The organism is Flavobacterium sp. CF136, from assembly GCF_000282055.1.
Taxonomy (GTDB): domain Bacteria; phylum Bacteroidota; class Bacteroidia; order Flavobacteriales; family Flavobacteriaceae; genus Flavobacterium.
In genome coordinates this window covers 1-48,641 of the sequence record NZ_AKJZ01000019.1, presented here as the reverse complement: position 1 = coordinate 48,641, position 48,641 = coordinate 1, and the positions used below count along the sequence as shown (strand labels likewise).

The 48,641-nt window shown below is 34.3% G+C and carries 42 protein-coding genes; 14 read left to right on the top strand and 28 right to left on the bottom strand.

All coding sequences use genetic code 11. From position 1 onward, the window contains the following. Nucleotides 1–563 (top strand): T9SS type A sorting domain-containing protein (locus PMI10_RS08515; protein ID WP_007806712.1); only part of this gene is annotated, 563 nt, incomplete at its 5' end. A gap of 405 nt (nucleotides 564–968) precedes the next feature. Here the strand turns inward: PMI10_RS08515 and PMI10_RS08510 are convergent. The 10 genes from PMI10_RS08510 to PMI10_RS08465 all read right to left on the bottom strand — a co-directional run bounded on the left by PMI10_RS08510 (nucleotide 969) and on the right by PMI10_RS08465 (nucleotide 15,034). Beyond that, the gene (locus PMI10_RS08510; RefSeq protein ID WP_050992438.1) at nucleotides 969–2,051 is read right to left on the bottom strand and encodes a serine hydrolase domain-containing protein; all 1,083 of its coding nucleotides are present in this window, start codon (nucleotides 2,049–2,051) and stop codon (nucleotides 969–971) included. 157 nt (nucleotides 2,052–2,208) lie between these two features. Next, nucleotides 2,209–2,544 (bottom strand): nuclear transport factor 2 family protein, encoded by a 336-nt coding sequence (locus PMI10_RS08505; protein ID WP_007806708.1) that lies wholly within the window; start codon nucleotides 2,542–2,544, stop codon nucleotides 2,209–2,211. Nucleotides 2,545–2,779: 235 nt separating this feature from the next. Continuing rightward, nucleotides 2,780–3,955, bottom strand: coding sequence for an aminotransferase class V-fold PLP-dependent enzyme (locus PMI10_RS08500; protein WP_035631592.1), 1,176 nt, complete (start codon nucleotides 3,953–3,955; stop codon nucleotides 2,780–2,782). 492 nt (nucleotides 3,956–4,447) lie between these two features. Further along, on the bottom strand, nucleotides 4,448–5,260 hold the full coding sequence (locus PMI10_RS08495; RefSeq protein WP_007806704.1) for a hypothetical protein: 813 nt from the start codon (nucleotides 5,258–5,260) through the stop codon (nucleotides 4,448–4,450). Between the two features lie 149 nt (nucleotides 5,261–5,409). Beyond that, nucleotides 5,410–6,144, bottom strand: coding sequence for a DUF4145 domain-containing protein (locus PMI10_RS08490; RefSeq protein ID WP_007806703.1), 735 nt, complete (start codon nucleotides 6,142–6,144; stop codon nucleotides 5,410–5,412). 341 nt (nucleotides 6,145–6,485) lie between these two features. After that, nucleotides 6,486–7,040, bottom strand: a complete 555-nt coding sequence (locus tag PMI10_RS08485; protein ID WP_007806701.1) for an REP-associated tyrosine transposase — start codon at nucleotides 7,038–7,040, stop codon at nucleotides 6,486–6,488. A gap of 398 nt (nucleotides 7,041–7,438) precedes the next feature. Next, nucleotides 7,439–8,743 carry an AbiH family protein gene (locus tag PMI10_RS08480; RefSeq protein WP_007806700.1) on the bottom strand — a complete coding sequence of 435 codons (1,305 nt, stop codon included), beginning with the start codon at nucleotides 8,741–8,743 and terminating at the stop codon, nucleotides 7,439–7,441. Nucleotides 8,744–9,087: 344 nt separating this feature from the next. Next, nucleotides 9,088–10,176, bottom strand: a complete 1,089-nt coding sequence (locus PMI10_RS08475) for an efflux RND transporter periplasmic adaptor subunit (RefSeq protein WP_007806696.1) — start codon at nucleotides 10,174–10,176, stop codon at nucleotides 9,088–9,090. Beyond that, a complete protein-coding gene (locus tag PMI10_RS08470; RefSeq protein ID WP_007806694.1) occupies nucleotides 10,166–13,450 on the bottom strand; it encodes an efflux RND transporter permease subunit in 3,285 nt (1,094 codons plus the stop codon). Before PMI10_RS08470 ends, PMI10_RS08475 begins: the two co-directional genes overlap by 11 nt. 12 nt (nucleotides 13,451–13,462) lie before the next feature. Beyond that, nucleotides 13,463–15,034, bottom strand: a complete 1,572-nt coding sequence (locus PMI10_RS08465) for a TolC family protein (RefSeq protein ID WP_007806689.1) — start codon at nucleotides 15,032–15,034, stop codon at nucleotides 13,463–13,465. 353 nt (nucleotides 15,035–15,387) lie between these two features. Between PMI10_RS08465 and PMI10_RS08460 the strand changes: the two genes are divergently transcribed. The 3 genes from PMI10_RS08460 to PMI10_RS08450 all read left to right on the top strand — a co-directional run bounded on the left by PMI10_RS08460 (nucleotide 15,388) and on the right by PMI10_RS08450 (nucleotide 17,909). After that, entirely contained in the window at nucleotides 15,388–16,428 is a 1,041-nt protein-coding gene (locus PMI10_RS08460; protein ID WP_007806687.1) for a sensor histidine kinase, read from the top strand. Further along, nucleotides 16,425–17,132: a LytR/AlgR family response regulator transcription factor gene (locus tag PMI10_RS08455; protein ID WP_007806685.1), complete on the top strand. Its 708-nt coding sequence runs from the start codon at nucleotides 16,425–16,427 to the stop codon at nucleotides 17,130–17,132. Before PMI10_RS08460 ends, PMI10_RS08455 begins: the two co-directional genes overlap by 4 nt. A 306-nt stretch (nucleotides 17,133–17,438) precedes the next feature. Continuing rightward, nucleotides 17,439–17,909, top strand: a complete 471-nt coding sequence (locus PMI10_RS08450; RefSeq protein ID WP_007806683.1) for a PepSY-like domain-containing protein — start codon at nucleotides 17,439–17,441, stop codon at nucleotides 17,907–17,909. A 96-nt stretch (nucleotides 17,910–18,005) separates the two neighbouring features. Here the strand turns inward: PMI10_RS08450 and PMI10_RS08445 are convergent, their stop codons facing one another. From PMI10_RS08445 to PMI10_RS08430, 4 genes are all read right to left on the bottom strand, one after another. Continuing rightward, nucleotides 18,006–18,770 carry an SDR family NAD(P)-dependent oxidoreductase gene (locus PMI10_RS08445; RefSeq protein WP_007806680.1) on the bottom strand — a complete coding sequence of 255 codons (765 nt, stop codon included), beginning with the start codon at nucleotides 18,768–18,770 and terminating at the stop codon, nucleotides 18,006–18,008. A gap of 139 nt (nucleotides 18,771–18,909) precedes the next feature. Then, a complete protein-coding gene (locus PMI10_RS08440) occupies nucleotides 18,910–19,830 on the bottom strand; it encodes a helix-turn-helix domain-containing protein (protein ID WP_007806677.1) in 921 nt (306 codons plus the stop codon). A 208-nt stretch (nucleotides 19,831–20,038) separates the two neighbouring features. After that, the gene (locus PMI10_RS08435; protein ID WP_007806676.1) at nucleotides 20,039–20,599 is read right to left on the bottom strand and encodes a 2'-5' RNA ligase family protein; all 561 of its coding nucleotides are present in this window, start codon (nucleotides 20,597–20,599) and stop codon (nucleotides 20,039–20,041) included. 2 nt (nucleotides 20,600–20,601) lie between these two features. Continuing rightward, nucleotides 20,602–20,916, bottom strand: a complete 315-nt coding sequence (locus PMI10_RS08430; RefSeq protein ID WP_007806674.1) for a hypothetical protein — start codon at nucleotides 20,914–20,916, stop codon at nucleotides 20,602–20,604. A gap of 173 nt (nucleotides 20,917–21,089) precedes the next feature. Between PMI10_RS08430 and PMI10_RS21865 the strand changes: the two genes are divergently transcribed. Next, nucleotides 21,090–21,251: a DUF1328 family protein gene (locus PMI10_RS21865; RefSeq protein WP_007806672.1), complete on the top strand. Its 162-nt coding sequence runs from the start codon at nucleotides 21,090–21,092 to the stop codon at nucleotides 21,249–21,251. 92 nt (nucleotides 21,252–21,343) lie between these two features. Further along, the gene (locus PMI10_RS21640) at nucleotides 21,344–21,994 is read left to right on the top strand and encodes a DUF5661 family protein (RefSeq protein ID WP_007806670.1); all 651 of its coding nucleotides are present in this window, start codon (nucleotides 21,344–21,346) and stop codon (nucleotides 21,992–21,994) included. 89 nt (nucleotides 21,995–22,083) lie between these two features. Here the strand turns inward: PMI10_RS21640 and PMI10_RS21635 are convergent, their stop codons facing one another. Both PMI10_RS21635 and PMI10_RS08415 read right to left on the bottom strand, forming a co-directional pair. Then, complete coding sequence (locus tag PMI10_RS21635) at nucleotides 22,084–22,608, bottom strand: hypothetical protein (RefSeq protein WP_007806669.1); 525 nt, start codon at nucleotides 22,606–22,608, stop codon at nucleotides 22,084–22,086. 210 nt (nucleotides 22,609–22,818) lie between these two features. Next, nucleotides 22,819–23,121: a hypothetical protein gene (locus PMI10_RS08415; protein ID WP_007806667.1), complete on the bottom strand. Its 303-nt coding sequence runs from the start codon at nucleotides 23,119–23,121 to the stop codon at nucleotides 22,819–22,821. Between the two features lie 192 nt (nucleotides 23,122–23,313). Here PMI10_RS08415 and PMI10_RS08410 point away from each other — a divergent pair, with 192 nt between their 5' ends. The 3 genes from PMI10_RS08410 to PMI10_RS08400 all read left to right on the top strand — a co-directional run bounded on the left by PMI10_RS08410 (nucleotide 23,314) and on the right by PMI10_RS08400 (nucleotide 25,378). After that, nucleotides 23,314–23,856 (top strand): YciE/YciF ferroxidase family protein, encoded by a 543-nt coding sequence (locus tag PMI10_RS08410; RefSeq protein WP_007806665.1) that lies wholly within the window; start codon nucleotides 23,314–23,316, stop codon nucleotides 23,854–23,856. Between the two features lie 77 nt (nucleotides 23,857–23,933). Continuing rightward, nucleotides 23,934–24,665, top strand: a complete 732-nt coding sequence (locus PMI10_RS08405) for a DNA-formamidopyrimidine glycosylase family protein (protein WP_007806662.1) — start codon at nucleotides 23,934–23,936, stop codon at nucleotides 24,663–24,665. After that, complete coding sequence (locus PMI10_RS08400; protein WP_007806660.1) at nucleotides 24,662–25,378, top strand: DUF72 domain-containing protein; 717 nt, start codon at nucleotides 24,662–24,664, stop codon at nucleotides 25,376–25,378. Before PMI10_RS08405 ends, PMI10_RS08400 begins: the two co-directional genes overlap by 4 nt. 14 nt (nucleotides 25,379–25,392) lie before the next feature. Here PMI10_RS08400 and PMI10_RS08395 read toward each other — a convergent pair whose 3' ends face one another. The 4 genes from PMI10_RS08395 to PMI10_RS08375 form a co-directional block, all read right to left on the bottom strand. Beyond that, entirely contained in the window at nucleotides 25,393–25,602 is a 210-nt protein-coding gene (locus tag PMI10_RS08395; protein ID WP_007806658.1) for a hypothetical protein, read from the bottom strand. 191 nt (nucleotides 25,603–25,793) lie between these two features. After that, nucleotides 25,794–25,919: a hypothetical protein gene (locus PMI10_RS22315; RefSeq protein ID WP_007806656.1), complete on the bottom strand. Its 126-nt coding sequence runs from the start codon at nucleotides 25,917–25,919 to the stop codon at nucleotides 25,794–25,796. A 737-nt stretch (nucleotides 25,920–26,656) separates the two neighbouring features. Next, entirely contained in the window at nucleotides 26,657–29,290 is a 2,634-nt protein-coding gene (locus tag PMI10_RS08380) for a glycoside hydrolase family 31 protein (RefSeq protein WP_007806652.1), read from the bottom strand. A 129-nt stretch (nucleotides 29,291–29,419) separates the two neighbouring features. Then, nucleotides 29,420–31,066 (bottom strand): alpha-L-fucosidase, encoded by a 1,647-nt coding sequence (locus PMI10_RS08375; RefSeq protein ID WP_007806650.1) that lies wholly within the window; start codon nucleotides 31,064–31,066, stop codon nucleotides 29,420–29,422. A 281-nt stretch (nucleotides 31,067–31,347) separates the two neighbouring features. Here PMI10_RS08375 and PMI10_RS08370 point away from each other — a divergent pair, with 281 nt between their 5' ends. The 5 genes from PMI10_RS08370 (at nucleotide 31,348) to PMI10_RS08350 (ending at nucleotide 34,957) form a co-directional block, all read left to right on the top strand. Beyond that, nucleotides 31,348–32,175: a helix-turn-helix domain-containing protein gene (locus PMI10_RS08370; RefSeq protein ID WP_238539459.1), complete on the top strand. Its 828-nt coding sequence runs from the start codon at nucleotides 31,348–31,350 to the stop codon at nucleotides 32,173–32,175. A 132-nt stretch (nucleotides 32,176–32,307) separates the two neighbouring features. Further along, nucleotides 32,308–32,889 carry a Crp/Fnr family transcriptional regulator gene (locus PMI10_RS08365; protein WP_007806647.1) on the top strand — a complete coding sequence of 194 codons (582 nt, stop codon included), beginning with the start codon at nucleotides 32,308–32,310 and terminating at the stop codon, nucleotides 32,887–32,889. A gap of 160 nt (nucleotides 32,890–33,049) precedes the next feature. Beyond that, nucleotides 33,050–33,652, top strand: coding sequence for an isochorismatase family protein (locus tag PMI10_RS08360; protein WP_007806644.1), 603 nt, complete (start codon nucleotides 33,050–33,052; stop codon nucleotides 33,650–33,652). A 69-nt stretch (nucleotides 33,653–33,721) separates the two neighbouring features. After that, entirely contained in the window at nucleotides 33,722–34,456 is a 735-nt protein-coding gene (locus PMI10_RS08355) for a pirin family protein (protein ID WP_007806643.1), read from the top strand. 9 nt (nucleotides 34,457–34,465) lie between these two features. After that, complete coding sequence (locus PMI10_RS08350) at nucleotides 34,466–34,957, top strand: cupin domain-containing protein (protein ID WP_007806639.1); 492 nt, start codon at nucleotides 34,466–34,468, stop codon at nucleotides 34,955–34,957. A 178-nt stretch (nucleotides 34,958–35,135) separates the two neighbouring features. Here the strand turns inward: PMI10_RS08350 and PMI10_RS08345 are convergent, their stop codons facing one another. From PMI10_RS08345 to PMI10_RS08310, 8 genes are all read right to left on the bottom strand, one after another. Further along, nucleotides 35,136–37,118 (bottom strand): alpha-L-arabinofuranosidase C-terminal domain-containing protein, encoded by a 1,983-nt coding sequence (locus PMI10_RS08345; RefSeq protein ID WP_007806637.1) that lies wholly within the window; start codon nucleotides 37,116–37,118, stop codon nucleotides 35,136–35,138. A gap of 212 nt (nucleotides 37,119–37,330) precedes the next feature. Beyond that, complete coding sequence (locus PMI10_RS08340; RefSeq protein WP_007806635.1) at nucleotides 37,331–38,770, bottom strand: glycoside hydrolase family 28 protein; 1,440 nt, start codon at nucleotides 38,768–38,770, stop codon at nucleotides 37,331–37,333. Between the two features lie 74 nt (nucleotides 38,771–38,844). Then, complete coding sequence (uxuA, locus tag PMI10_RS08335; protein WP_202948184.1) at nucleotides 38,845–40,041, bottom strand: mannonate dehydratase; 1,197 nt, start codon at nucleotides 40,039–40,041, stop codon at nucleotides 38,845–38,847. A 170-nt stretch (nucleotides 40,042–40,211) separates the two neighbouring features. Further along, on the bottom strand, nucleotides 40,212–41,027 hold the full coding sequence (locus PMI10_RS08330; RefSeq protein WP_007806632.1) for an SDR family oxidoreductase: 816 nt from the start codon (nucleotides 41,025–41,027) through the stop codon (nucleotides 40,212–40,214). A gap of 93 nt (nucleotides 41,028–41,120) precedes the next feature. Then, nucleotides 41,121–42,758, bottom strand: a complete 1,638-nt coding sequence (locus tag PMI10_RS08325) for a sodium:solute symporter family transporter (RefSeq protein WP_007806630.1) — start codon at nucleotides 42,756–42,758, stop codon at nucleotides 41,121–41,123. A 55-nt stretch (nucleotides 42,759–42,813) separates the two neighbouring features. Continuing rightward, nucleotides 42,814–43,962, bottom strand: coding sequence for an acyltransferase family protein (locus PMI10_RS08320; RefSeq protein ID WP_007806629.1), 1,149 nt, complete (start codon nucleotides 43,960–43,962; stop codon nucleotides 42,814–42,816). Nucleotides 43,963–44,246: 284 nt separating this feature from the next. Then, a complete protein-coding gene (locus tag PMI10_RS08315) occupies nucleotides 44,247–47,393 on the bottom strand; it encodes a glycoside hydrolase family 2 TIM barrel-domain containing protein (protein WP_007806627.1) in 3,147 nt (1,048 codons plus the stop codon). Nucleotides 47,394–47,459: 66 nt separating this feature from the next. After that, nucleotides 47,460–48,332 carry an inositol oxygenase family protein gene (locus tag PMI10_RS08310; RefSeq protein ID WP_007806626.1) on the bottom strand — a complete coding sequence of 291 codons (873 nt, stop codon included), beginning with the start codon at nucleotides 48,330–48,332 and terminating at the stop codon, nucleotides 47,460–47,462. Between the last annotated feature and the right edge of the window lie 309 nt (nucleotides 48,333–48,641).

Here is a 48,641-nt window from a genome sequence, read left to right as displayed (position 1 = left end):
ATCCATCAGCTTCTGGAACAAGAACGGCGATAGTTACCTTTACTACGAATGATTGCGATGAAGCCACCTACGATTTTGCTATTCAGGGAACAGGAACTTTAGTAGACGATACTGTTTCATCGAATTTAGGAATTTTAACAGCCAATCAAACAGGAGCTACTTACCAATGGTTTCAATGTCCTAGTACACTACTCGTTGGTGAAACGAATCAATCTTATACACCTACCATTGTTGGGGATTATAAAGTAGAAATTACTTTTGGAGGTTGTACCATCACTTCACCTTGTATCACCTTAAGTACAACATTGGTAACCAATGATTTTGAAGTAAGTTCAGGATTGAAAATTTATCCTAACCCAGCTGAAAATAATGCTACTATCGAATTAAATGATTTTGATAATGTTAGTTTGCAAGTATTTGATATTACTGGAAAAATGCTGTTCAATCAATCCTTAAATAGTGCAATAAATACTGTCAATATTGAAGAACTTCAAGCTGGAACCTATTTGTTTAAAATATCTTCTGCTAAAGGAATAGCAACAAGTAGAGTCATTAAAAGATAAATTTCATTTATTGAATTCCATACAGGTCGTGAGAAATCACGGCCTTTTCTTTTATCTTTGATGTACAGATGCTAAATTTTATGAACTACTCGCTCTTCGAAGTGTTCTTCTCAGCGCTGCAAATACCTCTGACTTTGCTCTGATAGCGCAGAATTGCATTCTGTGCCCGCAAAGTAAATAAACAATTGTCTTCTGAAAATATCAAAACAAATCTAACAATACAACCTCTAAGTCATTTTCTAAACCTGCATAATTTCGTGCTGAACTAAAATAATAATCTTCAGTTAAAGCCGCAATTTTGTCTTTCACAGGTGCGCTATCATTGTGTAGATCTGCGCGGTCGGGTTATGAGGTTTTTACTTCTTAAGCTATATTTCATTATTTTAACGGCTTCGGCGATAGTTATTATTTTACAAGTGTACTATTCATAATAATTTGTCTTATGCTTTTTTCAAAATGGTAAACAATATTAACATCCCTATTATAAATATTTTCCAAAATAATCACGTCCAAATCCTTTTTTGGTAAATAAAATTTGAGACTTACAAATCCTATCCCTCTTCCGGCATGACCAATATATTTATATGGCTTATCTTCGTTTATATTAACACCATAACCGTAATTTGATTTTGTTTCACTAAAGGTAAAATCAGAATCCACAATTGTTGAATTTACCATGGCTTCATAAGATTTTGTTTTTAATATTTTACCCGTGTGAAGTTTTGTATCCCAGATATTTAAATCAATTGCATTAGAGATAATGCCTCCGGCAGGAATAAAGTTTGACCAGGATTCCTCTGTAAAATTCATTTTTTTAAAATCAACTACCTCAATTGAATCTTTGGTCTGCCAATATGCATTAATAAGATTGGGATTGGTTTTATTTATTTCATAGCAATAGGTATTTTTCATTCCTAAGTCTTTAAATAGACTATTGGCTACTTCAGTAAATTTTTTACCTGTTATTTTCTCAATCAGTCGCCCTAATAATCCATAGGCAGGATTACTATAATGGAAGTCTGTTCCAGATTTAAAACGTAATGGTTTTTCTAAGGATACTATTCCAGAAGACATATTTAGTAATTGATGAACAGTTACTGTATCTGCCCATGTTTGCTGCAAATCAGGTAAGTATTTTCTAATTGGTCTTTGTAGGTCTATTTTTCCTTTCTCAGCCTCTTTTAAAATTAGAACTGCTGTAATTTGTTTACTATTGGACTGAATCCTGAAATTGTCTTTTAGTGTCAATGGTGTTTTCTTTTCAATATCAGAATAGCCAAAAGCCTTTGAGTACTTTATCTTCCCTTTTTGTGTTATTAACACAACACCATTAAAATTTCTTGGATTTGTAAGTTGAATTAAACTGTCAATTTTGGCAGTATAATTTTCTTTTTGTTGTGCATATAAATTATAACTAACAAAAAATACTGAGAAAACAAATGGTAAAAATTTAAAATATCGTTTCATAAAAATTATCGTTACTGTCATTTTTTATACTGTAGTTGATTCTTGTGATAATTACCGCCCGCTCTTCGAAGTGTTCTTCTCAGCGCTGCGCAAATGTCTCCTTTGCGCCAATATCTAAATTCTTAATTTCGGCACTATTAGTAAGACTATAACTAATGATAGATGTATATTGCTATTTTCAAAATTTATAAATCCTTTCTATTTTGTTTTCTATAATTTCAAACATGATTAATTGGTCAAGTCCTTCTTTTTGACCATACCTTCCATAAATGACTTCATGCAAAATTATTATATTGCCATAATTGATTCTATTGATAATTTCCGCCTTAAGGTTTGGTGAGTTGTCAAATAAGTCTTTATACATTTTTTTACATGCATCTTTCCCATCAACTAAAACAAATTTATCATGAAATTGTATAATTTGAAAATTTTCACTAAAAAGTTCCATATTACCTTTTAAATCTCTCTTATTATAAGCCTCAATTTGTGTAGTTACAATTTCAGAAGGGGACATAGTGTTTAGTTTTAGTATTTGTTATTAAAATAATTTTTGGCTATGCAATGAAGCCAATTAGATTATAAGTCACAACTTGCAAGTAAATGGAAGCAGAGAGTTCTAAATAATTATGTAATTCTATTTTTTTGTTGATACCAATAGTTCCCTAACATCTACATCAAGCACTCCGTTCAACAGGAGTTTCATTGTTGGCTTTTCAAGCCCAACGAAACTCTAGCTGTTAGCAGAAGTTTTATTTTATTTTAGTTAATATCTCTACTATTTTATATATTTCTTCCTTTGTATTAAAATAGTGGGGGGATAATCTAACAGCAGAGTTAATCTTTTTGTTTGTAAAATCGATTAAAGCATATTCTTTTTTACTTATGGAAAAAGACACCGAATTTTCATTTAGCAAATTTGTAATTTCAGAAGTATCTCCATTAGTTTTACAAAATGTAATGATGCTGCCTAATCTATTACCTTTGTCTAAAACTTTTAATTTGGGGTTTTCCGAAAGCTGTACTCTGAGAGTATTTGAAAGTTGCGAATTATACTTTTCTATATCTTTTAGTCCTATTAAGTTTGCATAACGTATAGCTTCAGCCAAGCCAACTAAAGAACTATAAGACATTTCCCAATGCTCAAATCTCTTAGCATCTTTTGAGACTTCAAAATCATCAAAATTTGTCCAAAGAGCTCCTCTAAGGTCTACAAAAAGTGGTGTAAGCTTACTATCTAAAACTTTAGTGGAAACGTATAGGAACCCAGTTCCTCTAGGACCACGCAGAAATTTTCTGCCTGTAGCTGTCAAAAAATCACACCCTATTTTTTGAACATCAATACTAATTTGTCCTACAGATTGACAGGCATCAACAAGATACAAAATATCATACATCTTACATATTTTGCCAACACCTTCAATGTTTTGAATCAAACCAGAACTTGTGGGAATATGTGTTACAGCTACTAATTTAGGTTTGTGTTTCTTAATGAGAGTCTCCAAGTCTTCTAAATCAATTTCATTGTCTGAAAGATTTTTAATTCTTACTACTTTTAAATTGAGTCTTTTTTGTAAAGAAATAAAGGCTATATGGTTTGATACATAATCGTCTGTGGTTGTGAGTATGATGTCTCCTTCATTAAATATTATACTAGATAATGCTTTTGCATAGGCATCAGTTGCGTTGTAAGCAAAAGCAATATTGGAAGTGTGACAATTTAAAAGCTTGGCAACCTCTTCATAAAATTCATTAATTTGCCTATGATTTTTATCCGCAGTGTCGTAGCCTCCTAATTGCTCTTCTTGGTTGATGTAGTTGACCATCTTTTCTACAACTATTTTCGGCATCAATGATGATCCTGCACTATTGAGAAATATTTTATTAGTACATCCTATTGTATCTTTTCTTACTTTATTAATATCCATACATTTATTTAAAATTACTGCCAACGTACCCCCTCTGGTGCTCGTTTGCAACGAGTACCTACTTACTTTTTAACCGCGAATAAAGCGTTTGCAACGCGGCTTTATACAGATATAGATCTTAAAAAGTTTTTAACCGTACTATCTACAAATTTATATTTCTGAGACATTCTTTTCTTCAAATATATAATTTGGAAGACAATTACAAAATAAAAAACAGAAGTATTTGTTTTTAAGAAATACTTCCGTTTTTATTGAACCGCGTTGTAAACGCTACGATTTATTTTTTAATTTACGTAGGTACTCTTTGCAAACGAGTACCAGATATCATGGCAAACGAGGATTGTCAGTAGTAAATTCAGCAAGAGGTCGTAAATGATAAAAACACAATTTATTTTTTCCTTCTTTTATTATTTATATTCCTGCCATTCTTTGTGTTCACGAGCGGGACGCTCGCGCCAGCAGAAGGTCATTCTTTGTATGCTAGCGTATTTACTACTTATTTTGAAAAAAAGCTTTCATTTCATCGTTTCTCAAACTACTTGGAACACCAAATGTAGGCGTTTCTTTATTTATTTCGTATGAGTACAATCTATCTAAATTAAATTTTTTATTATCAAACTTATAATATGTTCCTTTCATTCTAAATACAATAGAATGATAATTTGGCTTAGGGAAATCTATATCATAAGATATGGTTTTGTCTTTGCTTAGCGTTAGGTTTGGTGCTAACATATTGAAGTCTTTTACGAGCATTTTAAGTTTGCCTTTCAAATCTAAAATTGCAATATCCATTTTAAAGTTTACTTTATAACTTGTTGCATCATTTGAAGTAAAAAATATTTTAATTTTTAGCGTGTCAGCAGTCCGTTTTATAGTTTCAATTTTATACATAGCAAATTCAGGATCTTCACTATTATAGATTTTTGTCACAACATTAGTAGAATCTTTGACAAGCTTTTCTATTCGCGTTTGTGCAGAGTCAACTTTCAAGCCATATTTGGCTAAAATCTCAATAGTAGTTTTATTGCTAGAATCTATTTTTGTTGTATAAGAATCATTTGCTTTTTTTAATTCAATTTTTAATTCTCTTTCAAATTTTAGTCTTGATGTATTTTCGTCATTTTCAACTTTTGAATAAAGCCAAACTGTCGCAATTAGTGTAATAATACAACATAAGACTAATAATTTACCTTTTCCAGTTAAATGAGGAAATCTTAAATTCTCATCTGACATTTTTCCTTTTAAAGGAAGTATCACAATCAGGAATTGCATTGCTGCAATAATTATTGTTAGAAATAATTTCATATCATGGATTATTTAAGCATTTCCGCTAACGTTCGGGGTACTACAGCGGGTTTTGGGCCATTATTTGGATTTGCCAAATCTCCCAAATACAAAACCAACTTTCCATTAAGCCAATTGCCCAAATCCGTTGTAGCTGTTGGTAGAAGTATTTATTTTTTTTTCAACATTCTTTTATGTTTTAATTCAAGTGCTTTTTGAGGGATTTCATATAGTGTGTCAAATACATTTTCAATTATTTCAATTGCAAGTGATAATTCATCTTTTGATGGTGCAGATAATTCGTGAATTGAAGTATTACCTAGAAATCTGTGTTCATGTAAAATTTCTGCATTTTGTTCGGTAAGTTTTCCTTTTTCAAACAAACCATTTATTTTTCCTTGTAAATCTTTACTTCTTTTTATTTCAATTGTACCATCAGGTTTAGTTTTTTTTACTTCACCATCTAGAATTCCACTTTCTTTACAAATTCCTTCAACCAAAGCTCTTGTTCCTGCACCACACAAAGTTAAACATTCAGCATTATAACAATCAATAGTTTCTCTGTAAATTCTTCTCAAATTATGCGGAACATTATAATAATTCTTTATATGCCAAGTGTCTTTGTTTCTTTGAGGAAAAATATGCTCAACAATATATGGTCCTTCTTCATAATCCATATCTTCTGAATTAGAATGCTCTGACCTAAATGAAATTGTTTCACAACCTAAACATTGTATTATTTCGTAGTCATTTTGCCAATAATAATTATAGCCTTCTTCAGGCATAAAAGCTTCTCCTTCTTCGTTAGCAGAATTTAAAACTTTATGTTTCGTTGTATTTTTACAAGTTTGGCAAATAACTTTTAAGTTTTTATCTTTTGTTTTGTCTACAATATATTTAATCATATTTTAAAATTTATTTCAACTGTTTTACCTAAAATTTTTCTTTATTAAATATAGTTTTCAAAAACTCTAAAGCTATATTTTTTATACAGATGTCTTCGGACATATTTTTTGTTTAGATTTTCGTTTTTTTTGGTAATATTTCTGCCAACTTGTATATACTCGCTACAAAGTAGCGACAATCTACTCCGCTCTTCGAAGTGTTCTTCTCGGCGCTGCGCAAATGTCTCTGACTTTGCGCCATTTTAAAATTTATTAAGAACGAAAACTTGTCAAAAGTCTCCGACTTTTAAACTAAAATTAATATAGATTATATTTTGTAAATGATTTTGAATTTAAAACATCTACGACAGGATTATCTGCTTTTTCAACATTAATAATCCCGAATTATCAACATAATTGCTTGCACTTGAATAAATATAATCTGATGCCTTTGCTACAAGACCTGACCTAACCGGATTTAAATGTATATAATCTAATTTAGACCACATAAAATCGTTTGAATAAATTTCTTCTGCATGATTTCCGTATTGCCAAAATTGATATTTTTTGTTTCTACTATGACTTTGTGCGGCCAACATAAAGCGTTCAAGCATCCATTCTCTTCTGCTTTCGGGACAGTTTTGTGTTTTTTCTAAAATAGATTTTGCTGTAAATTTTTTAAAATCTCTAATCAAATCGGATAGTTTTCCTTCTTCTGATTGTATAATCAAGTGAATATGATTACTCATAATTACATAACCATACAAAATCATTCCTTTGTTTTTGATACAATAATCTAAACTTTCAATCACTATGTCTCTATAAGTTTGCCTTGTGAAAACATCAATCCAGTCTACTACTGTAGCAGTTATAAAATGCGGTAAAGTTTGGTCACGAATTACGTATCCTTCTTTCATTTTAAGTTTTTTTATAAATATAACATATTTGTGTTTATTGCCATTTAAAACATTTTGTAAAAAGTCGGGAGACTTTTAAGAGATTTAGAATTTATAAGAACATTAAAAAAATTGCGCAAAGTCAGAGACATTTGCGCAGCTTTTCATGAGAACACTTCGTAGAGCAGGGGACAACGTAATTTTATCTCCAGCCAAATCTGTTATTAATTCTTTTATCATGTTTATTAATTTCTGAAGATTCGGTTTTATAATTGTAGCTATAACGTCCCGCCGGCTTGGCGAGGTTTGGGACTAAAGTAAGATATATTTTCGTTTTAAGACTAATTTTCCAAATACAAAACCAACTTTAAATTAAGCTAAAAACCCAAATCTTGCCAAACCGCTGTTAGCTGCTGGCATTATGATAATGATTCACAATATTCTTTATTCACAACCTTATCTCTCATGCTTGTTTTGCTATTGAAGTTTCGGGAAATATTTCTAACGATGTCACTGTAATTATCTGTTTCGGAATCTTTGCTGTGATAAAATGGTTTTATTGATGAACAATTTTTATGCTCGAAAAGAGTATTTAACAATGTTCTATCAGAAATGCCGCACGAATGTCCAAAAATAAAAATTTGATAGTCTCCACTATTTAGAAATTCTAACAATTGTTTGTAATTGTCGGCTTCTAAATATTTGATTGACTTAATGTTTTCAAGATAAACATTATCATTTAAATTCTCAATTGATTTGTAGTCTTCATCAATTTCATCTCCAAAGCCAAATATAACATCATTACGATCATATTTATCCGTAGTTCCGTGAATATGAATATAACGTTTTTTTAAATTTTGCGTTGAATTAAATGAATCAAACTGAGCATGGTTAGAATATATTTTTTCGGTAAAAGTGTAATTAAAGTTCAGAAATAACATTTCTTCAGGCATTAACTCAAAATAGTTTATGGCACTATCTGAAATAAGTAATTTTCTGATTTCTTTTAATGTTCCTTCGATGCCAATTCTTGAAATTATTTTTTGATTGTATTCGCTCAGTTCAGATATTGTGATTTGATCACCTTCTAATCCCTTTATATCTTCTTGTATTTTTTGAAATTCAATTTCTGCTTTTTTGTTGATTGAAGTTTCAGTAAAATCTTTTAATTTAAACGGAGAATAGATTTTATTTCCAATATTGCTTTTCAATCTTGCATCAGATACATTGTTACCAAAATTAGCGACGAATTTGTCTTCAACATCTTTTAAATATAATTCAAGTAACTTTTGAATTTGCCTTAAATCGTTATTTAATTCAGTTATTTTATAAGAGCAGTTTTCATTTCTAAAGGATTTTTTGAGTAAACCATAGTATTCATTTTCAATGTCTACCCAGTTTTTTTCTTTATACTTTTTCGAAAGAATTTCTAAAAACTTATTTTTAAAAATTAATTCAAGATTTTGAGTTTCCAAAGCATTTATCAAATCTTCAAACGTATTTCCACTAACCCAATTTCCTCCCTGCCAAGGACCACCATGCACGTTGTCAATTTTAACTTCATCAGTTTCAAATACTTTTGTACGAGTTGTAATATTACATGCAACTTCATTTTGCAATCGGGAAATCATTTTCTCCCAATAGTCACTTATAAAATGATTATAACTGGTTTTAATTCCATGTGCTAAATCAAATCCATTTCCAATAAGTATAATTCTATTCATTTGATTGTTTCTACGATTTTCGAAGCTTGCAGCTAACTTGTATATACTCGCTACAAAGTAGCGACAATCTACCTAAATTAGGGTGTATATACGAAAGTTTGTATAGTATTATTATTTTTCAAAAATATCAATTTAACAATACAAACAACCACGTACTTATACCTGTTTATTCCTTATAAAACCTAAATCACTAGCCCTGATAGAAGCGGTATCCTTTTTCTGGCTGCTGCCAGCCAGGAAAAGATACAAGTGTATAGCAGGAACCAGCTCCATAAAAAAAAATGCTGCAAAACCTAAGTCTTACAGCACTTTTAAACAAACCAATAATTAAAAAGTTGAAAGGTTTATTCCTTTATATCATCACCTTCCTTAATTTCTTCACTGGCAATTTTTATCAGTTTATCTTTCGAATGTAAATCGCCAAATATTTCAACTTTATCATCGATTTCCCTTCCTCTTTTTACGTCGACTCTGGCTGCTTTATGATTTACTACTTTGATAATAAAAGTTCCCTCGGCAGAACTCACCAATGCCGATTTTGGAATTACAAATGTGCTGTCTTTCGCATTAAGCGGCAATAAAACTTCGGCTACCATTCCGGGTAATAAATCTCCTTTTGTGTTGTGTACGTCCATTTCTACACGCTCCGAGCGTAGTTTCAAATCCAACGCTCCGGACATTCTCTGAATCGTAGCTTTAAAAGTATCCGGCAATGATTTTACATTAAAACTCATTTCGTCACCATTGTGTAAATATCCCGTATACAATTCCGGAATAGAAACCGCCAAACGCAGTTTATTTTGCTGTTGAATAGTCAACAATGGCAAGTCAGAACCTTTTCCGGCAGGGCCAACAAAGGTTCCTAAATTCACATTTCTGGCAGCAACAATTCCGTCAAAAGGAGCGCGGATTTCAAGATAACCTCTCATGATTTTCACTTCTTTATGAGCAGCTACAGCAGCCTGATATTGTGCATAATCCGAGTTTTTCTTTCCGCTTGCCATTTCCAGATCGTTTTTAGAAATCGTTCCTTCGACTTTGCTTGTTTCGTATAAACGGTTGTAAGTGCTTTTGCTGGTGGCGTAAATAGCTTCCATCGATTTTAGTCGTGATTCGGCTGCTGCCAGTTGCGAGCTGATTTCCGGAGCTTCCAAAACAATCAAAAGCTGTCCTTTGGTCACTTTCGAACCAATATCTACTTTTAAGGTTTTCACGAAACTGCTTACTTTAGCATATAAATCTACTTGCTGAAAACCGGTTAACTCGGCAGGTAAACGCAATTCGGTTGTCAGTTTTTCTTTTTGCAAAAGAAACGTTTCTGTTTTAGGTTCAAGTTCAGTCGTAACAGTTTCTTCTTTCTTTGAATTACAACTAGTTAGAAGAAATACAGCTACAAAGAATAGCGTGGTCGATTGTATAATTTTATTTTTCATTGTTCGATTTTAATGATGAGATATAATGGATGCTTTCTTCGTCTTCAGGATCTAAAGAAACAGATTGTGTTGTGGTATGTTCCTGCGCCCAGGCAAAAATTAACGGCAAGATCAATAATACGGCAAAGGTCGAAAATAATAACCCGCCAATAACGGCTCTTCCTAACGGTGAAACCTGATCGCCACCTTCGCCATGACCAATCGCCATGGGTAACATTCCTGCAATCATCGCCACAGAGGTCATAATAATTGGACGAAGCCTTAAAGCCGCAGCTTCACGTGCCGATTCCAGTGCATTACCATTTCGTTTTCGCAATTGTTCAGCATTGGTAACCAATAAAACGGCATTGGCAATCGAAACCCCAACCGACATGATGATTCCCATATACGATTGTAAATTTAGCGTAGAACCGGTAATAGTCAGCATTAATAATGCTCCTAAAACTACTGCAGGAACAGTCGTTAAAATCACCAGTGAAACCTTGAACGACTGAAAATTAGCGGCTAACATTAAGAAGATTACAAAGATGGCAACCAATAATCCGATTTGTAAACTGCTTAATGTTTCTTCCAATACTTTACTCATACCAATTGGATTAATGAATAAACCACGTGGTAATTCGCCCAATGATTTTATGGTTTTAGCCACATCTTTAGTCGCCGTCCCCAAATCGGTTTGATGAATGTTTGCCGTAACGGTAATGTAGGGCATAGCCCCTAAATTGTCATTTTCGCCGCTTACAAATCCGGGTGTAATTTTTGCCACGTCACTCAAAACAGGACGAAGTGAGTTTTTCAATACCGGAATTTCTCCCATATCCGTTTTGCTTTTCATTTTATTCAAAGGAACCTGTACCTGAACATTCACCGATAAACCTGATTTTTCATCAATCCAGGTATTTTTCTCTGTATATCTCGATGATGAGGTAGAGGCAATCAGCGAACGCGAAATATCGTTCATATCCACGCCCAATTCGGCAGCGCGGGTTCTGTCTATGTCAATATTCATCGCAGGATAATGAATCGGCTGTCCAATTTGCACATCTCTGAAATACGCTATTTTCTTTAGTTTATCTACAATTTGACTGGCGTAGGCTTCATTTCGTTTTTTGTCTTTTCCGGCAATTCGAATTTCAATTGGAGTAGGGGAACCCTGACTCAATACCTTATCCGTCAATTCAATTGGTTCAAAAGTGACTTTTACATCAGGAAGGATTTTTTTAATTCTCGCCCTGAAGTCATCTTTAAAATCATCCATATCAACGTGATAGTCCTTTAGACTTACCTGAAAAACTGCTTCATGTGAACCCGCCATAAACAAATAAATCGGGTTAATGGAGAATAATGACGGGTGCTGACCAACATAAACAGATGATATTCCGATATGTTCGTTCCCCACCATTTTCTTCAATTCTTTCAGCACTAAAATGGCTTTTTCTTCGGTGCGTTCCAAACGGGTTCCGTCGGGAGCGCGCATCCTTAATTGAAACTGACTTGAATTTACTTTCGGAAAAACGTCTTTTCCAATAAAAGAAATAAATACTACGGCAAGGGTTGTAATTACGATTAAATACGTTAAAGCAGCTGCTTTTTTGTATGGGAAAAGGCGATCCAAAGTTTTCATAAACCGGATTCTGAATTTTTCAAAACGGCTTATTTTTTTATCATTATCAAAATCTTCTCTTTCAACGACTGCTTTTTTCTGGCTGATTAAATCTTTTTCAGATTCAGGCGTTAATCCGCACGCATTAAATTCGGCTTCGTCATCAGTAATATTAGGTGCATGTTCGTGTTTTGGATGGTCTTTCATCAGCCAATTCGCCATTACAGGTACAAAAGTCTGTGATAATAAAAACGAAATCACCATCGAGAATCCAATCGCTAATGCTAATGGCAAAAACAACGCTCCTGGGATTCCGACCATAGTAAATGCGGGTGCAAAAACTGCCAGAATACAAAGCAGAATCAATAATTTAGGCAATGCAATTTCCTGGCAGGCATCCCAAATAGCGAGTGCCTTGGGTTTTCCCATAGCGAGATGCTGATGGATATTTTCGATGGTTACCGTACTTTCATCCACCAAAATTCCGATTGCCAAAGCCAGTCCGCTCAACGACATTAAGTTGATAGTTTGCCCGAATAATTTCAGAAATAAAACTCCTGAGATAATCGAAATCGGAATCGTCAGAATTACGATTAAGGCTGCACGTCTGTCTCCAAGGAAAAGTAAAACCATTAAACCCGTTAAAACTGCTCCGATAATTCCCTCGGTAATTAAACTCTTAACCGAATTGATTACATAAACCGACTGGTCAAACTCATATGATAATTTTACATCTTCAGGCAATGTGCTTTGAATTTTTGGCAATTCAGCTTTTAACCTCTGAACCACATCCCAGGTCGAAGCGTCTCCTGCTTTTGCAATACTGATATAAACGGAACGTTTCCCGTTAACCAAAGCATATCCGTTGGTTACGTCGGCACCGTCTTTTACCGTGGCAACGTCACCTAATTTTAGGTTTTGAACCCCGCCTTTAAACAACGGAATCTGCTCAAAATCCTTAATTTCCTTAATGGTATTATTGGTTGGCGAAATGTAATTTATATCGCCAATTCTCACGTTTCCGGATGGAGCCGTTTGGTTGTTTACCCGAATCGCTTCCACAATTTGGTCAGGCGTCATATTATGCGAACGCAATAAATCCGGATCTACGTTAACCTCTACTGTTCTTGGGCTTCCGCCAAAGGGTGCCGGCGATAACAAACCGGGAATCGAAGTAAACGAAGCACGTACATAAACGTTGGCTAAATCCTGTAACTCATTGTTAGAGCGTATTTTACTGCTCAAAACCAATTGCCCGATTGGCAAAGACGAAGCATCAAAACGAATGATAAACGGAGGCTGTGTTCCCGGAGGAAATGCCGCCTGAATCCTGTTGGACAACGAACTCAATTCGGCAGCAGCCTGCGCCATATTCGTGTTTTCATAATAGGTTAACTTCATAATCATTAACCCCTGAATATTCTTGGTTTCTACCGATTTTACCCCATTGGCAAACGGTAAAATGTTAACATAATTCTTGGCAAAATAAGCTTCCATCTGGTCTGGCGTATACCCTCCAAATGGATGCGCAATATAAATTACCGGCAAGTTCATTTTCGGAAGAATATCTACCTTAATGTCCTGGATGGCACCAATTCCGAAGAAAAATAAACCAGCCACCAATACCAATATAGAGATGGGTTTGCGGAGTGCAAAACGTATTAAATTCATTAGGATCTATAATTAAAATTCATTTATAAATAAGTCAAAATTGCCCGTTGCCGCCACTTTTAGCAAAAATGACTGCCATACATTATTATTGACGATATCACGGTCGATTTCGGCACGGTTTAAGGTGAAAATAGTTTGCGTTAAATCAGTAAGATCAGTTAAACCATTTTTATATAAAGTCGATTTTTGCAAATACGCCTGTTGTGCCGCTTTTACCTGAATTGGCGCTTCGGCATAATTATCAAGTGTGACTTTTATTTTGTCATCGGCCAATGCCAGCTGTGATTTTAATTCTCTGTCGGCCTGGTTATATTCTTCCTGCAAAGCCTGAGAAACATATTTTTGCGCACTGACTTGTTTGCTCATCCTGAACGGAGTAGTAAGATTCCAGCTGATTCCAATTCCGACCAAATAATTGCTGCGATCCGGATTTACACCATCCCAATAATTACGGCTAAATGAGTTTTGATCCGTTATATAATCCGGGTTAAAACCTGATGCACGTGTCTGCAAAACCCCAAAAGCACTCATTGTCGGATAATAAAAACGTTTGTATAATTTAGCCTGTTGATTGCTGTAATCAATTTTAGTTTTATAAAATTGAAGCAACGGATGCAAACTGTCAGAAGCTTTATCTGCTGTTATTATTGCTTTCGGAATTTGATTTACAAATAATGTGTCTGTAACAAAATCCTGCGGTGCAACGCCCATCAAATCGACCAGTCTGTTATTTTGTTCCTTGACGAAATTCTTAGCCAGATTCAGGGCTATTTTAGCTTTCGAAACCTCGGCTGTTGCCAATGTTGAATCGACACCTGCCAATAATCCGTTTTTTACTCTTGCCACAGCCGTTCTTTTAAAAACTTCTGCACGGCTTAGATTCTTTTGCTGTGAAATCAATAATCTCTGGCTGGCTAATAAATTAAGATAAGCGGCAGAAATTTTGATTTGCTGTTGGAATTTTTCCTGATCAAGGTCTTTTTCTTTAGCCTGAACATCTATTTTAGCCAAATTGATTTTTTCCTGCGTTTTTCCGAAAGTGAAAAAATCCCAGTTCATATTGACCAGATACAAAGCTCCAAAAGCAGAATTCCAGTTTTGATCAGCTAATGCAGGTCCGGAAGAAGCAGTTCCTAAACCGTTGAAGCCATATAAAGCGCCATTTTGCCCATTGATAGTTCCATAATCCTGTTGAGCAGATAAGTTTAGGTTAGGCAAATAATCTCGGCGTGATTGTTTAAGAGTCTCACGCGAAGCGCTGGTGTAGTTGTTTTTTGCTTTTATCGAACCGTAGTTTTCAAGACCTGTTTTTATGGCTTCTTTTAATGACAGGGTCTGTGAAAAGCCGGAACTGGCAAAAATCAGGAAGAATAATAAAGTAATTAGTAAGTTCTTTTTAAAAACGTCAGTTCGAGTGTTTTTTGTGGAGTGAAACGGAGCAAAAAATGTATCGAGAACCGTTTTTAGTTCTAATTTTTCTTGTTCCCAATATATTTTTCTATCGAAAAACACCCGAACTGACGAAAATTTAGAACTAAAAACTAATTGCATCCAACGAGTTAAAATAGTTTTTTTGAAATACATAATAATTTAGATGTGATATTGTTCACCAAAATTATTTCACTTGTGTGGATATAGCCCGTCTTAAATGATGTAATACACTAATAAATGACCAATTGAATTTGTCATTTATTGGGAATAATACTTAAAAATTTGTGGTTAATTTGTAAACTGTTTTAACCATAAGTGTAATTGATAGAAACTCTTATTTGATATAAAGTAAAAACATCTTACTTTAAAAAATCATTGTCAGGGTGAGTCCATTCGGCTTCGCTCAGGATAAACTTAGTCGAAGCCCTTTTCATTCAAGAAGCCTTCGACTCCGCTCAGGGTGACACCTTTTTTAATTACTCAAAAGATTATTTTTAGCATCAAAAATGAATAAAAAATTTGATAATATATTGGACAACAAATGGTGGCAAGAGGTTGCCGTTGTTGCCTTTTCACTTACGATTTACACATTAAAGAATGACTGGATGTTATTTAGTTCATTCACTTCTGTTTTAATGGGTGTTTTTTTCTACTTTATTCTCTACATGCATGCCCAGTTCAATCGTTTTTTTCTGCTTCCAATATTATTTAAGGGACAAAAACCACTGACCTATGTATTTCTGACGTTGTTTGGAGTATTCGTTTTTTCGATTGTTTTATACGAAATAACAAAGCTCGATATGTTCAGTAAATGTCATTTGTACCAAAATTCACATCAAAGGAGTTATACATACCAATTGGCAAGTGTTTTAGGAACTTTAGTGTGTATTTTAAGTCCGATAATTGTTTTTAAATTTTATCGGATTCACAGAAAACAAACCGATGAAACCTTACTGTTCAATCAAATGCAGTTGAATTCCTTAAAAGGACAGCTGAACCCTCATTTTTTATTCAATACCTTTAATACACTCTACGGAATCAGTTTGGAATTTCCGGACAGGACTCCTGATTTAATCATGAAAGTTTCGCAGTTAATGCGTTATCAGCTGGAAAGCAACAATAAACAAAGTGTATCCTTAGAAGATGAACTGGAGTTTATAAACAGTTATGTACAGCTCGAAAAAGAGCGTGTTGGCTATCGCTGCGATATTACGTACGATTGTAAAATCGATAACGAAAACGCCTATAAAGTTTCGCCGATGTTATTGATTGCATTTATTGAAAATGCTTTTAAACACGGAACCTGCGCTATCGAAAAATGTTTTGTACGAATTATTATTACCGTCGAAAATGGTTTGCTTCATCTGCATGTAGTAAATTCAATTCCGAAGAAAAATACAGATGTTGTTTCGACTAAAATTGGTTTGAAAAATACGATTGAACGTTTGAACCTGATTTACGGGAAAGACTATAAATTAGATATTCAGGATGATAAAAACACGTATATAGTTGATTTGAAATTACAACTGAAAAAGTTTGTAGAATGAGAGGAGAATCCAAAAAATGTATTATTGTTGATGATGAGCCGGCAGCGCATTATGTTTTGGCCAATTATATAAAACAAAACCCAAATCTGGAGCTTGTTTTTCAGGGCTACAACGGCATTGAAGCAATGGATTATCTTCGTGAAAACAGAGTCGACCTTATGTTTTTGGATATCAATATGCCCGAAATTTCAGGAATGGAGTTACTAAAGATTCTTCAGGTGCATCCTAAAACTATTTTAACAACCGCTTACTCTGAATTTGCCCTCGAAAGCTACGATTACGGAGTTATTGATTATCTTTTGAAACCAATCTATTTCCCCAGGTTTTTGAAAGCTATTGACCGCTTTTTTTTAACTGAAAATACAATAAATAAAGAAGACGAAATTATTGTCAATTCAGTAAGTGTAAAAATTGACGGTTACTTTGTTGATATAGAATTAGACCAGCTTTTGTATGCGCAGAGTTTTGGCAATTATGTGAAATTACACACCATAAAAAGAACGTATCTGGCATCGATTACCACAAGCGAACTGGAAAAATGCCTGCCTGAAAAAAACTTTATGCGAATTCATAAATCTTATATAGTAGCGCTGGATAAAATCGAAACTGCCGAGAAGGATTTTGTCATCATAAAAAAAGAAAAATTACCGATCGGAATTACTTACAGAAGAGAATTAACTGATCGACTGAAAAATAAAAATTAGAAATAAAGAGTGCTTACTAATTCAATTATTTCAAAAAAGAAGCCTGCCAGGATGAATGTTCTGCAGGCTTTTTGCTTTTTAATTTATAGAGTCTGTCATTCGGCTTCGCTCAGGATAAACTTAGTCGAAGGCTTTTTACATGTAAAGGGCTTCGACTCCGCTCAGTCTGACACTCATTTTGAATTCACTCAACGGGTTAATCAGTAAATTTTCTTATTAAATTTTATCTTTTCTTCATTTTTTCTTCATTTAAAAGTAGTACTTTTAGTATACAGTTTTCAAGATTATTAATTTAAATTAAGAATTATGAAAAATATTTTAGGTCTTATTATTTTTTTATACACTGGTATTTTAATTGGTCAGACTAAAGTTTCGCCAAAGGATGTAATAACTCCGCCACTAAAAGTAGTAGAGACGTTTCAGAAAGAATATCCGGATAAAATTCCGGTTTGGGGATTAGAATATGTAGGGGATGATAATGACGAAATCAGGTATGAAGCAAAATTTAATACAAATGATGGTGAAGCATTAGCCGTTTATGATAATCTGGGGATTTTAAAAGCTTTTGAACTGGCTATACCTGTTTCCAAATTACCGGTTGCGGCTTTGAATTACCTGAAGAAAAATTATCCAAAAAATGCTATTCGGGAGGCCAGTGTGGTTGTAGATTATAAAAATAAAACAACTTATGAAGTCGGTATAGAAAAAGACTCAAAATTCTATGATGTTGTCTTTGATAAAGATGGCGGTTTTAATGTAATCATTCAAAAAGATTAAACAAGAAATCTTACTAACTCAATATATTAATTAAAAGGTGAAACCCGATAGATTTTATAATCTGTCGGGTTTTTATTTATAACCGGATTGGTAATATTACAAATTTGTTCCTCCTGAAACTTCAATACGTTGTGCGTTAACCCAGCGGGCATCTTCGGTACATAAGAAAGCAACCACGCCGCCAATATCATCAGGCAAACCAACTCTTCCCAAAGCAGTCAATGAAGCTATATTTTTATTTAATTGTTCATTATCACGAACAACACCTCCGCCAAAATCAGTTTCTATTGCGCCGGGAGCTACTACATTTGCCCTGATTTTTCTTTCTCCTAATTCTTTTGCCTGATATTTTGTAAGGGTTTCAATGGCTCCTTTCATAGAAGCATAGGCTGAATATCCTGGAAATGAAAACCTTGCCAAGCCTGTTGAAATATTAACGATCCCGCCACCGTCATTCATAATATTCAAAGCTTTTTGAGTCAGAAAAAATGGACCTTTAAAGTGAATATTGGTCAATTGGTCAAACTCTGCTTCAGTGGTTCCGACAAATGAATTATGGATTCCGATTCCGGCATTATTTACCAAAAAATCGAACTTATCTGTATTAAAAGTGCTTTTTAAAGTTGTTTCTACTTCCCCTAAAAAAGCATCAAAAGTGTCAGATTTAGCCACATTTAATTGAACTGCTGCTGCTTTCTGTCCTAAACTTTCAATTTCTTTCACGACCTCATCAGCTTCGTCTTTTTTGCTGTTGTATGTAAGGATTACGTCAATTCCTTTTTTAGCAATTGCGATTGCCATGTTTTTTCCTAAACCTCTGCTTCCGCCTGTAACCAAGGCGATTTTTGTATTTACTGCCATTTTTAATTTGTTTTAAATTGATAAGACAAAGGTAGAAATGAAGCAGCATTGAGAAGTTGTAAATATCAAATCGATATTTGCGAAATTCAAATCAGGGAAATCAAAATTAAAAATTCAATTTCAACCTCAAAATCTAAAATTAACTTCGGAATGCTAAAGGGGTGAATGAGGTTTGTTTTTTAAAGAAATTAGAAAAATGCGCCAGTTCTTCAAAACCCAGAGAATAAGCAATTTCAGAGATGTTCCAGTCGGTTTGTTTTAAGAGAATTTTAGCCTCCTTTATTAGCCGGCTGCTGATTAATTCGGTTGTGGTTTTTCCGGTATTTTCTTTTAAAACCTTATTCAAATGATTGACATGAACTGATAACCTGTCGGCAAAGTCTTTAGCTGTTCTGAGTGTAAGCCGCTGATGGGGAGATTCAACAGGGAATTGTCTTTCCAATAATTCAGCAAATAAAGAAGAAACCCTCGCAGCCGAATTATGTTTGGAATAAAGTGCTGTCAAAGGCTGTAATTTTTGCCCAAAGTGAATTAACTCGGCTACATAATTCCGAATCAAATCATATTTATAGACATAATCTGAATTGATTTCTTTTTGTATTTTGTTGAATATCAGTTCAACTTCAACAACCTCTTCATCCGAAAGCTGAAAAACAGGATAACCGCCTGTTGCAAAAATAGGCAGCTCATCAAGATCGATTCCGCTTTTGTTTTTAGAGAGAAATTCATTCGTAAATACGCAAAATTGCCCGGATTGATTCTTGTCCTGCGGGAGATAATTATAAGGTATTTTTGGGGTAGCAAACAAGAGTGCGTGCTTGTCTATTTGAATGACTTTATCTGAATATTCGGCTATGTTTTTACCTTTAATCAAACTTATTTTGTAAAAAGCCCTTCGGTCATAAGGCATAATCCATTTTTCCTGAAGCTTGTCCATAAGTTCTTTAATATCAAAGACATTAAAATGACCAATTTCTTTTTTAATATCGCTTGGCAATAAAGAATTTGGTTCAACTGAACCCTGAGTGATGTCTTCGTAAAATGAATCTAATGATTTCATGAGTGAATTGTAAAATTCAAATATACGAAATCTTAAAATATTATAGTAAAGAATATAAAAACTGGTGTTTTAATTTTATTCAACACATAGAAACATAGATTTTTGATTGTGCTGAAGTCGTTTCACTTTACATTAAGACACAATAGAAATAAAATTGAGTTTAAATAAAATATTGGCATTGCCATTGAAGTTGATATTGAAATTTAATTCAGAACAAACTTCCCTGAACAAACTCAGGCAGCGGATTACTATTGAAAGTAAAAGTATCAATTACAAAAAACTGTTTCCTGACTTCATCTAATTCGCGTAGTACAATAGAATTGCATGAAAAACTAATATCAATAGTTGTAAAGAGGTGAGAGGCTATTTTGATACTTTCCGGGGTTAATCTTCGGCCAATAGAAATATGGGGATCGTTGCTTTTTTTCATATTTGAAAGCCGCAAGGCATCCTGTGTCTTTTTCATGATTGGTTTTAAATTTGTTTTGGAATCTTCATTTGGAGAGATAAAAAAAGCACCGGCATCATAAGACCCAAAGTGATCTAATTGTACTGGAAAAGGTGTAAAGGTGTCGCAGATTTTATGGAGTTTCAGTTTGATTTTTTCCAGTTCCGTTTCTGTCATTTTAAATTCGCAAATCGTAATATGTGCAGTCGAGTTTTTACTGTTGTACCATCCGATTTTGGTTTCCAGATAGTCTTTCATTATTTTGACAGAGTCAATAACGTCCTGTGAAGGATAAATGGCGACTGAATATTTTTTCTCCATTTTTAAAGTTTTCCTTTTTTATATAATCTGTCCAGTATTTCGGATTGAAGTAATCCGCTGCCGCCACCAAAATGTTCAATCACCTCAACATCAGGGTGAATTTTCAAACAAAATTCCGTAAACTCTTCTTCAATGTTTTTTTCAATCCCGGAACTTAATAAAACAAAATCAGGCTTATTTTCCAAAAAGTAATCCTGAGCCAATTTTTCGTGATTAAACCCAACAGCATTCCAATTTTCATTGGCATTTACAAGCCGAATTAAAATTTCCAGGATAGATTGGTTTTTGCCAAGTATCAAAAAATCGTATTTTTTCATAACGCATAATTTAATTACAAAAATAGTTTATAAAAGCCAAAATCAACTTAATCCAGATTAAGAAAGGCTATTTGATTGAGATAAAAAAATAACGTTTTGAGTTAACTCAATCGCTATTTAAGACGGAAATTTGATATAATAAACAAAATCGGTATTAATTAAAAATCTATATTATGTTACGTTGGACAGTCATTTTTATTATTTTGGCTTTAATAGCCGGAATATTTGGTTTTGGAGGTATTGCCGCCGGAGCTGCAAGTATAGCTAAAGTCTTATTCTTTATATTCATAGTATTATTTCTACTGTCTTTAATTAGCGGCAGAAGGAAAATTTAGCAAAAATTTCAAAATAAAAACAAAAGCGGCACATCTATTTCGGTACATGTGTCGTTTCTAATTTTAAAATAAAATAAAATAAAATAAAAGTCATGGGAACAAAAAGTGGTGCTTATCAGAATGTCTACATAAAAAGAGAAGATGAAATGGTAAGTTTAAAAAATGATGTGACAGATTTTTGCGAAAAATATATAAAGCCTGTTCATCCTGATAATTGGGATTGGTCGATACGTGATTTCGAAAATCCCAAGAATGATCCCACCGTTGCTGAGGCAAGAGCAATTGGACTGGTTGTTTTTAATGATTTAAACAATAATAAACAGACTGATGTTGATTTGTCAACAATGAATAATGTAGAGGCAATAAAAGCATATTTAAATCCGAATAGCAAACATGAAGCATTTAATATGGAAGAATTTGCTTTTGCTTTGAAAGTGGAACTTGAGCATGGTAAAATTAAGGATGTTAACGTAACCAATAACCATCCTTTTTTAACAGCAATGATCGCACTTGCGCATATGACAGAAAGCCTGACCTATTATAAAAGATTGAAAGTGATGGAAGCTGAAGGTGAAATCTATGAAATAATGCGCAAAATTGAAAATATAAGCACCGATAAAAAAGATAAGTGGTACAAAGAATTAATTAAGGCTGAAGAAGAATTAACAGAAGCCAGATCCGGATTAGCGGAACGTTTAGAAAAAATGGACGACATTCCTGTCCTGGAAAAAATTGGAGACTAACTTTATTCATAAAAAAAACCGTCAAATATTTGACGGTTTTTTTGAAATCGACACTATGCTAAAAACGGTGTAAGTGAGACACTTGAAATCTAAAATTTTCTTGGATCGTTTGCAGGATAATCTTCCTCTTTTTCTTCAAAGTCATCATCTTCGTCTTCTTCCTGCACATCGTCCTCTATATAGTCATCATCGTCGTCATCCTCATCCTCATCGTCTTCATCGAGATCTTCCAAAACGTCTTCAGTTTCGTTAAAATCGTCTGATGGGTTATCAAATTCATCATTTGTAATATTTAAGTCTTCACCGTCATCATTCAGATCTTCTTCGATATAGTCATCGTGTTCCAGATCTTTTTCGGTATGAAAATCATCATCTAAATCATCCAGGTCATCTTCATCATTTGTGATTTTCTCCTGATCAGGATTCGGTTTATTAGGGTCATAGCCATTTCTCACTGTATATCCCTGTTTGGCAATTTCTTCATTGCTTTGATGAATATCCTCAAAATCACTATTTAGAAATTCATCATTAAGGAGCGTTTCTTTATCAGAAATATGGTTTCCGGAATCCCTTTTAGCCTTAAAAATGTCGTTGTTTTGATCTATAGTACTCATGATATTAATTTTTGTGTTCGTATTATACAAATCTAGTCAGAACCGAAGTGAAATATTTATAGAATTTTGGTTCCTAATTCTATAATTTACAGCTGTTTGTACTTGAAGTATTGATATAAATTTTTGAAATTGAAATTATCCATTAAACAAAAAACCTTTAAAACATACATTTAAAGGTTTTTTATATTTTATCTGAAATATTTTTGAGTTTTAATGATCGTTTCGTTCCCAGTCCTCTTCATCAAGATCCTCTTCATTATCTATATGCTCTTCCCTGTCAATAGGTTCGGGCAGATCATAGTCATCATCTTCCTGATGGTTTGTGATATAATCATTCTCATTGATTACCTGCTCTTCGTTCGGAATGTTTTCGTTTCTAACGATGTTCGCATCTCTCAGAAGGCTATCAATAGCGGCATCAATTAAAACAGCATCAATATCCGAGACAACATCTTGATATTTCTGATGAAAATCACATTTAATTTCGTCAATATATTGGGCATCTGTTTTCATAATACTATGTCTTTTGCTGTATTTATTAAACAAATTTATGCCGGAATTTAAAAAAATATGTTACAAGATTTTAAAATCTAATTTCATAATACACAGGTGTTTATAGTATAATTTTAATCCATAATATTATAACCTCTTTCTTTTTTAAACAAATTAATTTTGAAACATTAATAACGAAAAAAAAATATTATTATGAAAACTACTGATAGTAAAAAAGGAGCAACAAAACCTAAAAGCGATGCAGCATCTGGTTTAACTGAATTGTTTGAAGCAAGCCTGAAAGATATTTATTGGGCAGAAAAAGCATTGACTAAAGCGATTCCTCTAATGGCAAAAAATGCTGCTTCAGCTGATTTGATTGAGGTACTAAACAATCATTTAATCGAGACTGAAGAACAGATAACCCGTTTGGAAAAGGTTTTTGAAGTGATTGGCAAAAAAGCAACAGCTAAAAAATGTGATGCCATGGAAGGCCTAATTGAAGAAGGTAAATCAATTTTGGAAGAAACTGAAATTGGAGTAGTGCGTGATGCCGGAATTATTGCAGCAGCTCAAAAAATTGAGCATTATGAAATTGCAACTTACGGAACACTGAGACAATTTGCAGAGACTTTAGGTTTAACCGAAGCTGTCCGTTTATTGGAACAAACTCTGGAAGAAGAAAAAGGTGCCGACAAAAAGCTGACAATTGTTGCTGTGAATGCAGTAAATCTTGAAGCTGCTGAAGCAGATTAATTTTTAAGAGATTAAGAAAGCACAGTTTTTAAGCTGTGCTTTTTTCGTTTAAAATAGTTAATAAAAATTAGGAGAGTATGCCGGAAGGTCCATCAATAGTGATATTAAAAGAAGAAGTCCGTCAATTTGAAGGAAAAAAAGTTATTGATGTTGCTGGAAACAGCAGTGTTGATATTGAAAGACTTAAAAACAAAACGATACGTGCCTTTAAAAGCTGGGGTAAACATTTTTTAATTTGTTTTGATGGGTTTACTGTCAAAATACATATGCTGATGTTTGGCACTTATCGGATTAATGAAAGAAAAGAAACTGCACCACGGTTAAGCCTGATTTTTTTAGATGGAGAAATTAATTTTTACACTTGTTCAATTAAAATTTTAGAAGGGGATATCAATGATTATTATGACTGGAGCGAGGATGTGATGAATGAAAAATGGAATCCCGTAAAAGCTGAAGAAAGCCTCAATAAAATTCCTAACCAAATGATTTGTGATGCTTTATTGGAGCAGAATATCTTTTCAGGAGTTGGGAATATTATTAAAAATGAAATTTTATACCGATGCAAAATTCATCCGGAATCATTAGTGGGTAAAATTCCAACTGAAGATATAAAAAGGCTTATTGAGGAAAGTGTTATTTATAGTTTTCAATTCCTGGACTGGAAAAAGAATTATGAATTAAAAAAACATTGGAAAGCACATACCAAAAGTACTTGTGAGCGTTGTAATCTTCCTTTTATAAAGAAACACACCGGAATAAAAAAAAGACGCAGCTTTTTTTGTACTAACTGTCAAAAATTATATCAATGAAAAAGGAAGTCTTAGCAGGATGTTCCAGTTTTAATAATCGGTTTTGGAAAGGTATCTTTTATCCTGAAAATATGCCTGTTTCAAAATGGTTTGATTATTACTGCCAGCATTTTGATACTTATGAGTTTAATGGCAGTTTTTATAAATTTCCAACAGTAAAAATATTTGAGAACTGGTATAAAAAAGCACCTGAACATTTTATATTTTCAGTAAAGGCACCAAAAGAAATCACACATATCAAAAAGTTTACAGATTGTAAGGAACTGATTTCAGATTTTTATACTATTTGCGATACGGGTTTAAAAGATAAATTAGGATGTGTTTTATTTCAGTTTCCGCCAAGCTATTCTTTTAGTGAAGAAAAGCTTCAAAATATTATTAATAATTTAAATCCAAAATTTAAAAATGTAATCGAATTTCGTCATGAAAGCTGGTGGATTGATAAAGTTTGGGATCTTTTTATGGAAAACAACATTACGTTTTGCAGCGTAAGCCATCCTCAATTGCCTGAAACCATTTTCTATAAATCTCCCTTAATTTACATCAGGCTTCATGGAACTCCAAAAATGTTTTATTCCGGATATTCTCCGGAACAATTAAATGATATTAAAAATAAAACAAAAGGCAAAAATGCTTTTGTATATTTTAATAATACGGCAGGTGAAGAAGGAATCTTAAATGCTTTGGAATTCAAAAAAATTATAAACAGATAATATGATTGTTTTTTTTATCCAGTACTATATATGGCAGAGGCTTCATTGAAATAGTGAAGCGAAAAAATATTACTTAACAGAATTATTAGCAACACAAAAGAAAGCGTTATTAACAGGCCAATAAGCATTACTGCTTTTTTATACATTTCCCTGTCAATATCATCGAATTTTTGCATTGATTTAAGATTGTCCTCAACTTTTATGTTTCTGTTTTTCTCTTTCATGGCTCAAAAATTTTTCTCTCATGATTCAAAAGTATTATGTTAATTCAGTTATATACGCAAAAACTCGTTGATATACACAAAAACTCGTTGATATACACTAAACCTTTTATTGTTTAATAAATTGTTGTAATGTGTTCATTCATAAATGGTTAAGTTGAAAGTGATTTTGATGTTTCAGAACTTTAAGAATATTATAATTCTAAGTTTCCTTCAATACCATCATCCATAGTTTTTCCGGTAACAAAAGTGACAGCCATTTTAGCAATGGCGATCATTTTTCCGTGTTTATTGTTCCAGTAATATCCTTTTTCGGGCATCTGGACTTTAATGACAGGATTCCATAATTCTTTAATTCTTCTTCTGTCATAAGGAATAGTGGCGGTATTTTAAATGCTTTGGAATTCAAAAAAATATAAACAAATAATGCAATTGATTTATTAAACCGGCTATTAATCATACTGTATGGCACAGATTTACAAAAAATGCTGAACCGAAAAAATATTGCTAAACAAAACTAATAGCAAAATAATAAAAAGGGTAATTAATATGGCAATCAGTATTACTATTTTTTTATGCATTTTTCTGTCTATATCATCAAATTTTTGGGATAATTTTAGATTCTCCTCCGCTTTTATTTTTCTGATTTTATTTGACATGATTCAAAAGTATTGAGTTAATTTAATCATATACGTAAAAACTCATTGATTGGTTTTATTGTCCAATAAATTATTATGATGAGTTCGCAACAAGTCAAATGATTTCAAAAGTCAGGCCGAAAAAAAGGTATAAATCAGTAGCAGAGAATAACATCAATAAAAAAACATAAGTAAATCTTTGAATTGCCTCCTGCTTCAGCTCAATGTCATTAAGTTAACAATTTTTCAGTCGTCACTTCGAGTGATTTTTAATAATAATGCGATCGCTTTATGATTAAAAATTGTATCGAGAAGCTTTCTAATACTAAGGTTCTCGATACATTTTCTTTAAAAAAAGCTATCGCATTTTTTAAAGAAAACACTCGAACTGACGACAATACCAGAACAATACGAGTTTGTCACTCTTTTATTTTCTTCGAAACATCAATAGTATTTCCATTGTATTTTACCGAAATATCTGTTCTTTGATTTTCGATACCAACACCATTTGATTCGTCAACCCAAACGATATTAAACACACGGTTTTCAATTAATCCTTTAAAAAATCCGCCTTTTCGTTTTCCAATTGTCAGCGTTTGTTTTTGTTCATTCCATTCAAAAGGTATGATAGAAAAAGCTCCTTTCTCATAGTTGTAATTTATTCCCTCATCCTCATAAAGCTCAAACTTGCCATTAGCGCCTTTATACACTCTAATTTCGAGGGTTTCAGCAGGCTTTTCGTTTGTGTACTGCATTTTCTCGCCCATTGGAACAATAGAACCCGATTTTACATATAGAGGAATGGTTGAGAGAGACGCAGCTGTTTTTACTGTTTGTCCTCCATTATAATGTTTTCCTGTCCAGAAATTAAACCATCCTGACTGGTTTTCAGGTAAGTAAACATCCCACTTATCTACACTTTCTGAAACAACAGGAGCAACAAGAAAGGCAGACCCAAACATATACTCGTATTTTTGCTCAAGTGCTTTTGTGTCTTTTGCAAAATCCATTACCAGTGGACGCATCAAGGTTCCGTTTTTAAACGTTATATCTGCTGCTTGTGAATAAATATAGGGCATCAAACGATAACGAAAGTTTAAATATTTTAAAGCTTCGGTTTCTACTTTTTCACCGTATCTCCAGAATTCGGTATTAGTTTGATATCCGTGTACCCTTTGCAAAGGAGAGAATGTAGCCAACTGAAACCATCTTAAAAAACGTTCGTGAAATTTAGCATCGGTGTATTGGCTTTCGCCGGGACGGAAAAAACCTCCTGCATCAAAAGTCCACCAGGGTAATCCTGTTATGGAATAATTCAATCCGGCTGTGAGTTGTCGGCGCAAGGTTTCCCAGTCATTACCTATATCTCCAGTCCAAACGGCTGCTGCGTAACGCTGCTGGCCCGAGAAACCGCTTCTGGTAAGAATAAAAACTCTTTTGTCCGGAGCATCCTTGCGCGAACCTTCATATACTGTTTTTGTTACGTACATCGGATAAACATTTCGCATTTGCTCTCCGGAAATTGTTCCGCTATTTATTTTCCTATTTACTAAATCATCGTTTTCCGGTTCGGTAGCATCCTGCCACCAGGCATCAATTTCATAAGGTTTTAAAAGCTTTTCACTAAAATTCTTCCAATAATAATTTGCTGCATCAGGGTTAAAGAAATCAACCCATTCGGTATTTGGGATATAGTATTTTTTTTTATCAAATTCTTTACCAAGTTCGCTTCCTTTATCAATTTTGGACCAAACGGAAAGCATCAGTCGCATATTCATTTGATGCAATTCTTTTACCATTGTAGCTGGATCAGGATACATTTCCTCATCAAATTTCATCGAATTCCAACCGTATTTCCCCCAATATTGCCAATCCTGAACAATTAAATCCATTGGTAATCTTTTCTTTCTGAATTCTTTTGCATTCTCAAGTAAATCATCCTGAGTAGTAAAGCGCTCACGGCAATGAATATAACCTAACGACCATACAGGCATAAGCGGAGCCTGCCCTGTCAGATTGCGATAGCTAGAAATAACCTCATCTGAATTTCCGGCAAAAACAACATAATCCAGCCTCTCAGCAACAGGAGATCTGAAGACTGTTTCATTCGTAACTTTACGATAATACACTACAGGGAGATCGTTTTTTTCTCCGGTAACTATAATCTCATGTTTTCCTGCTGTCAGTTTAACCAACGTGCTGGTTGTGGGCGGCAACCAATGGTTTTTAAAATTAAGGACCTCGTTACCATCAATTGTCAACTGCCATTTTCTAGCCATTTTTTGACCCACATCGAGCAGGATAGCATACTCACCATTATCTTTAACGGTAAAATTTCCGGTAAAAACACCATCCTGGCGAGTTTCCTTTTGAGTTCCATTAGTCGTAGTAACATTAACAGTAATTGCTTCCCCACTTATACCTGCTGGATTTAAGTTCACAACGTTATCAGCTGGATTAAAATCGGTAAGTCCATAATTGTGCCATAGCAAACCATATCCTTTGCTTGACATAACAAACGGAATAGAGATTTGTGTATTTACCTGGGTTAATCTCCTGGGTAATCCTTTAATATTCAAATATCCATCCTGAAACTGACCTGTACCAAAAAGATATTCATCAGGCAAAGAATTAAAACCTTGTTCAGCAATATGACAGGATTCTCCTTGTACTGAACTTTGTTTAAAAATACGACTGCCTGGTTTTTCGCTAAGAAATACCTTGCCCTCATGGTTCCGATAAGATAATGTTCCAGTTATTTTATCTACTACAACCGTCATTTTTGATGTAGCAATTTCAATTAGTGAACTGGATTCAGAAACCTTAAAATCAGGCACCTTAACTTTTGAAGTAAAAACTAATTCAGGTATTTGACTTTTCATTTCCAAACCATACTGAACTCTTATGGTATTTTCGGTTAAAGGACTCAAATAAAGTTCTCCTTTGTCGAGAGTTATAACTACTTTATCGTTATGTTTTTTATAACCCTTAACCACTTGTCCAATACAAAACACTGGAATAAGTAAGACAAATAGAATTGTTATTTGCTTCATTCTTTTCAATTTATTTTTATATAGAATTCTAAAAGTACCGAAAGGTTTTTTCCTTGCAAAATTAAGAAGTCTGCATTATTATAACCCATTGGGTGTAATTATATCATTTTTGTACGCAGTTTTTTAATTCTAAATTATTTCCAAAGCATTAGCATAAGAAGCTTCCGGCTTTTGATTTGGAAAATAGACTTCAAGAGCGTCTGAATTCTGTTTGAATTTCAGTTTTTCTCCTGTACTGACTAATCGAATCTGTCTTATTGTTTCAGTATGATACGGATTAGATTTTCCTAAACTTTTAATAATTGCAGTACCGCTTTCTGGCCAGGCCATTATGGTCGCAAAAAGTATTTTGTCTTTTTGTACAAAACGAATATCTTCTGAAGTGTAAGGTTTCCCTTTTCCTTCGTTGAATCCCTGAGCTGTTAATGCTCCAGCACTTTCTTGTTGTGGACCTTCGCCAAATATTTTCCAGGGACGCGTACCATAAATACTTTTACTGTTTAGTTTCATCCAAACCCCAATTTCTGCAACAATTGCGCGTTCTAATTCGTCGATACTTCCATCACCACGAACTGGAATATTAAGCATCAAATTACCGTTTTTACTCACTACATCGATCAGGGTATGAATAACGGTCTTTGCTGATTTGTAACGCTTGTCTTTGTAAACACCACGATCATAGTGCCAGTTGCCAATACAGGTATCTGTTTGCCATGGCAAAGGTTCTATGCTGTTACTCTGTCCTTTTTCAATATCCCAGACCATAGCTTTTTTTTGCTGCTCGTCTAATATTTTACCTGTAATTACTGCCTGAACTGTTTTATTTTTCCGGAGGCTTTTATTATACATGTGTGCCGCAATACGTAACCCCGCATCGCTTATAGGCCACAGAGGGAATGCCGTATCGTCAAAATAAACCAAATCAGGATTGTATTTATCGATCAAATCTATTGTTCGGTTGTGAAAACTTTCAATATATTCTTTTGATGGTATAGAAGCGCCATCTTCCCAATTCCATTGACTGTGTATTCCGACATTATCTGAACTGTTTTTACTTAATGGATGATTTTGCGCATACAATTCCTGAGGATCCAAACCTTCCCACCAGGTCCCTTTTCCATCCGCTTTAGTAAGATTCCCATCATAAGGAACACCGGCAAGGGCTCCGTTTTTGTCAGAGCGCTGTGATGTTTCATACCAAGTCCAGGCATGAGCAGCGTGAACGCTTACTGCAAAAGGAAGTCCTGCTTTTCGGGCTGCTTTTTCCCATCCGGCTATAATATCTTTTTTAGGTCCCACTTTGACTGAATTCCAGTTAGGCTGGTATTTGCTGTCATACAAATCCAGATTATCATGATGATTAGCCATGGCCATGAAATATTTGGCTCCGGAATCCTTATATAAATTCACCAATTCTTCGGGATTCCACTTATCGGCTTTCCAAACATTAATTACATCCTTAAAACCAAATTTTGAAGGATGACCATATTTTTCTACATGAAATTTATATTGCCAGGAATCTTCCTGATACATACTTCTTGCATACCAATCACCAGCTTCGGGTTCACACTGAGGTCCCCAATGTGCCCACATTCCAAATTTAGCATCCCGAAACCAATCCGGCACCTGATACTTGCTTAGAGAATTCCAGGTAGGCTCAAACGGTCCTTTATGAACAGAAGGAGCACTAAAAAAGTTTTTTTGAGCCAATAAAGGAGATAAGTAGAGGCCTGCTAACCCTGATGCTGCTAATTTTAAAGCATTACGTCTATTCATAATTTTATGTATTTCCGATTTTATTTATTTACTTTATAGCACAGTTTTTAAATACCTGTGATTTGCTAAACAAATCAACATTGTGCAAACATTTGTTATATAAATTTTATTATTGATTTTTTTAATCCTAAAAATTTAAAATAAACAAAAGCAAATGTAGCCGATGCATAGTACATTTCATTTATACAAAAACGATTTTTTATTATTCAAAAACGACTTTTACTATTATTATGCCCAAAAGTATTTTCAAATATTCTTTCTCCTTATTACATGTAGACTATGTGAAACTTAATCACAATTGGAATTATAATAATGTCATCAGTCCTTATTATCGATTGTATTATATTGATGATGGCACAGGATTTATATCAGACAGTACTGACCGCTTAACTTTAGAACCGGGGAATCTATATCTTATTCCCAGTTTTACGATATGCAACCTGAATTGTGATGCTTATCTGAGTCAGTATTTTATTCAATTTTTTGAAGAATCTCCCGATGGAATATCATTGTTTAATAACAATAGAAGTGTTATGAAGATGCCCGCCTCAGAAATTGATGTAATGCTTATTAAAAGATTGCTTCACAGTAATCCCGGAAGAGGAATTAATCGATCAGATAATCCTAAAGTTTATGAAAAAGAAGCTTATTACAAGGAATATCAATCACTTAATAATGAAATGAAAACGCATCAAAAATTTGAAAACCAAGGCATTCTTCTTCAGTTGATTTCCAGATTTTTAAGTTCAAAGGATTTCAAAATAAACAATTCTCAGTCAGTACCTTCCAAAATATTGAATACGATGAGTTATGTGCAGCTCCATTTAGACGAAAATCTTACTGTTGCACAATTAGCCAAAAGAGTAAATCAAAATCAGGATTATTTTTCAAAACAATTTTTGATTCATACCGGACAAAGACCCTTAAACTATATTCATGAAAAAAAGATTGAAAGAGCCCAATACCTCATTGCAACTACTGATAATACTTTTTTAGAAATCGCCATGAATACCGGATTTTCCAATTTACCTCACTTTTCAAAAATATTTAAACAAATAGTAAGTCTGACTCCGGGGGAATACCGCCAACAAAACAGCCACTTAAAATAAGTAACTTTTACACATACAGCATTATTCTTTCTTTTCTTATGATGTAAATCAAGCTTATTCTTCTTTACATTTTACCTCCTCTTTTATGATATATAATTAATATGTACCTTTAATTTTAAAAAAATTAATACTATGTATGAATCACTATTTAGCTATATCCACCAATATAGTGAGTCTCCCCTTACGGCTGCTGATGAAATATTGATTAAAAAATCATTTGTCCCTGCGACCTTAAAAAAGAAAGAATTATTCCTAAAACAAGGGGATGTTTGTCAGTATACAGGCTTCATATTACAAGGTGCCATGAGGCAATACAGTATCGATAGCAGCGGTACAGAACATATTATTCAATTGGCTATTGAAAACTGGTGGATGGTTGACCGTGAAAGCTATCTGATGAAAACTCCCTCTGTTTATAATATTGACGCCTGGGAGGATACTAAGTTACTGATTTTAAAGCTGGCTGATTTAGAACGTTTACTAACCATCCCGACTATTAAAGAAATGTTTTGGCAAATGAATCAAAGCAATTTTATAGCCTCACAAAAAAGATTAAACTACTCTATTACATTACCTGCCAAAGAAAGATATGAGGCACTATTAAAAAATTATCCAGATTTTGTACAACGTTTTCCACAACACACAATTGCTTCTTATTTAGGTATAAGTAAAGAAACACTTAGCCGTGTTCGTAGTAAATTATTCCAAAAATAGGAACTTTACATCAACTAAATTCCACTAACCACTCAATACTTTCCAATATTCTTTTTTGACATATGTCATCGTTTTTTGCTCTTCATCCAAGGTAATTTTGCTTTATAAAATCACCGAAAAGGTTTTTAAAATTTAATAAAACAATTAAAACTTTAGAAAAATGAAACAGTTTAAAAAAGATGACACAGTAATGTTATTGATAGATCATCAAACAGGTACACTTAATTTTGCAGCAAACAGGCCTCACGAAATGATAGTAAGCAGAACCAGGGCTCTGGCAAAATTAGCAAAGGCTCTTGATATTCCGGTTGTACTTACAAGCAGCCAGGAAGACCATGCTCAAGGTCCATTATTACAGGATTTACAGGATCTGCTTCCGGAAGAATTTGAAAACCGGGTAAAAAGAGCCGGAATCACAAACGCATGGGATGATCAGGCATACAAAGCAGCAGTATTAAAAACCGCAAACGGAAGAAAAAATGTTATCATGGCAGGACTAACAAATGATGTTTGTATTGTTTGGCCTTCTATATCAATGCAGGAAGAAGGTTTTGATGTTCAGGTTGTTATTGATGCCGGTGGTTCTCCCTCTCAAATAGCCGATGATATCGCACAACAAACCTGGGAAAGCAAAGATGTTAGAACTACAACAATAAATCAGTTAATATCTGAAATGGTACATAATTGGGCTACAGAAGATGGACAGAAAGTACTGCCAATCCTTTTTGAAGAAGTAATGTCAAAAGTGGGTCAGTTTTCTTAATCTGAGACTATAATTATTGGGGAGCAAGGCAATGATCTCTCATCGTCCGCTCCCTTAAAAAATAAAGTTATGTTACAAAAAATAAATAATTCGATGTTTGTTGGTAATGGTCCAATCAAAATATTGTATCCCGGGACTGCCCTTTCAAACACTGATACCGGGATTGGCAGTATTGGAAGGATTGACCATCCGGAGATTCACGGAAATACGATTATTAGAATGCACCCTCATATTAATGATGAAATACTTTCTTATTTCAGAACTGGACAAGCAGAGCACAGTGATTCTGAAGGCTTTGTAAAGACAATTGGTAAAAAAACACTTATGCTGATGAAAGCTGGTAAATCTTTTTACCATGAAGAAAAAATCTTGGGACAAGATGAACCAATGGAAGGATTACAGATTTTTATCCGTCCCAGTAAAAAGGATCTGAATCCCGAAGTAGTTTTTCTGGATCTGAAAACTATACACAGTGAAAATAAATGGCGGCTATTGGCGTCACCTAATCCGGACACAACGTTTCAATTCAGCAGTCAAACCTGGTTGTACGATATGAAACTTTTGCAGGGCAACAGCTCAGAAATTCCTGAATTACCAAAAAGCAACCTTACGGCCCTACTTTACGTTTTTCAGGGATCAGTTCAGGTAAATAGTACCATTGATCTAAGAAAAAAGGAAGGCATCGTGTTTAAAAACGAGTCTATTATCATTAATGCTCCTGAAGATGCTGAACTGGTATTATTCGTGACTGATGAGGAAGGGGAAATTTTTAAAGATGGAATGTACAGCGGTAATCAAATGTAAAATGTAATTATGGATTCAACGATCAGTATTATAAATAAAAACGAAGGGAAGCTATTAGGTGTTGCAGGAGGTAATTACAGAATTATTATTTCAGGCAAAGAAACCAATGGCAACTATGCTGTTATCGAAATGATAGTTCCTCCGGGAGGTGGACCATCGCCACACGCACATCCGAACACTCAGGAAATGTTTCATGTCCTGGAAGGTGAAGTAGAATTTAAAACCGAAACAGGCAAGCAAATTGTCAGTAAAGATGGTTTTGTGAATATCCCTTTTGGTGGAACCATACATTGTTTTAAGAATACGTCTGAAAAATATGCCCGGTTACTTTGCACAGTTGTCCCGGCTGGTCTGGAAAATTTATTTGACGAAATAGGAACTCCTGCACTGCCTGGCCAATTTTTGCCGGTCCCAGAACTAACTGAAAAGCGCAAAGAATTTTTAAAAGAAATAGATTTGAAATATGGCCAAAAAACATATCCTCCTGATTTTCTGGGGTAATGCGATAGTCAGTAATACAAATCACAGACAATATTCTTCATAATATCATGATAATTTCTTCAGGTTATAAAAAAAATGATTTGAAAATTGTATTTCAAGAGTCACAAAATTAAATCCCGTTTCGCAATGAAACAGGATTTTTTATGACTTATTAATTGTAGTTTAATTGGATTCTAAACTATTTCATCTTTAACTTCAAAACAGTTACGGAATAAGCAGGTAAATTCATTTGAGCTTTCTGACCTTTCAAATTATACTCACTTTCTTTTGGGCTTATTTTTTTAGGTTCTGCAAAAGTGTTTTCATCTTGTAAATTCGCACTTGCAAGCGTAATAACAGAACCTTTTGCTGCTAATTTACTTCCCTTCAAATCAACTGTAACCTCTTGTGTCGTTGCCGATGTATTCACCAATTTTATAATTACTTCTTTGGTATTGATATCTTTTACAGCAGATGCGTACAGGTTATTTTCTCCTGTTAATGGTTTCCCATCTTTAACAATAGCCAATAAATCAGTTCCTTTATTGGTTGAAAACAATTTTTGCACATAATAATTAGCTGATCCGTAAGCTTCTAAATTATTGAACCAAATCATGTCCGGTGTCCATTGCCACGCATCTTCATGAGCCATTAACGGAGCATAGGAAGACAAATTAACTACTTCGGCATTTCGTTCTAATCCAGTCATGAAAGCCGCTTCCGAAAAGGCACATTCCCAATTGTTTCTGTTACTTGTTTTATCACTCGAAGGACTTTGGGCGGCATATTCCCCGGCAAATATTTTCGGTCCTTTTCTGTCGTATTTATCATAACGGGTTGCATTTTCCCTAAACCATTGCGGGCTTTTATAATAATGCTCATCTATAAGTTCCGCATTTAGCTTTTTAAGCTCTGCCATTCCAAAATCGAAATGTTCCCCGTCCGGAGATGGTCCGCTTCCGGAAACGATAATGATATTTGGGTATTTTGATTTTATTGCTTTTTCAAAAACTTTATACCTTTCTATATAATCCGGTCCCCATTGCTCGTTTCCTACACCAATGTATTTCAGGTTAAACAGTTTTGGATGTCCCATATCCGAGCGTAATTTTCCCCAGCGTGTATCTTCTCCTCCGTTGGCAAACTCGATTAAATCTAAAGCATCTTGTATGTAGGGATCCAGTTCTTCTATTGGGGCTAATTCACCTGTATTATACTGGCAAGCCATTCCACAGCTTAAAATAGGTAATGGTGTTGCCCCGATATCTTCTGAAAGCTGAAAATATTCGTAAAATCCTAATCCAAAACTTTGAAAATAATCCGGAGTCTGTTTATGGCTGAACTCCATATTCCAACGATTAATCATTGTTCTTCTGTTTTCTACATCCCCAACCGATTTTTTCCACTGGTAACGATCTGATAAAGTTCTGCCTTCAACAATACAACCGCCGGGAAAACGTAAAAATCCCGGTTTCACATCATACAAAAGCTGAACAAGATCTTTGCGTAAGCCGTTTTTTCTGTTTTTCCAGGTATCCTCCGGAAACAATGAAATCATGTCCAGATCAATTGTTCCTGTTCCTTCGAAAGTTATTTTTAATTTGGCTTTAGCCTCTGTTTGGGTGGTTGTGAATTGTGCTGAATAATTTTTCCATTCATTCGATGTTGGAATAATACTGGTTTCGCCAATCACTTTTTTGTCTTTATCAATAAACTGAATGATTATTTTTTTGATAGCTCCATCATGATTAGCCGCTTTTAAAGAAAGATTGTATTTTGCGTCTTTCCTGACTCCCATTCCTCTAAATCCTTCATTGATTATGGCATACCCATGGGCATCATTTACCAGAACCCTGCAAAAATTAGAATTGGTTTTGTTTTCCTCTTTGATAGTTACAGCAACACCTGATTGCAAGTTTAAAGAAGATCTTTTAGTATTAGGCTGTTCCCATCCCATTAAAGGTTTATCAAATTCAAAAGATCTGTTTTTAATCATTTCGGCATATAATCCGCCGTCTGCAGCAAAATTGATGTCTTCAAAAAAAAGACCAAACATAGTGGGCTGAATCTTTGTGATGGTTTTAGTAACGTCAACTTCTAAGGTTGTCTTTTGGGCATGTCCATAAAAGCTGTTGAATAGCAAACCGCCAATGATGATTTTTGTAAATATGTTGTTTTTCATTTTTGTGTAATGGTTGATAATTTAGTCTTGCTAATTTATTTAAAGTTTTATTTCAAAAACGATATTCAACAGAAATATTATTATTTTTTTAAAAGTAATACTTTCAGAAACCAATGTCATCCTGAGCGGAGTCGAAGGCTTTTTAGATGTAAAGGGCTTCGACTCCGCTCAGCCTGACACCTGTTTTCAGTTGCATCCAATTGGTTCTTTTATTATTTTTTCACAGCTTCGTATTTATCCGGAAAGGCCGATTCTCCATCTAAATTATTCACTTTCAAAACATCCACATTTTTACTTTCAACAGCATATTTGAAATAATCAGGTTTGTTTTTCCCCCAAGTCACGGAACAATTCTGAACTTTTATGTTTTCGGCCGTATCAAAATAAAATCCTGATGTACTGCCTTTTACAAAACCTTCCAATTTTGAAGGACGACGATCATAAACTCCTCCGGGAAAACCTGAAATTTTATCAATAGAAACATTCACTCCTTCAAAAACAATATTTTTAATTTTATCCTTGGTTTCTCCGCTCACATAGACACCGTTTTCTCCAAAACACTGAATATTGGAAAAATAAATATTACTGATTGTCCCCACTTTCCCTTCGGTAGCTCCTTTTGGAAAACGCCAATTTGCATCTTTATGGTTTCCGCTTGCGCGACTGTATGCCGTCACATAAATAGGTTCTGCTTTTCCCCACCAGGTATCGGTAGTTAGTCGCCCTTCAATAATCATGTTAGAAAAAATAACATCACTCACCGTTCCTTCATCCCTATTTTGAATCCCTACTCCACGGTTACTCTTTTTAATGATACAATTATTGAACACTACTTGTCTGATGGCATCCATGTTTTCTGAACCAATTTTGATGGCACAACTGCTGCTGGTCATCGTGCAATTCGTAACCGTTATGTTTTCGCAGGCACCAAATTCTTCAAATTCTCTTCGATTTTTTAGACAAATGCAATCATCACCGCTTTCGATATAACAATCACTAATTCTAACATTTTTTGAATGATCCAGATCAATACCATCGCTATTACGAACTTTTAAACTGTTCAGCAATGTAATTCCGCTAATGACAACATCATTACAGCCCACAAGATGAACGGTCCAATAAGCCGAATTTCCTATATGAACATCTTTTATTCGGATATTCTTCCCTCCAATAATCGTAAGAACATGAGGACGCGGATCTAAAATATTGAAAGGTTTCAGCACATAAGCATCTTCCTCTTCGGCTCCCATAAACGAAATGCCGTTTCCATCAATTTTACCGCTTCCGCTAATAGTAAAGTTCTCTATGTTCTTACCTCCAATCCAAATTGTTCCTTCTCCTTTGTTGTCACGAAAAGCACTTTCTGTGTATAATTTTTCATCAGGGCTTGCCAATATTTTAGCTCCTCCCTCAATATGCAAATCCACATTCGATTTTACATTAAATGGCCCGGACAGAAACGTAAACGGTGCCGGAATCAATACCTGTCCGCCTGTTTTACTGCAGGCATCAATAGCTTTTTGAATCGCTATAGCATCATTGGTTTTACCGTCTCCTTTAGCTCCATATTTTTTGACATCATATACTTTCTGCGCTACTGCAGTCAATGAAATACAGAAAATAATTATAGCAATTATAGGTTTCTTTATCATTTTTTTTATTTTTTAAAAGCTTAAAATAGAATTAATTGAAAGTTTAGATCCCTACGGAATGACAAAATTGTGTTTTAATTACTTGTTACTCCCCATTTCATCGAACGAATAATCCCTTCTTCAAGTCCTCTTAATTCAGCCAATCCTCTTAATCTTCCAATAGCAGAATAACCCGGATTTGTTTTTTTATGCAAATCATCCAACATCTGATGACCATGATCCGGTCTCATCGGAATAGTAAAATCCAGTCTTCCATCAGCAAATCTGCGTTTTTGCTCGATCAATATTTCTCTAACGATGGTAAACATATCGACATTCCCTTCTAAATGATTGGCTTCGTAAAAATTACCCGATTCATCCCTTTGTGTACTTCTTAGATGTATAAAATGTACCCTGTCAGCAAATTTCTTAAACATCAGTTCCAAATTATTTTGTGGAATTACACCAAGTGAACCGGTGCAAAATGTGATTCCATTATTTCTGCTTGGAATTTGATCAAATAAATAATCGAAATCTGCTTCTGTGCTTACAACTCTCGGTAATCCTAATATTTGGTAAGGAGGATCATCAGGGTGTATGCACATTACTACATTATTTTGTTCTGCAACAGGAATAATTTCCTGTAAAAAGGAAACCAAATGCTGTTTTAGCTTAATTGAATCTATTGCAGCATAAGTATCTAACGTTTTTTGAAACTGTTCAAGCGTGTATCCTTCTTCCGCACCCGGTAAACCTGCAATTATATTTTTGACCAGTTTAGTTTTATCAGCATCGGTCAACGTACCTAAATACTCCTTTGCCTTGTTTATTTGGACTTCGGTATATTCTTTTTCGGCATTAGGTCTTTTGAGTAAATAAACATCAAAAGCAGCAAAAGCAGTTGTATCAAAACGCAAGGCTCTTGATCCGTCTTCCACTTCATAATCCAAAGATGTTCTTGTCCAGTCTAAAACAGGCATAAAATTATAGCACACTATCGAAATGCCGCAACTTGCTAAATTTCGAATGCTTTGCTTATAGTTTTCGATATAGACTTTGTAATTCCCAGTTTGGGTTTTGATATTTTCGTGAATAGGAATAGATTCTACTACAGACCATATTAATCCGCTATTTTCTATTTCTTTTTTTCTCTTGCTAATTTCATCCACAGGCCACACTTCTCCATTTGGAATATGATGCAACGCTGTAACAATTCCTTTTGCCCCTGTTTGTTTTATATCTTGCAATGTAACCGGATCGTTAGGTCCGAACCATCGCCAGGTTTGTGTCATTTTCATATGATGATATTTTTATTTTTTAATGGAATGTGAAGGCTTTTTACTTAGAGAGGGCTTCGACTCCGCTCAGCCTGACACCTATTTTGAATGCACCNNCTGACACCTATTTTGAATGCACCAAAACGNNCTATTTTGAATGCACCAAAACGTTAATAGATATTATTTTAAACTCCGCTAAAAACAGAAAATCCTCCGTCTAAGGTTATTTTTGATCCTGTAACAAATTTTGAAGCATCACTTAATAACCAGATTAAAGCCCCTATCAATTCTTCCGGATTTCCAAAACGATTAAAAGGTGTATTTTGAATGATTAAATTCCCTCTTTCGGTCAGGCTTCCGTCTGTATTTGTCAAAAGCGTTCTATTTTGTTCAGTTAAGAAAAAGCCCGGTACAATAGAATTCATTCTTATTTTATCTCCAAATCTATTTGCTAATTCAACCGCAAACCATTTTGTATACGAATCAATAGCTGATTTTGCCAGACTATATCCTAATACTCTTGTTACTGCATGGTCTGATGAAACGGATGAAATATTTACAATACTCCCGGTTCCGGTATTTTTTATGACTTCGCCAAAAATTTGTGTTGGTAAAATTGTCCCAAACAAATTCAGGTTCATCACTTGTTGCAATGCTGACATGTTCAGTTGAAAAATATCCTGTCCCGGCTGGATTACTGCATCTGGCATATTTCCACCGGCCGCATTTACCAGTCCGTCTATTTTACCATATTTAGACAAAATTATTTCACGGGCACTTATAAGGTCCATCTCATTTGTTACATCTGCAATCAGTGCAATTGCTTCGCCTCCCTGATTTACAATTGAGGCTGCTCTTTCATTGGCAATTTTTTCATTTCTGCCCAATACACCTACAATACCGCCTGCATCAGCAATGCCATTAATAAAAGCTTCTCCTAATATTCCGGTTGCTCCGGTTACCACTATTACCTTTCCTTTTAATGAAAAATCGTTTTTCACATTCTTGTATTTAAAATTTTAATAAATAAGTTTTTTTTCAAATTTAAAAATTACGACACTTATAAAACCACCACATTTGGATTAAATCTAAAATTACCAAAAAACAGTATACAACGCTACCAGTATTCCGCTAATAATAAAGGAGCCAATAATAAACTCTGAAGATACTTTGAACATTGACGTATCCACTTCTATCTTGTGAGCTTCAAGTTGTTTTTCTGATACAGGGTTCAAAAGGCTAATAGCAACCATTAAAAATACTATTATAAAGAAAGAGATGGTCATTCTGTCTAAAAATGGATAATCCGGAAAAGCACCATCTGTCCACATCGGCAGAAACTTTAATACTGCAGCGATAGGAACCGTTAACAATGCGCCGGCAAGTCCTGCTGCAGGTGTTGTTTTTTTCCAGAACATTCCCAGTAAAAAGATAGCCAGAACTCCCGGAGAAAAGAAACCTACATATTCTTGTATGAACTGATAGGCCTGATCTAATGATTTTAATTGAGGGGCTACAACTGCTGCAATTACCATACAAACTATTACACATACTCTTCCGGTAAGCACCAGTTTTTTTTCAGATGCTTCTCTGTTAAAATATTTTTTATAGATGTCTAAAGAAAAAATCGTGGAAATACTATTGGCTTTACCTGCCAAAGAGGCTACAATTGCTGCTGTTAAAGCTGCCAGGGCTATTCCTTTTAATCCGGCAGGCAATAAATTCATCAATGTTGGATAGGCATGATCCGGTTTTAAAACCCCTGCAGCATCGACCATTTCCTGCTGAAACATTCCGTTTTGATGCATTACGTACATTGCAATACCGGGTAAAACTGCAATAACAGGAACTAATAATTTTAAAAAAGCAGCAAACAAAATTCCTTTACGGGCCGTTTTTAAATCAGCTCCCAAAGCTCTTTGAACAATGTACTGGTTACAACCCCAATAGGCCAGATTATTAATCAGCATACCGCCTATTAGTACAGACATTCCTGGCAGCTCAGCATAATGAATGTTCGATTTATCAAGTATCATATGCAGATGACCTGGTGCCTCATCTTTTAAAACTGAAAGCCCTTTCAGAATATCTTTCCCAAATCCAAACTGTTCTGACAACAAGGTTAGCGACAAATAAGTTGTAACCAAACCTCCCAAAATCAGTACTATAACCTGAAACATATCAGTATATCCGATTACCTTCATTCCTCCTAAAGTAACTATAATGGAGAATATACTCAATCCTATAATACAAAATTCAAAACTAATTGGTGCAATAGATGAAATAGCCAAAGCACCTAAATAAATAATAGAAGTAAGATTTACAAATACATAAATCAACAGCCAAATTATTGCCATTATAGTACTTACGGTACCATTATATCTTTTGGCCAGAAATTGCGGCATCGTAAATATCTTATTTTTAAGATAGACCGGTAAAATAAATATGGCCACAACAATTAATGTGGCAGCGGCCATCCATTCGTAAGAAGCAATAGCCAATCCGATGGCAAAACCCGAACCGCTCATCCCGATAAAGTGCTCTGCCGAAATATTAGAGGCTATCAATGATGCGCCAATAGCCCACCAGGTAAGGGAACCTTCTGCCAAAAAATATTCGTTAGAACTTGTAGTTGCATTTTTCTTGCTTCTGTAAATATACATTCCGTAGGATGTAACGATGACAAAATAAATAAGAAAAACAATGTAATCTGCGGTTTGTAAGGTGTTCATAATTAGGTTGGTTTATTTTTGGTTGATAGTTGATAGTTTGTGGTTTTTGGTGTTGTCAGACTTTTAAAAACCACTTTTTCTTGTACAGAAAATAAAGCAAAACGAGTTGTATAAGTGTTACTGATAAAGTTATAAATACGGGCTGCCAAACTAAAGGAGAAAATTTAATCAGTCCTCCAAATACAAAATCTGCAGTATGTCCAAAATTTACCAGTCCCTCGGATGCCATATAAATCAGAATGGAGTTTGAACCAATTAGTATTAAAGGAAAAGCCCATTTATGAAAGCCCAATACATCGATTATCAGGTAAAAAAACGTAAAAAACAAAATACTGCATCCACCTACAAAACACACGAAAGAGCTTGACCATAAGTGTTTATTGATAGGAAAATCATAATTCCAAATAAGTCCTATACCTATCAGAACAATGGCTGAAGCGACCATTATCAATATTTTTTTGTTTGTCGAAAAATGATTAGCCTTAATTTTTAAAAACGTCCCCAGAAACATTCCCAACAAAGCAGTTGCAACTGCCGGTATTGTCGAAAACAAACCTTCGGGATCATAAACCTTGCTGTGTAATCGACCTGGCAAAAACATCCGATCAATATATCCTTCCAGTGAACCTTCTTTGGTTAAAACACCTGCACCAAAATCAGGAACCGGTATTAATTTCATGGCTAAATAATAACCAACCAAAATACCTATAAACCAAATGATCTGTTTCTTTAAATTAAAATTTAAATAGATAATTCCGGCAAAAAACCACGCCAATCCAATACGTCCCAATACACTGGCAAAACGCGTTTGGTCATAGCCGTCAAACCGTAATAATCCATTTACTATAAATCCCAGAAAGATTAAAATACAGGTCCTTTTTAACATGGACAGGTATATTTTTTTCTTTTCTTTGGCTGGCAATTCCATTGGCGTATTCACACCTGCAATACTCATTTTCTTCTCGAAAGAATAAGGCATCGAAACTCCGGCAACAAATAAAAATATTGGAAATATCATATCATAAAACGTAATCCCCTCCCATTCTGTATGATGCAATTGTGATGACATCCATACAAAAACAGGAATTGGAGCGGCTTTTGCCAGAGCATGTATGATATGTTCTCCGCTCATAATCCAAAACATAACAAACCCTCTCAGAGCGTCCAAAGAAACTAATCTTCCATTTGTAATTGTTTTACTCATATTTTACTTTATTAAAAGCATATTTCAACTATTTATTTCTCCAGAAGAGCATCAATAATGTAGATGATATTTTTATTCGAAATTTTTAGATTTCATAATTATCTAACACACTTCGACTCCGCTCAGTGCAGGCTGGAAACATAGATTTTACTTTTTTCATAAAAGAGAATAAAAAAGAAACTCGTTTCTTCACACATAGTTGCTATGTGAATTTTAATGAGTGAAACGTCTTTTTTAAGCTTACTAAAACTATGTTTCTATGTGTTAAACTTTTAAGGTTATATTTATTCGATTGGTTTTATGACAAATCCGTAGCTGTATTCATTTTGTTTCAATAAATATTGTTCATGCGGATATAATCCCCAACTATTGTCTCCTCCTAACCCGCGCTGGGTTAAATCCACACAAACCACGACTTCTTTTCTAGGCGTAATATCGCTCAGATGCATATTCTTTTTGGTTAATCCCGGGTCAAAATCATCCGGGTAATTATTCAAAGTACTCATACCTAAAGGCTGCAATCCTTTTATTTCAAACCCGTGGCCGTTACTGTTTGAAAGTTTAAACCATCGAACATCTGTTTTATATCCATTTTCCTGCGGACGTGTGTAGGGCACATATTGGTCTGCAACTTTACTCTGATAAATTCCTTTAAGGGATGATGTATTTCTGTCCGAATAATTTTCCCATGGCCCTCTTCCGTAATAATCAAGATTTTCCAGCGTATTTTTAAGAGAGAAAATCATTCCGAAACGAGGTATATCGGGTAATGGATTATTGCCTTTTTTGTATGAAGGCTGTACCTCTAAAGCCCCGTCACTACTCAGTGAATATTTGATTGTATATTCAGAAAAAACATCGTTAAGCTTCAATTTTGCAACAATACTGGTTTTTCCGTTTTCTTCAACCACCTGAATCGTTTCTAAAGTGCAATTTTTACCGGCAGTCCGCCATATGTTGTTTCTCACAGGCATTTTATTTCCAAAATCATTATCCGTTGGCGCTCTCCAAAAATTAGGCTCCGGATATTGCTTAAAATACTCCTCTCCTTTTAAACTGTAATACGAAATTAACCCGGTCGTTTTACTAATCTTAACTATCACATTAGCTGTACTTAAAACAAATTCATTTTTCTCTTCTTTAACCTTTGAAGAGGAATCCGTTTGTTGCGTTTTTGCAAAATAGTTTTCACTTTCTATAACAAACTGTTCTCTGGCAATTTCAAAATTTTGAGGCAGTAATTCCGAACCTATTTTGGTGTATGCAAAAACATTCAATAAATATTCTGTTCCCGGTTTTGATTCCAGTTTAGGTAAATTAATTTTAAATTGTTTTTGTGATTTCGGATTTAGAGCAACATCAATTTTACCTTCTTTTATAATCTTCCCGTTTTCTAAAACCTGATACTTGAAATTGTACTGATTCAGATTTGTAAATCCAAAATCGTTAATAATTTCAATTACTCCATTTTTAATATCTACTGCTTGAAATAAAATATCCTGATACACTTTTTTGACTTCAAACGCTCCAGGATTTGGTGTTCTATCTGGCATGAGTAATCCGTTATTGCAGTCATTTTCGTCATTTGTATAATTCTGGCTTCCCATATCACCACCATACGCCCAATATTTGCGTCCAATTTCATCTTTCATTTCGAATCCCTGATCGACCCAATCCCAAATAAATCCGCCCTGCATATTTTTACTGCTTCGGATAATATCCCAATATTCCTGAAAATTTCCGTTACTGTTACCCATTGCATGTGAATACTCACACATGATATACGGGCGGGCTACTTCTTTACGCGCCGCATATTCTTTCATGTACGCAATTGTTGGATACATTGGACAGACAATATCTGTATTTTCGTTTTCTTTTGCCTGCTCAAATTGCACCAATCGGGTATTATCCCTCTTTTTAATCCATTTGTAAGCATCATGAAATACAGGCCCGTTGGCACTTTCATTTCCTAATGACCAAAGGATTACCGACGGTGCGTTTTTGTCGCGCTCTACCAAACTGTAAATTCTGTCCATGTGAGCAGCATGCCATTCCGGAAGATGACCCGGATTAGTTTTTGGATTCATATAAATAAGAGGCTGCCCTTCCACTCCCATTCCGTGGCTTTCGATATTGGCTTCATCAACTAAAAATATACCATATTTATTACACAACTTTACCCATAATATATTGTTAGGATAATGACTGCAGCGAACTGAGTTTATATTCAGTTCTTTCATCAATTTGATATCCTTCATCATGGTCGCTTCATCCTGATAATGTCCTGTTACAGGATTATGCTCATGAATATTTACGCCGTGAACCATTAATCTGACTCCGTTTACCAATAATTGTCCGCCTTTTAGTTCTACTTTTCTGAATCCGATCTCAGTAGAAACGGTTTCTATTATACTGCCGTTTTCATTTTTTAATGTAAGCAGCAAAGTGTATAAATTAGGTGCTTCACTGCTCCATAATTTTGGACTGGATACGTTTTGAGAAAAATTAATTGTCTGCGTTTTATTGCCTTCAAAATTTACTTTTAATGCTTTGGTAAAAATAGTTGCCCCGGAAGCATCTACTAATTTAGCCTCCAATGTTTGGTTATTTCTGGCAGCAGATGTAAGGTTTTTTAAATTAACATCTATACTTAAACTGCCATTTTTGTAATTGGAATCTAAATCAGGTTTTGCGAAAAAATCCGAAATACGAATATCATCGGTACTATACAAATAAACATTTCTGTCAATGCCTGAGAGTCTCCAGAAATCCTGATCTTCAAGATAAGAACCATCACTCCATCTGTAAACCTCAACAGCCAAATTGTTTTTTCCCGGTTTCAAATATTTAGAAATATCGAATTCCGCAGGGCTTTTTGTGTTTTCAGTATAGCCCACTTTTTCTCCGTTAACCCAAATATACATGGCCGATGTTCCTGCTTCAAAATGAAGGTAAACATGTCTGTTTTTCCAATTTTCAGGCAGAATAAAATCTTTTTTATACGATCCGACAGGATTATCAGAATGGTTGATAAAAGGAGGATTTCTTTCAAAAGGATACGTAATATTGGTATAGATTGGAATACCATAGCCTTGCAATTCCCAGTTTGAAGGTACCTGAATTTCTTTCCAGTTAATAGTACTGTAATCAAGCCTGTAAAAATCTTTTGGACGTTCATCTGGTGTTGGCGACCAGGAAAATTTCCATTTACCATTCAAAGAAAAATACCACGGTGAATTCGTATAATTATCCCTTATTGCTGATATTTCATCTGCATAAGGAAGGAAAGCAGCCCGCGCCGGTTCTCTGTTAATTTGAAACACCTCAGGGTTTTCCCAATCATTTTTATTGGTTTTTTCCTGCCCTGAAACAGTTACCCCATAAATTACAAAGAGACACAGCAAAAGTATTCTGGTTTTGATTTTCTGCATTTATTTTATTTTTAGCTATCTTCCAATAGAAAGAATTACAAAATTCAAAGAAATAATAAAGCCTGTTTAAAACTTCATTTTCTCCGGTAGATATTTAGCTACTAATTCTTTATAATACGGCAATAACGCTTTAACGTCCGGTTTAACAGGAGCTTTTGTATATAAATCATAAGGATTAAACTTTCTTACCCAATCAAACATTTCTATGTCTTTTTCATTCATCAAATGTGCATAGGCATTTTCTTTATGCTGCGAATAAAAAGAATGATATCTAATCATGTACAAAGCGGGATCCGGCAGGTAGTCTTTCATTATCTGATACAAATACTCATCATGTCCCCAGCTCATTTTTACATTATCAAGACCGCAATTTTCAGTGTAAACACCAAATTTGGTATTGAATCTTTCGTCTGTGTAATCAGGGTTTTCTTTAAAAAATTCCGGATATACGATTTTATCCGAATACGCACAACCTACAGGAAAAGTATCTCCTACAACTGCCCATTGCGGTTCTCCAAACAAACATAAAATTTTTCCGAGATCATGGATAAAACCGGTAAGTACAAACCAATCCGGGTGACCATCAGCCCTGATTGCTTCAGATGTCTGCAAAAGGTGCTGCGTCTGATCTAAATCAATATCCGGATCGCTGTCGTCAACAAGGGTATTTAAAAAATCAACCGCTTCCCAAATTGACATTTCTTTTTTATTAAACTTCAAAAATTCTTCTTCTTTACTGCATACAAAATCATAAGTTTGATAGGTATGGTTTATTCTGTAAAACTCTTTAACGGTTTCTACTCTCTCTGAATCTACATAATTTCTAAATTCCTCTTTTTCTTTTACAGGCTCAGACGGGTCAGGATATCGTAGTAACAAATCATCTTCCCATTCGTCTAAATTATGTAATGGATTATCTGTATCTATTGGTTTTTTCATAAGACTTAAATTAAAAGTTATAAGACAAAAATAGAATTACCAATAGAAAACAAAATGGACTAATACATCAAAAACATGGATAGATTTTAATTTAGTATGATTTTTTGTTGAAAAAATCATACTAAATTAATTTTCGACTCAACAATAGACAATTAATTTTCAGTAGTTTATGTGTACAACATTGTTTTTTTGAGATACAGTATCATCACTATACGGAGACGCACTGCTGTGCGTCTTTACGATTAAAAAATATGCAGATAATCTATATTCGATTCAGCATAAGGAAAAGGCTTTTTTGTCATTTCTGTA

Bases quoted from the DNA above. Each gene is read 5' to 3' on its own strand.
- PMI10_RS08485 (WP_007806701.1), bottom strand. From the start codon at position 7,040: ATGAAAGAAGGATACGTAATTCGTGACCAAACTTTACCGCATTTTATA.
- PMI10_RS08460 (WP_007806687.1), top strand. From the start codon at position 15,388: ATGAATAAAAAATTTGATAATATATTGGACAACAAATGGTGGCAAGAG.
- PMI10_RS08440 (WP_007806677.1), bottom strand. From the start codon at position 19,830: ATGAAATCATTAGATTCATTTTACGAAGACATCACTCAGGGTTCAGTT.
- PMI10_RS21640 (WP_007806670.1), top strand. From the start codon at position 21,344: ATGGGAACAAAAAGTGGTGCTTATCAGAATGTCTACATAAAAAGAGAA.
- PMI10_RS08430 (WP_007806674.1), bottom strand. From the start codon at position 20,916: ATGAAAAAATACGATTTTTTGATACTTGGCAAAAACCAATCTATCCTG.
- PMI10_RS08505 (WP_007806708.1), bottom strand. From the start codon at position 2,544: ATGTCCCCTTCTGAAATTGTAACTACACAAATTGAGGCTTATAATAAG.
- PMI10_RS08350 (WP_007806639.1), top strand. From the start codon at position 34,466: ATGGATTCAACGATCAGTATTATAAATAAAAACGAAGGGAAGCTATTA.
- PMI10_RS08410 (WP_007806665.1), top strand. From the start codon at position 23,314: ATGAAAACTACTGATAGTAAAAAAGGAGCAACAAAACCTAAAAGCGAT.
- PMI10_RS08465 (WP_007806689.1), bottom strand. From the start codon at position 15,034: ATGTATTTCAAAAAAACTATTTTAACTCGTTGGATGCAATTAGTTTTT.
- PMI10_RS08490 (WP_007806703.1), bottom strand. From the start codon at position 6,144: ATGATTAAATATATTGTAGACAAAACAAAAGATAAAAACTTAAAAGTT.
- PMI10_RS08380 (WP_007806652.1), bottom strand. From the start codon at position 29,290: ATGAAGCAAATAACAATTCTATTTGTCTTACTTATTCCAGTGTTTTGT.
- PMI10_RS08405 (WP_007806662.1), top strand. From the start codon at position 23,934: ATGCCGGAAGGTCCATCAATAGTGATATTAAAAGAAGAAGTCCGTCAA.
- PMI10_RS08480 (WP_007806700.1), bottom strand. From the start codon at position 8,743: ATGAATAGAATTATACTTATTGGAAATGGATTTGATTTAGCACATGGA.
- PMI10_RS08435 (WP_007806676.1), bottom strand. From the start codon at position 20,599: ATGGAGAAAAAATATTCAGTCGCCATTTATCCTTCACAGGACGTTATT.
- PMI10_RS08510 (WP_050992438.1), bottom strand. From the start codon at position 2,051: ATGACAGTAACGATAATTTTTATGAAACGATATTTTAAATTTTTACCA.
- PMI10_RS08345 (WP_007806637.1), bottom strand. From the start codon at position 37,118: ATGAAAAACAACATATTTACAAAAATCATCATTGGCGGTTTGCTATTC.
- PMI10_RS08365 (WP_007806647.1), top strand. From the start codon at position 32,308: ATGTATGAATCACTATTTAGCTATATCCACCAATATAGTGAGTCTCCC.
- PMI10_RS08415 (WP_007806667.1), bottom strand. From the start codon at position 23,121: ATGAAAACAGATGCCCAATATATTGACGAAATTAAATGTGATTTTCAT.
- PMI10_RS21865 (WP_007806672.1), top strand. From the start codon at position 21,090: ATGTTACGTTGGACAGTCATTTTTATTATTTTGGCTTTAATAGCCGGA.
- PMI10_RS08310 (WP_007806626.1), bottom strand. From the start codon at position 48,332: ATGAAAAAACCAATAGATACAGATAATCCATTACATAATTTAGACGAA.
- PMI10_RS08395 (WP_007806658.1), bottom strand. From the start codon at position 25,602: ATGAAAGAGAAAAACAGAAACATAAAAGTTGAGGACAATCTTAAATCA.
- uxuA (WP_202948184.1), bottom strand. From the start codon at position 40,041: ATGACACAAACCTGGCGATGGTTCGGACCTAACGATCCGGTTACATTG.
- PMI10_RS08315 (WP_007806627.1), bottom strand. From the start codon at position 47,393: ATGCAGAAAATCAAAACCAGAATACTTTTGCTGTGTCTCTTTGTAATT.
- PMI10_RS08450 (WP_007806683.1), top strand. From the start codon at position 17,439: ATGAAAAATATTTTAGGTCTTATTATTTTTTTATACACTGGTATTTTA.
- PMI10_RS08470 (WP_007806694.1), bottom strand. From the start codon at position 13,450: ATGAATTTAATACGTTTTGCACTCCGCAAACCCATCTCTATATTGGTA.
- PMI10_RS08375 (WP_007806650.1), bottom strand. From the start codon at position 31,066: ATGAATAGACGTAATGCTTTAAAATTAGCAGCATCAGGGTTAGCAGGC.
- PMI10_RS08500 (WP_035631592.1), bottom strand. From the start codon at position 3,955: ATGGATATTAATAAAGTAAGAAAAGATACAATAGGATGTACTAATAAA.
- PMI10_RS08495 (WP_007806704.1), bottom strand. From the start codon at position 5,260: ATGAAATTATTTCTAACAATAATTATTGCAGCAATGCAATTCCTGATT.
- PMI10_RS08400 (WP_007806660.1), top strand. From the start codon at position 24,662: ATGAAAAAGGAAGTCTTAGCAGGATGTTCCAGTTTTAATAATCGGTTT.
- PMI10_RS08360 (WP_007806644.1), top strand. From the start codon at position 33,050: ATGAAACAGTTTAAAAAAGATGACACAGTAATGTTATTGATAGATCAT.
- PMI10_RS08445 (WP_007806680.1), bottom strand. From the start codon at position 18,770: ATGGCAGTAAATACAAAAATCGCCTTGGTTACAGGCGGAAGCAGAGGT.
- PMI10_RS08325 (WP_007806630.1), bottom strand. From the start codon at position 42,758: ATGAACACCTTACAAACCGCAGATTACATTGTTTTTCTTATTTATTTT.
- PMI10_RS08320 (WP_007806629.1), bottom strand. From the start codon at position 43,962: ATGAGTAAAACAATTACAAATGGAAGATTAGTTTCTTTGGACGCTCTG.
- PMI10_RS21635 (WP_007806669.1), bottom strand. From the start codon at position 22,608: ATGAGTACTATAGATCAAAACAACGACATTTTTAAGGCTAAAAGGGAT.
- PMI10_RS08340 (WP_007806635.1), bottom strand. From the start codon at position 38,770: ATGATAAAGAAACCTATAATTGCTATAATTATTTTCTGTATTTCATTG.
- PMI10_RS08475 (WP_007806696.1), bottom strand. From the start codon at position 10,176: ATGAAAAATAAAATTATACAATCGACCACGCTATTCTTTGTAGCTGTA.
- PMI10_RS08455 (WP_007806685.1), top strand. From the start codon at position 16,425: ATGAGAGGAGAATCCAAAAAATGTATTATTGTTGATGATGAGCCGGCA.
- PMI10_RS22315 (WP_007806656.1), bottom strand. From the start codon at position 25,919: ATGCCCGAAAAAGGATATTACTGGAACAATAAACACGGAAAAATGATC.
- PMI10_RS08355 (WP_007806643.1), top strand. From the start codon at position 33,722: ATGTTACAAAAAATAAATAATTCGATGTTTGTTGGTAATGGTCCAATC.